Source organism: Gilliamella sp. B2828 (assembly GCF_026537125.1).
Classification (GTDB): domain Bacteria; phylum Pseudomonadota; class Gammaproteobacteria; order Enterobacterales; family Orbaceae; genus Gilliamella.
In genome coordinates this window covers 1-44,841 of record NZ_JAFNMU010000004.1, presented here as the reverse complement: position 1 = coordinate 44,841, position 44,841 = coordinate 1, and the positions used below count along the sequence as shown (strand labels likewise).

Sequence of the window (44,841 nt, the reverse complement as noted above, 5' to 3'; positions counted from 1 at the left end):
CTAAAAATTCAATATTTAACACTTAGGTTTATTCTTCATTTTAAAGCAAGCATAAATTACTTTAAAATAATAAACCACCCCTTATATAAAGGCGTGGTTTATATCACTATAACAAATATTTATAATTAAGAAATGATATTAGATAATTTACTATTCAATGTATTAAATACATTAGTTAACATATCATGAACTGGTCCACCTGAACTATTAAAAATAACTAAAATCACAGATGAAACACCTGCAGCAACAATTGCATATTCTATTGCAGTTACGCCACGCTCATTTTTGATGAATTTGTTTGCAAAATTTCTTACTTGTGCACGAACCGCTGATAAGTACATCATAATAACTTTCTCCTTAAATATTTACATTTTTTAAAATTATTTTTTCACTTTCTTAACTGAAAGTTTTCACATTATATGCGAATTCATATTAAATTGCCAGCAAGAAATGCAATTTTATTTTAATTTTTTTTATCAATTTAATGAACAATATAATGAATTCAACAAACAAAAAGCGCCTTAAAATCATAAGGTAAACAGGTATCGTCTTAAATAGACATTTGAAGTCTTCTTTAATTATTAAAGTAAAAATAATTTTCTCAATAAACTATTTCGCTAAAACATCATTCGATTGTTTAAATTACATAAGAGGGAAAAAGGAGCGGCAAAGATATAAGCTATAAAATGGCTGACAAATCAATTTTAAAAAACCAAAAATTCAATATATTATACGTAATACTTAGTTTTATCCTTCATCTTAAAGAAAGCATAAATTACCTTAAAATAATAAACCACCCATTTATAAAGGGTGGTTAAATTAATATAATAATTATTGCTTATTGAACAATTATATTTACCAATTTAGATTTCAACTCAAAAAATATATTTTCTAACATATTGTGAACAGCACCATCATCTCGATTAAATATAGTCAAAGCCACCGCCGAAACCCCTGCAGCAACCGCTGCATATTCAATAGCGGTTACACCACGTTCATTTTTGATGAATTTATTTGCAAAATTTCTTACTTGTGCTCGAACTGCTGATAAGTACATCATAATAACTTTCTCCTTAAATATTTACATTTTTTTTAATATTTATTTACTTTATTTGTAAAGTCTTTTGCATTATATGCGCTTTAATATAACTTTACCAGTGCTAATAAAAAAATTACAACAGATATGAGTAATAAATATTTATGAATTAGTTAAAAATAAATTGAAACTAATTTTTTAGTTTGCCAGAGTAACAAGCAGACATCTTTAATGAAATAAAGATGTTAACAAAAATACAGTTAAAATTTTCATATAGTTAAAAGTATAAAAGATACTTACAATTTATTGAATAATGAATAATTTTAAAGAGGAAAATAAAAATGATAAATTAAGATAGTCATATCAATAAATTAAACTTATCTTTTCTAATCGTTATTTCTATCTACTTTAACGTTAAGAAAAGTTATACAAATAAGTATACAAACTTAGATGACAATACTTAATTTATCTTTTAGTTTATTAAATAATTCAGTTAAGGCATTTTTAGCTGGACCATCATCAAAAAAAAGAACTGTAACTATCATTGTAAGTACTGATATTATAATTATGTATTCGATCGTATGCACTCCATGTTCATTTTTTATAAATTTAATTCCACTCAATTTTAGTCGTGTAAGTATTGCTGAGATGTTCATAATAACAATGCTCCATTTATTAACTTACCGTTTATTTTTTCTTTCGCTTTTTAGGTTTTGCAAATTTTATGCTAATTACCGTAAAGTACTTAATAATAATGAATTTAAAATAATAGAAATGATAAAAAAATTTAAGGATACAAAGATATAAAAAACAACAAAATCAGAGATAATTTTTATAGAATAAAAATTTTAAATTTCAATACAACTGATATGACATATATATGTGATATATCAAGATCAGTTTATCAAATTCTGATGAAAAGAAGTTTAACAAGATTTTTGTTATCTAAAAAACGTTTATTCGCAATTTAATATTCTTAGGTGGATAGTTAGAGTAGGAAATACATTCCAAATCTAAATAAGTAACCATTTGAAAATAAATAATTATCCTTTATTATCTACTATGTTGATCCACTTTTTAGATTAACGCTTCATGTTTTTTAATGAAGTGTTTAGGATTTCCATAGACTCAAGTAAAAAATAATTTTATTACTAATTCTCATATCGTTATTTTATGGCACAAAACCATTTACTGACATGCTATTTTATCAATAAAATAAACTTATCCAGTAATATATAGGTCGATGCAAAATAAATGAAAGACAAGTCTATACTATCTTCATTAAAATCAATAATGTTTGAAGTTTTAATTTATTTGAGTTCATTTCATAAAGCCCGTTTTCGTCCAGCTTGAAAAGTATAGAAGAATGATACTATATGAAAGTTTAAACAGATAAACATTATAGACTTTTTCATTCATTATCAATTTTTCAAAACATACTATGTCCTTCTAAACATTCTGTATTAAAGTCTAATAGTGTCAATTTTATTATTAGTACATACTAAAATGAGGTTACAACTTTGCGTTACATGAAACACGTTGATTAAAAGAAACATAATCAGTGTTTCATTATGATTAAATCATCGTAAATAAAGAGAGTTAATGAGTTCAGTAAGATATCGTTCCAAAAGACAAGTTATTATTAAATATAATAAACAAATTTGTATCATTAATTAATGTTTGGAAAATGACTACCATAGTTAACTTTTATCAACTTCTTTAATAAAAAATATCAATAAGTTAACCTATAAAAATAACATTAGAAAAGACTAAATTAGATAATACACACCTTCATACTTAATTTAAAAAACGATGCACTTAAAAATAGGAATTATTTATTTTACATCCAGATATATTTCAGTGTTTTTGCAAAAAAATGAGAGATACAACACACCAATTATCTGGATTCGTAGGCGTTGCTAAAAGTCTATAAATAAACATTTGGAGCGGGAAACGAGGTTCGAACTCGCGACCTCAACCTTGGCAAGGTTGCGCTCTACCAACTGAGCTATTCCCGCTTACTGGAATACTTCGAAAGAAGTGGAAGCATTATACAAAATTTTTTGTATCTGGCAACCACTTTTGACGTTATTTTTTAGTTTTCCAGCTAAGTGATTCAAATACTCCAAAAATAAAAAGACGAAGTGCTTTAAATTTATCCTCTTGTTTCTCTTTATTAGTCATTGTTGATTGTAGCATGTAGGCCTGTAAACCATGAGTTATGGTAAAAGCAGCTAAACCAACATATGCGACAATATTAGCTGGTCTTGGGAAAGGATGAATCAAATTAAATAATAAAAATAACCACATTATGGTGTATAAAAATTTACCAATAAATATAAACATTAATTGTCTTCTCTTATAAAAAGATAACTGCGAACTTGCCCAACAATTTTTTCTCGATGTAATTGCCAACTAGTAGGAATATTACTCATTAGTTCGAGATCTTTTTCTGTTTCAATATAAATATATGCAGATGATTTCAACCAATCATGATCTTCTAGCTGAATAATCGTTTGGGCAACCAGTGATTGATAAAAAGGGGGATCAATAAACACAATATCAAACTGCTTTTTAGCGGGTTGATCAAGCCATGTTAGCGTATTAGTGTGATAAATATCAATTGCATCACAAGCAATAAGCTGTTTATTTTTCTTAAGTAACTGTGCAACTTGTTTATCTTTTTCAAGTAAAATTACATTTTTTGCACCTCTTGATGCTGCTTCAAAGCCTAAAGAGCCACTACCTGAAAAACAATCTAAACAATCACTATCATATATAACTGGCATTAACCAATTATATAAAGTTTCTTTAACTCTATCAGTCGTAGGTCGTAGACCTTGTTTATCGAGCACGGACAATTTACGCCCACGCCATTTTCCACCAATAATTCTTATAGAACCATTCATACTAAATTCCTTACTAGAATAGTTCCTGAGTGTTACCTTGAGAATCGGTCACACTAGTCTCTACTTCTTGAGTTGTATAAGATGTTGGTTCAGTACCTTTAATAAAATATTCAGACAATGTTTTAGAGCCTGATTGAGGTAATAATCCTGTCTTTTGATCAATGGTTACAGATATAACATTGTCCGGTTTTGTATCTTCTTTTATAGGTACATTTTGCAAGGCAACTTTCATATAATCAATCCAAACTGGATTTGCTGTCACTGACCCAGCTTCCGCTCGAATAGTTCGGCCTAAATTGCGCCGATGATCATCAAATCCCATCCATACAGTTGTTACAATATTGCCACCAAAGCCAGAAAACCAAACATCCTTAGATGCATTTGTGGTACCTGTTTTACCTCCCACATCTTTTCGACCTAATACTTTTACTCGCCAGGCTGTACCTTGCCAATCAGCCCCTCCAAATACAATTGATCTTAGTCCATCTTTCATAATAAAAGCTAAGCCACTATTGATCGTATGTGGTGCATATTGTGATGTAACATCTATAGTTTTATTATCTGAATTGATATTTGGTAATACCATAGTATCATCTGATTTAAGATTAGCTTGTTCAGGTTCTTCATTATCTGATTCGTTTATTTCATTCTCAACATTATTTAGTGATATTGGCGTTGACCCTGTATTAATAACCCCATCAGTACAATTTTTACATGCAATCAAAGGTTGATGTTGATAAATAACACCACTACCATTATTTTCCTCAATTTTTTCAATTAAATAAGGTGAAATTAAATATCCACCGTTGACAATCACTGAGTAAGCTCTAGCTACTTGCAAGGGTGTAAATGATGCAGAACCTAAAGCTAATGATTCATTAAGAGAGATATTTTCTTTTGGAAATCCAAATCTTTCTAAATAATTTGCTACATATTTAATACCTACAGCTCGTAGCGCTCTAACCATCATTACATTTTTAGACATCCCTAAACCAATTCTTAAACGTAATGGTCCAGCATAATTTGGTGGAGAATTTTTAGGCCTCCAAGTCGCACTTCCTGTCGAACGAACAATGGGTGCATCATTGAGTAGTGTCGCCATAGTTAAACCTTTTTCCAATGTAGATGTATAGATAAAAGGTTTAATATTTGATCCTAATTGACGAAGAGCTTGAGTAGCACGATTAAATTTACTTAAATAAAAATCATAACCGCCAACAATCGCTTTGATAGCCCCATTGTCTGAATCCAGTGAAACTAACGCAGCGTTGACTGCTGGAATTTGTGCTAACGCCCATTTATCATTTGTTTTCTTAACCCATATGAGTTGCCCTGATTTTAATGTATCAGATACTTTTTTCGGAAAAGCGCCTTGTTGAGTATCACTAATAAATGGACGAGCCCATTTCATATCTTGGAATGATATAACGATTTTAGATTTATCGGTTAAAACTACATTTGCTTCTGAATCAGAAGATTGAATAACAACACCAGGACACATACCACTATAGCAAGTATATTTTTTTAGCGTTATTTGAATTTGTTCATCATTCCACGCCTTTTCGTTATTTTTCCATAATGTTTTTTCAGGACCACGATAACCATGTCTTATATCATAATCAATAATATTTTTTTGTACGGCTTGCTCTGCTGCTATCTGGTCAGTTTTAGATATAGTTGTATAGACTTTATAGCCATCAGTATAAGCATTTTCACCAAATTTATCATACATAAACTGCCTTGCCATTTCTGCAATATATGGAGCTGAAAATTCGATCTGTGGTGAATGATAACTTACATTAATTGGTTTACTAATTGCCTCATTGTATTGTGCTTGAGTAATATACGATTGATCTAACATACGACCTAAAACCCAGTTACGTCTGGTCAGTGCTCGATCAGGATGTGAAATAGGATTATAAGCTGAAGGCGCATTTGGCAAACCAGCTAACAATGCCGCTTCATCGATGGTTAACTGATCTGGAGTTTTACCAAAAAAAGTATAAGATGCGGCGGCAACACCATATGCTCTAGAACCAAAGTTGATCATATTTAAATAAAGTGTCATGATTTCTTCTTTGGTAAGCTCTTTTTCCATACGAATAGCCAAAATAATTTCTCTAGCTTTTCGTGCAATACTTTTTTCTGGTGTTAAGAAAAAGTTTTTTGCAACTTGCTGGGTTATAGTGCTACCCCCTTGCGAAAACCCTTTTTGTTTCAAGCCTATGTACATTGCTCGAACAATACCAATCGGATCGATACCAAAATGCTCATGAAATCTCGCATCTTCGGTTGCAATCACGGCATTAACAACAACTGGTGGGATTTCATTGTATTTTAATGGTGTTCGTCGACGCTCACCAAAGATAGCAATAAGTTCTCCATCTTTGCTCAAAATTTGCAGGGGTGTTTGCAACCTTACATCTTTTAAGGTTGTAACATCAGGCAAGTCTTTTGAATAATAAGTATAACCAGCAATTGCTATGGCTAAAGCACATAGAAAACAGCCGATAAAAAACTTAAGAAAAAATTTTAACGCTTTAATTATTATCACAAATTATTCCTAGCTAAATTTTCAAAGGAAAATGTAAGGGTAACTAAGGCATTTTTGTTACCCCTGTAAATAATTTTACACTTAGTTTTTATTAACATTGATATGATGAATTTAATATCCTTGTTATAAAGAAAATATGTTAATCACTCATAAAAAATTACTGCAATTATGCGTATTATCTCCCATATTTAGCTTAATTTTAAGCAATTTTTACTCCCATCATTTATTAATTGTGTTTTATTTGAACCGAGTTTTTATCATGTGGAGAACTAAATTAACCCTATCCTTACAACAAATCATTATAGTATCAATAATTTATTTAATTCTAGTTATTGAATGCCTATTAAAATTTTCTGATACATTATTAAATAACTACACTTTTATTATCCTATTGTTTTTAATAAATGAATGGTGGCGAAGCATTGGTTGTTGCAAAAAAATCAAAGGAGAATTTGCAGTATTTCATCATATCAATCAGATCTATTGGTTTAAACAACGGTGGTATATAAGACATAATCCCATAATACTCCGTTACATTATTATTTTGAATTTGCAATCACGCAGAACCAATAAACGTCATACACTATTTTTAATGTCAGATAATTTTTCCCCTAGTGACTGGCGTACTTTACGTTATTATCTTTATCAAATTAGGTTGACCTGTTAAATCATATCGTTAGCCTGCAACTTTTTATCAAAAAAAGATCAATGGGATTTTTTTATCCAATATTGATAAGGTTTAGATTCTAGTTGTAATGCAAGTAGTTCATGATCCATATATCTGCAAAAACTCGGTATATCACGAGTAGTGGAAAAATCATCAGCAATCACATAGAGTACTTGTCCTATAGCCAGCTCTCTAATAGCTTTTCGAACCAGCATGATAGGCTCTGGGCAACGTAATCCCAGAGTATCAAGTTTTTTATCAAAAGTTAGAGTCATAAAATATAATTAGATTAATTTATAGTAATAAATTACTTAAATAATGGGGTACGGCATCATCAACATTTGAACCAATTACCTCTAATTGTGGTAGTTTTTGGCGTAAATCTAAACTAGCATTTTGCATAATACAACCTTTTCCTGCCATTTTTAACATTTCAAAATCATTCATGCCATCACCAAAAGCAATACTATCTTTTAGAGCGAAACCAAGTTTTTCAACTACCTTTTTTAGAGCACTGCCTTTTGATACATTTTCAGCCATAATTTCAAGACAATTTAAAGACGAAAAAGTAATGCTGATTTTACTACCATACTTTTTAACAAGCCTATTTTTTAGTTCAGCTAAATGTGGATGTAATGAATCACTACTGGTTGTAAAGTAAATTTTAGCAATATCATCGGTTTCAAAATCAGAAGGATTAAAATATTCATAAGTGAAATCTGTATCTCTATAAAAACTTAAAGAGTATGCATCTTCTTTATTAATCAGCCAATTATCACCACGGTAAACATGAGTATAAACTAATGGATCATTAATGCATTCTTTTGCGACTTCACATGCTAAAGTTGGCTCAAGACTTTGGCTAAAAATTAAATTGCCTGAGCTATCATGCACTCTAGCACCATTAGAAGTAATCATAAAAGCATCAATTTCCATATTTTCTCGCATTTGTGCTACATCAATATGATGTCGCCCTGTGGCAAAAACAAAATGGATATTTTTTTTTCGCAAAGCTTGAAGAACTTGTTTAGTATAAGGTGATAAGCTATGCTCAGGAGTTAATAAAGTGCCATCTAAATCGGAAGCTACAACACGAAACATAATATTCTCTACTTTTATAATAATTTGTAATGATGATGACTAAAAAAACTAAACATTGAAACAACAAATTCCGTTTCAAAGTAAACCATATAATCATAAACTCTGTATGATACAACTCTGATAGCATTTACTCAACTAATTGTGGTGTGATAAAAATAACAAGTTCTTTTTTCTGCTGTTTTTTACCTTTATATTTGAACAAGTGACCTATAATCGGAAGCTCGCTCACGCTTGGAACATTTCGTTTAATATTATCGCTAGTTTGTTGAAAAATACCACCCAAAACAAGAGTCTCGCCATTATTGACTATCACTTGGGTTTTAATTTCTTGGGTGTCAATAGCCAATGCTTCTCCTCCTTCGCTACGTTTAATTGCGCGACCTGCGGTGTTTTGAGTAATAAATAAATCTAAAAGCATTTGATTTTCAGATAGTATTTTAGGCGTCACCTCTAATCCTAAAACCGCTTGCTTAAACTCAATCGATGTTGCTCCATTACTACCATTTGAGACTTCGTAAGGAATTTCCGTGCCTTGCTTTATTGACGCCATATTCTGGTTAGATGTTAATAAATTAGGACTGGCGATAATTTCAACTTGATTTTCAGACTCTAATGCTGATAGTTCTAAATTAAGCAAACTACCCGAAATTTTAGCTAAATTAAAACCTATGGTTGATGTGGAGTTAGTAATACCTAACCCTACATCAAACTTACCTAATAATTGCGATGATCGTCCTAAATAGCCCCATTTAATACCCAATTCGTTCAAACCTTCATTACTCATTGTTACAATATGAGCGGATATATGTACTTGTGGCATTGGTTTATCAATGGACTTAATCAAGTTGTTAATTGCTTTAAACTGCTTTGGCAAATCCATAATAATTAGTGAATTGGTTCGTTTATCCATGATAACTTTGCCTCGTTCAGATAATAATCCATTCTGTAATATGGTTTCATTTAAAGTTGTAAGATCAGCATGTTTAATTACGATAGACAAAGATTCCAATGGTTGTTTTTGCTCTTGTTGCTTTAATTCTGATTGCCGTTTTTGTTCTAAAATTTCGGGATCGATAGCTTTGGAAATAAATAAAATATTATCATCCATTGTAGCTTGTAAATTGGCCGAATCTAAAATAATACTTAATGCTTTTTGCCAATCTATGTTTTGCAGTTTAATCGTCTGTTTTATTGATAAATTTTCACCCATAATAAGATTCATTTGTTTACTATCAGCTAAAGATTGCAAAATAATAGCAATATCTGTTTGATAAAAATTCAATGAAATCAATTCATTATTGTAAAGCTCAGGGTTAGAAGATAAATTAAAATGTAATTGATTTTCGTTAGCACTAACCGTACATATCATGATAATCAGAGAGATGAAAAAGCTTGTTGTTACATTCAATAATAGATGTTGACATTGCTGGAACAATTGTCGTTTTTTTGTCTGTATATCTTTAAGATTCATTTAATGACATCATCCATTCGATAGTTTCATTACAATAATCTGTCAAATTTGCTTGCCACACAATTTTATGGTTTTGCCAAGATTGAACAAACCAGGGAAATAATACGTGAGACGGAACCTCATGATTTATGGCTAGCCAATGATTCTCTGAATAAAGCCAAATTTGCGGGTAATAATGGCTCTTTTGTTTAATAAAGCCTTTAAATCGCCAAGCTTGTATCTGTTTTAATAATATCTCTTTTTGTTCGTTACATGATATCTGCGTTGGTTTAACAAATGGATCCCGATTAAAATTTAATTCAGCAATGGCATTAAAACAATGAGTAATCACTAATAAACTAATTATAGATAAGTTTGACTTCATTCCATTTTCCTTTTAAATAATAAGGTAAATATAATTTGTAAATAAGATTCCTGTTTAATCATCTTTAAATCTCGAAAATTCAAATAATAATAATCTTTATTCAGCTCTGAGATTAAATTCATAAAATCAATAAATTCACCGTTTAGTTCAATATCCCAATTAATTGTTTCCTCGGTTTGATAATGTTTGAAGGCATTTAATACTAAATGATTTCGTTCAATATATTGAGCAAATTCACTTTGATTGATCATAGTCAATGAACTGTTTTGCCCAAATCGATAAAGCATAAGCCTTGATTGTAACGATACTATTTGTAATTGTTTTTGTTGATATAATTTTTGTTGCTCTTCTGATTGGTTACTTATATCGTGAATAAATAACAGATAACCGGTAATAAAAGTAACCAAAAGTAACAAAATACAGATTAAATATTGTTGCCAAAGTGGGCGATTGTAAAAATCACTATTCATTTAGGTCAATATCCATTTCAAAAGACAAACTGCTTTTATTATTAGCAATCATTTTAATTTGGCTTTTACTGACGTTTTTATGTTGTAAAAGATTTAAGTTAAAATTAGTGAGTTCAATATAGTTAAAACTATGCCCTCTTATTGTTATGTTATCGAGTTCATAATTGAACGAAGTTAACCAAATATTTGAAGGTAATTGTAATGAAATTAAGATTAATGATTGATGGATTTGTCTTTGACTTATTGAGGGATTAGGCAAATAATTCAATAATTGCTCATTTAACTTTTGCTCAATAAGTTGTAAATGTGTAACATTGGTTTTATAGCGGGTTAATTTTGTATGGGCTTGCCGCCACATATAACAAAATAAACAACTCATGACGCCAATCAAACATACAATTACAATTGATAAATACAATTTTTGCTTTTTATATTGGCTTTGTCTCCATGGTAAAAAATTGAATTTTTTATTATCAATTGTGTAACCAATAAAATTTATTACACATTCATTTTCCTTAAATAATCCAATCCAGCTATTAACATAATCTCGCTCACAAATTGCAACCATAATTTGGTTCTGGTTCTGTTTATCAGCCAAAAAAATAAAATCATAAAAGACATGTTTAGCTGACACTCCAAATAATTTATAGATCGAAGCCTCAATATACAAAGCAATTTCGTTAATTTGCAATTTAACATCAGGTCTTGTTAACTTGGTTAATTGAATATAGGTATCAGAAAGGTTTATTTCATATTTTGTATATTTAGGTAATTTTGCTTGTAGTTGACTAACTAAAATATCAATATCATTGAAATTTTGATAATGATATTCAATTAAATTGCCGTAACGGGAAAACGCTAATCGCCCATTAGATTGATTTATCTTATATCTTATAATATTGGATTCGACATGAATTACGACCTGACATTTATCTAATATTTTCATTGATTGACTGACCATAAAAATAATTTCATCCATAAATCATAGTCACATTAAGCAATATGAATACGAATAAAAGGAGTTTTTGTGATACATTATCCAAAAAACGTTTAAAATTAAATCGAACAAAGCTAATTTTGCAGAAAATTAAAAAAAAAGGTTGACTGAAATAAGGCGTGCCTTATAATGCACATCCACACGGTAAGGGTGATTAGCTCAGTTGGGAGAGCACCTCCCTTACAAGGAGGGGGTCACTGGTTCGAACCCGGTATCACCCACCAATCTTTACCGTGACGTTTTAGAAATAAAACACTTGGGGTGATTAGCTCAGTTGGGAGAGCACCTCCCTTACAAGGAGGGGGTCACTGGTTCGAACCCGGTATCACCCACCACTTTTGTCAGTTTTCTATATGGGTTGTTAGCTCAGTCGGTAGAGCAGCGGACTTTTAATCCGTTTGTCGAGCGTTCGAATCGCTCACGACCCACCACTTTTTTATCTTTCTTTTTTCAGATTTTATTCAATAAGTCAGTATATTGATCTATAAAAGTACAAGCATTTAACTAATTTGCTTGGAATAAATCTGATTAACATTAAGTGTCTGCACTGAAATCATAAAAAATACGATGTTTTTAATTATAAGGATCCGAACCCATCTATCATTTTTCTATTTTAAAATAAATATTAACAATGATTAATTAATCGCTAATATGTTTGGATTTGATGAATTAATATTCAACTATTTTTAATCAACGCGAATATTGCCCAAAAGGTTAAGTACACGTTATATCAAACAGTCAAACTTACATCTTTTCTACAAAAGTATTGTTTAAAATCAATTCTATTTAATCAGCGTATCTACAATATTAAATATTTTATTGTTCACTTATAATCTTGACTTTTTCAATCAACAATAAATCAACTAACGATCTAAAGAGATATCATGTAAAATGTATCAATATCAAAAGGATATGATTAAGGAAATAATATGAAAAAGTTAGTGTTATTGGGATTGATTATGATCAATTTGTTGACTGCTTGTAGTTCTAATTCTAATTATAATGAAGTTGAAACTTATAACAATAAAGAAGTGTTATACAAAAAAGCAGTTATATTACAGGATGCTGCTGCACAATTTGCATTAGGTGCGAATTACTATTTTGGACAAAATGGTTATACGAAAGATTATGACCAAGCTAAAAAATGGTTTGAAGCATCAGCCAAACAGGGATATACATCATCTCAATATAATTTAGGTCTTATGTATAATAAGGGAGAAGGAGTAAAACGTGATTATAAAAAAGCAATAATGTACTATGAACAAGCCGCACAGGCTAACTTTATAAGAGCGCAAAATAATTTAGGCTTAATATATTATGAAGGTAAAGCTGTTCCACAAGATTTAGATAAAGCGAAACTGTGGTTTGAAAAAGCAGCCAATCAAGGACATCTAAAATCTCAAGCTGCATTAGCGAGCATATATTTATTAAATGATAAAAACTATCCTAAAGGATTGGAATTACTTAAAAAAGGACTAAAAGCCAATAACCCTCAAGCACAATTATTAATGGGTGTGTTGTATGATAATGGAACAGCAGTATCAAAAGATAAAAATAAAGCAAAAAAATATTATAGTTTAGCTTGCAAAAACGGGTTACAAAAAGCGTGTGAACTTTCCAAAAATATTCATTGATAATTGAATGCAGTTCATTAGCTTTCTTAATCAATTAATAAGCTGAAGGTAATGATAACAATATTATTGCCATCACCAAGATAGCAATAATATTAAGCAAGATGAATTAACGGGTCAATCCATATCCTAATGGATACAAAAATTTCATGTCATTTGGTAAATCAGAAGATTGTTTAATTACACTTTCCATTGAATCTGGTAAAGCAAATGGCATTTTAGCGATATATGGTTTATCCGCCAATAAACGTTCAAACAATACTTCATCATTTACACCAAAATTAGCCACAACTGCACTAGCGTATTGTTTTATAGGGGTGAGAACAGCAGGTCGATCTAAATAAATTGTTACAATAACCGGATGTTTTTTACTTGCCTTGGCGATAAATTCAATATTTTTATCATTTGCAGAAAATGCAAGTGAACCTTCATGATGTCTTAAACCAAAAAAGTAATTTTTATGATTCTGTTCAAAGGGAGCATCAATACGTGCAACCACTACATTCGCATCATCAATATCATCAACAATAGTTACTTGATTTTTTAATTGATTTTTTGTTTCTGTTACAAAACCATGCAAGTAAACTTTCTTATTAGTATCTAGTGGTAAGGTTTGTTGTTTATTTTCAAGTAACACCATTGAGTTGAATTGTGCTTTATTCGCAATTTGTTGAAAATTTTGATTACCAACAAATTTGCTTGCTTCATTAGGATCAATAAAAGGTGTTTCAAATTGGCCTAAAGCAAATTTTTGCGTTAAAATTGCCAATACTGCACTGTCTATCAGCTTCTCATCCAATTTATTATTTTTAACTGCAGAGACAATAGTTGAACTATTGCTTACCCCTCCAAATTGTTGAACACCAGCTAGGATCGCTTTAATAAAACGCTCTTCCACTGTTAAATTCTCAACTCCCCAGGGCATCCCTTCAGCTTTAGGTGCAACTCCTTGAGGCGTACCATTAATACAAACGTCATTACAGTCTTTAGTAATATTCCAATCACTCATGATGACACCTTTAAATTTATAGGTATCACGCAGTAAATCTTTTAATAAATATTTATTAAAACCTGCACCAACAGGATCGATTCTATGATTATTTATTTGCGCATTTTTCAATATGGAGTATGTTGGCATTATGGCTGCGACATTCACCTCGAATGCTCCAGTGAATGGGATAATATGTTTTTTTAAACTATCCTTTTCCGTAAATAGTGCATATTTTCCATAAAAGCTATGACTATCAAACCCTTCTTCAGCCGCACCATAACCAACCCAATGTTTAACAACGGCAGAAACGCTTTGTGAATTTAATCCCTCTTTTCCATTTTGCATACCGGAGATATAACCACGTACCATTTTTTTACTCAATTCAGGATTTTCACCAAAAGTGCCTTCAAAACGTGCCCAACGTGGTTCAGTACCTAAATCGGCCATTGGGGATAATGCTTGAGTTATCCCTAAAGATCGATATTCTTGACGAATAATATCCCCATATTTATTAATGTCTTTTTCACTACCAATTGCAGCCATTCCTAATGTTCCTGGCCATTGGCTAAAACCATTTTTAGTAGTTTTTTCATTACCATAATAAAAAGTATTTCGTGGATCAACACTGATAGTCAAAGGTATAGATAAACGTGATGATTCTGCAATTTTTTGCAACTGATTATTTTGCTGAGCAAAATCTTCTGGACTAACTTCTAATCGAGTGATTAAACTATTTACTTTATCATTCAGTATCAGGTTCTTGAGTTCTTCTAAATTATATTTATCACCATGACCAAGTTCATCTTCTAAACTTCGAGCATTACCATGCATCATCATACCAGCCTTTTCTTCAAGCGTCATTCTAGCTAGTAAATCCTTTGCGCGCTGTTCTGGTGTCAAACGCCAATCTTCATAAGGAGTGAGCTTGCCATCTTTATCCATATCTTTAAATTGAAAATTTTCAACAGTGATAGTTTTTAATTCTTGACTTTCAATTTTAACCTGCTGAATTGCCCATAATGGATTGAATACTAGTACAGAGCTAATTAACAATGCTAGCTTCAATGTTTTACATTTCATATTACACTCCTTGGATAACTTATGATATTTAAGCTGATTTTTGTGCGCTTAAAACAACAAAACCTAAACGCTTTGCTCCCCCAAATGCTTAGGTTTGTTTATATACTCTCTTGTTAAGCTGCACAGTAACGATCCGAAATATGCTCAATAAACTAGCATTAATAATAGAAAGAAGAAATCAACGATTGAGGTTAATTGAAACAATTGTGATAATAATCACAGTTTTTTGTTATTACTTCAACAAAATAGTGATTTTACATATCTATTTAATATACCTAAAAAAGTTTACTTATCAAAAAGGAAGGTGAAGAGAATTTAAACTCATCGGAACAAAAATAAAATAAGGCGCAATATGATTTAGCTTATATTCTATCTAACTGAAATTGCACCTAGAATGAAAACTGACCTAACTATTACAATACACATGGAAAATTAAACGATACGCAATATAAAACATGATTACACCAACTAAACAATCCAAAATCACCCACATTCTTTTATGTTTAAATAATGAAGTAAGTAATCTAGCACCATAACCAATACTAAAAAACCAGATAAATGAAACACACGCAGCACCAATTAGAAAAGCAATTTTTTGTTCACTGCTTAACGTTCCAGCAATACCGCCAACAATCACTACAGTATCTAAATATACATGTGGATTAAGTAAAGTAACGGCTAACGTTGCCAATATTACTTTGATAAAACTGCTTTTATTAGAGTCTTGTGATTGGAGTTGTATACTACTTGTTCCCTTAATTGCACTTTTAAACGCCCCAAAACCATACCAAATTAAAAAAAGTGCACCTAATATTGCTAATACATTCGTGATTAAGGGATTACTACTAATAAATGTGCCTACTCCTAGGATTCCAATTGACATCAATACAAAATCACAAATAAAACAGATCCCCGATACATAAAATATATGATTTCGTAATAAACCTTGTTTGAGAACAAATAAGTTTTGTGCACCGATGGCAATAATTAAACTGGCTGAAATTAATGCCCCTCTTAATATTTCTGATATCATTTTGTTAAAATATTGAGTTAAAATGGACAAGCATTATCGTATAATAAATATGATTGATCAATAGTTCAAAATATTTCAATGAGATAATTAATATTTCTCTTTTTTAAACCAAATTAATTGGGCTTTATTTTTATTAAAATAAAGAATTATCAAACCAACTGCTAACCAAACAATACCTACAATTTTTGCGTAATTATCAATGTGTAATAGTACTGGCAAAAGTACAAGGATACCGACAATAGGTATCAAAACATCCAAAATCCATGAAAGCCCTCCTTTGGAAGCTTTTTTGAATCTAAAATAACCAATGACTGAAGTGTGTAACATAATAAATGCTGTTAAGGCTCCAATATCAACAAATGAGACTAGAATCTGCAATCCTTTAGCACTATTAGCGGCTATAATTACTAAGCATAAATTAAATAGAGCTGCAAATAAGATTGCCATTATCGGAACACCACTTTTCTGACTTATTTTTGCAAAAAATAAGGGTAAACGCTTATCGCGTCCCATGCTGAATAAAAGACGGCTTGCAGCAGCCTGTCCAACCATTGCAGCAAATGAAGCTCCTACAGCTTTCATTAAACTTAATGACCATCCTAACCATAAATTAATTTCTTGATTGACAATATTATAATAAGCTTTGCCTTGTAATTTGGGATGACTACGTAAATATTCAGCATCATAAGGAGAAAGTAAGGATACAACGTAAATCTGTATTACAAATAGACAACCAGCTAAAATTAAACAACTAATAATAGCCTTACTAACTAAATTGCGTTGACCACTATTCTCTTCTGAGAAAGTGGCAATAGCGTCAAATCCCAAATAAGATAAAACAGCAATAGATACGGCACTAAACAGATGACTCCAAGTAAATGCAGACCCACCAATGAAAGGTTTTAACCATTCTCGGCTAAGATCACTTGTTACTATGATCCAAATACCAACAAATAACACCGCAAGCAGTACTACGATTTCAAGCAATAAAATCAGTAAGGTAATTTTGGCTGATTTTTTAACCCCAATTAAATTTAATGTGGTAGTTAATACTAGCGCTAAACAAGTCCATATCCATACGGGCACTTCTGGTATCAAAGCATTAAGCGATATACCACTAAATAAGTAAGCAACGGCTGGGATAAACATATAATCAAGAAGTAACAACCAACCAACTAAAAAACCTACATTTTGATGAATGCCTAGAGAACAATAAGCATAAACGGCTCCCGCATGAGGTAAAGCATTCGCCATTCTAGCATATGAATAAGCGGTAAATGCCATCACTAAAGTGGCAACAATATAAACTGAAGCAATGGCACCATCACTCACCGCATCTAAAACACCAAATAATCCTACTGGTGCCGCTGGACCAATAAAAAGCAATCCCAAAATAACCATATCTCGAAATTGCATATTTTTACTTAGCTGTTGCATAATCATTCCTTTGTAACAATCTATCAATAGGATAAAATGTTAAATGATTACTGTTAAACTCACTAAGATCAGCTAGTTATTAAATTATAATTTTTTGTTATAAGAAAAGGGTTATTCATGTGCTCTTATTTCATAAGTATATGACATTTTTGCTGTTTTACCTAACATAATAGAGGCACTGCAATATTTTTCGGAAGCAAGTTTTATCGCATATTCAATGGTTTCGTTATCTACCTTAACACCAGTAATTACAATATGAAAATTAATTTTGGTATACACTTTTGGTGAAGATTCTGCTTGAGCTTTATCAATTTCAATCCAAAGATCCCGCACATCCTTTTTTTTATTTTTTAATATAGCAATAATATCATAAGCCATACATCCAGCAGCACCATGCAATAAAAGTTCCATAGGGCGGGGACCACGATTACGTCCGCCATGCTCAATCCCACCATCCATCACTAACGAATGACCACTTGCGGTCTCGCCTAAAAAACCAAAATCATCAATCCACTTTAAACGATCTTTCATTATTCACTCCTTTCAATTTAAATTTATTTTAAAACTTTTTAAATTTAAGTTAGATAACATAAGCTTTTTTGAAACATTCTGTCATCTTTTGCTTATTATTTTATTAACCTATTGAAAAAAAAGGTTTAACTATATTACTAATAGAATTATTGATACATATTTTAAACAACTCGGATAGAATAACCAAATTATTTGCAACAAGAATGAAAATGATGACTATCATTGAGCTAGCAATGATTATCATCTAAATATTAAATAGACAGTTTGATGGCTTTATTTCACCTTAAAGATAAATATGCAATTGTTAAGTTTGTTATCTTTCTTATTATCAGAGCTAGGAATGATTGGCTTGCAAGAGTATTTAGCATTGGTAGGAGGAATCATTGATTATACTTGCATTCATTTTAATCTCGAGCATTTCAATTTTGGTAACCATTATAAGTAGCATATCGCTATAGCTTTATTATATTTCTGTAATCCTAAGCCTAATTACCATACCGATATAATATATGCAGTAGTTATAATATTTGATTACAGGGAAGTTTAGTGAGTCTCAACCAGTATATAAAAACAATAAATAGATTTGTTAAAATTATTTAGGAGTCTATACCGTTTCAATTCAAAACTAAAAAATAGATCGCAATTGCGACCTTTTAATTAAATGATGAAACACGTTATGGTCTTATCGTGCCTCTTTCACTGCTAAACCTAATTGCCATACTGCCATAGCATAATGCGTACTGTGGTTATAACGTGTGATGACATAGAAGTTTGACAAACCATACCAATATTGATAACTATCGCCCATATCCAACCGTAATAAACTGACCTTATTATGACCATCTAATGAACTTTTCGGCTTCAGTCCTAATTTAGCTAATGCTGCAACAGAATATTTTGTACTAAATCCAGTATCAAGTGATGGCGCTTGCCCTTCGGCAATAACTGCTACTTTTCTACCACGTTGCCAACCATGTGCTTTAAAATAGTTAGCCACACTACCAATTGCATCAACAGGATCCCACAGATCAATGTGGCCATCATTGTTAAAATCGATAGCGTGATTTCTGAACGCTGATGGCATAAATTGACCATATCCCATTGCTCCAGCAAACGATCCAGTTAGGTCAAATGGGTCAACACTCTCATCACGGCACATAACTAAGAAATGTTCTAATTCACCTAAAAAATATTGTGATCGTCTTGGATAATAAAAAGCCAGCGTTGAAAGTGCATCAATGATTTTGGTTTTACCCATCACTCGTCCCCAACCAGTTTCAACGCCAATGATGCCCACAATTATTTCAGGTGGTACACCATATTTGTTATATGCTTGTTGTAACTCTTTTTCGTAAATATTCCAAAATTCTACGCCACGAGGTAAATTACTCGGCGTGATGAATTTGTTTTTGTAACGGATCCATGCACCATTAGGCCCTGTAGAAGGGCTCAATTTTGGTGCCTGCTTATCCATTAAATTAATTACCCAGTCAAGTTTGTTAGTTTGTGAAAGCACTTCGCGTAATTGCTTACGATTAAAACCATATTTGTTGACCATTCTCGTAATAAAATTTTCTTGATCAATTGCCAATAGTTCATTGTTGGTTTTTGGCGCATTATGTTCTTTTTCTAAATAGACACCACCTTCGACGCTAGGATGTCCGCGATGTTCTTGCATTGGCGATATTGAAGATTTCTCACTACTACAAGCTGCAAGCAACAATACTATATTAACTAGAATAATGATTCGCTGCATATAAAACCTATATTTTATGTAATTAAAAAATCGACGACATCTTAAATTACTTATTGTTTTTCAACAATATTTGGACAATATTTCCCTTCAGAAATTTGTTTGATATTATTTAAAGTTGTCTCCGAAATATTCAACAACGCTTCTTGAGTTAAAAAAGCCTGATGTCCAGTAAAAATAACGTTATGACATGAGGATAATCGTCGAAATACGTCATCTAAAATGACATCATTTGATTTATCTTCAAAAAATAGGTCTCGTTCGTTTTCATAGACATCCATACCTAAAGCACCAATTTTGGTTTGTTTTAATGCATCAATTGCAGCTGTAGCATCTAATAATGCCCCTCGACTGGTATTGATAATCATGACGCCATCTTTCATTTTTTGGAAAGATTCTTTATTTAATAAATGATAGTTTTCAGGTGTCATTGGGCAATGTAAAGTGATGACATCAGATTTAGCATAAAGCTCATCTAATTCGACATATTGTGCACCGAGTTCGACAACCATTTCGTTGGGATATGGGTCATAAGCTAATATATGCATTCCAAAACCTTTTAAGATACGAATCACTGCTTGACCAATTTTACCCGTTCCAATAACGCCTGCAATGCGATTGTGCATATTAAAACCTGTTAATCCATCTAAAGAAAAATTAGCATCGCGTGTGCGTTGATAAGCCTTATGAGTACGACGATTAAGAGTCATCATCAACGCAACTGCATGTTCAGCGACGGCTTCAGGAGAATAAGCAGGGACCCGTACAACGGTAATACCTAATTTTTTAGCTTCAGCAAGATCAACATTATCAAATCCCGCGCAGCGTAATGCTAATATTTTTATGCCATATTCAGCCAATTTGTGTAAAACTTTTTTATCAACTTCGTCATTTACAAATACACAAACTGCATCATAGCCTTGCGCAGTAACGACTGTCTTTTGGCTCAGTTTGTGTTCATAATATTCGATATCGAAACCAAATTTTTTATTAGTGATTTCAAGATGTTCTTTGTCATAATGTTTACTACTGAAAACAGCAATTTTTTTTGGATTTTTCATATTATTACATTCCTCTGAAAGGTGATTAGTTAATCTGTTAATCGGTAGTTTGGTTTATACTTGATTAATAACAGCGTTTTGAAGCATTTTCTTGAATACTTCAAATAAGTGAAGTTTTTATTTCAAGACATCCATTGTCACAGTTTTTCAATTTAGAATCCAGTTTGAAATAATTTGTTTTATCTTGGTTTACAGAATTATTTTTTATAGTTGTATGCTATGATAACATTTTGTAAAAAAACTAACCAATAAAGTTAAATAATGTCTAATGAGCAAAATTCACTTGTAAAAACAATTTTTACCGAAAAGATGCTGATATGTATTTTTACTGGATTTGCATCGGGTTTACCTTTTTATTTATTGTTGCAATTATTACCTGCTTGGCTACAAAGCGAAGGTATCAATATCAAAACGATTGGTGCGTTTTCGTTAACACAATTTCCTTATATTTTGAAATTTGTGTGGGCGCCATTTATGGACAATATCTCGCTTTTCAATATGGGGAGAAGACGAGGATGGATGCTTGCCTCACAAATATTGTTAGTTTTATTTATCATAATTTTAGGTTTTTTTTCACCTACACTACACATTTGGGTAATTGCTTCTATCTGCTTCATTATTGCTCTTTTTTCAGCAACCCAAGATATTGCCCTTGACGCCTTTAAGCGAGAATTATTATCAGATAATGAACAGGGACTTGGCAACAGTATTCATACTAATGCTTATCGTGTTTCGGGTCTAGTGCCTGGTTCACTATCCTTGATTCTGTCCAACTATCTTCCTTGGAACAGTGTTTTTATTATCACTGGGCTTTTTATGTTGCCAGCAATTGTTATGACATTGAAAGTAAAAGAACCCATTAATCAAGTCCCCACAATACATAGCATCGAAGATATCATAATTAAGCCATTTAGTGAATTCATCAATCGTCAAGGTATAAAAAGTGCACTCACGATTTTAGCTTTTATTTTCCTTTATAAATTGGGCGATAGTATGGCAACCTCACTTGCAACTCCTTTTTATTTACAAATGGGTTTTAGCCGTTTAGATATTGGTTGGATTGCTAAAAATGCATCTTTATGGCCAAGTGTATTTGGTGCATTAATGGGCGGAATATTGATGATAAAAATAGGTACTAATCGCGCTCTTTGGTTATTTGGTATTGTGCAAGTTATATCTATTTTAGGATTTGCATGGTTATCTATTGAAGGTCCATTTACTGAAATCACCTACAAAGCTAAATTTTTATTAGCTTTGGTGATTAGCTTTGAAGCGTTAGGCGTTGGGTTAGGATCAGCGGCCTTTGTAGCCTTCATAGCCCAAACGACAAATCCTCTTTATACAGCAACACAATTTGCTTTATTTACAAGCATTGCTTCTATTCCTAGAACATTACTTAATGCCACCACAGGTATTATGGTTAATTATTTAGGATGGACAACCTACTTTAGCTTATGTACGATTCTTGCTATACCAGGTATGTTACTATTATTAAAAGTTGCCCCATGGAATACAAAAAAATAGGAGAGAACATGGATAAATTAACACAAGCCTTATATTTTCGACATGCATGTAAAAAATTTGATGAAACAAAAAAGATTGATTCAGCTGAAATTGAATATATTTTAGATGCAGGTCGCTTATCACCTTCTGCGTTTGGCATTGAACCTTGGCATTTTGTAGTGATTGACAGCCCTAAAATCAAAAGTGAATTATATGAGGTTTGTTACAATCAAGAGCAAGTCACCAGTTGCTCACATTATGTGATTGTACTTTATCGTAAGTCTAACTGTTTTTCGGTACAAAGTGAGTATTTTCGTAACGCTGTTGCCCGAACCTTACCTAACCCTAATGATCAAAATAGTATAGATATAACGTGCCAATCGATCATCAACTTTTATGAAAAAGGTCTAGCTAGTGGCTTAACGCTGAATCATTCGTTAGAAATGCAAGCTTACCTTGCTTGTGCCAATATGCTTACAGCAGCCGCCTATCATAATATTGATTCTTGTGCAATTGGTGGATTTCAACATGATGGAATTATTAAAATTTTAGAAAATCGTATACCTTCATTTAATGGTGAAAATTTTGGTGTAGGGCTATGTTTAGCATTTGGTTATCGAATCAATGAACCAACACCTAAAATACGCTGGCCACTTAAAGATATTACGACTTATCTATCAGAATAATTTTAAAACGTCTGTTGCTTTATGTCTCAAAAATATAAAGCAACGATAATAATTAGATATTTCTTAATTAATTGCTAGCACACTAACATCGTTTGCAACATAGTCTCCTCTGAACTACATGCCCAAGATAAAGTTTCTCATTTACAAACCATTGAGCTTTTATTATTGATCGTTTTATATTTCTTGATGTAATTTATTTATTAAATATCGACTAAAAATGAACGAATAATAAAAAAGATAATCTTTGCAAAATATTTAAATCAATCTTATCGTCTTTACCTATCACTGTAATAATCAATTTTTTTGCACGATAAAGATTGATAATGTTAGACTTTTCAATTATAACTTAAGCAAGTTCTGCTTTTCACAGCCAGAACATAAATAAGGATTAAAAGATGAAAACTAAACATGCACGTTTACTAATACTTGGTTCTGGTCCTGCTGGTTACACTGCAGCTGTTTATGCCGCTCGAGCTAATCTTTCACCAGTATTAATAACGGGAATACAACAAGGTGGTCAACTGACAACTACAACTGAAATTGAAAATTGGCCTGCTGGTGCGCCGGAATTAACTGGGCCTGATTTAATGGTCAAAATGAGAGAGCATGCAGAAAGATTCAATACTGAAATTATTTTAGATCATATCGATCGAGTCGATTTTAGTAGCAAACCTTATAAACTCTATGGCAGCGAAACAGAGTACAGTTGCGATGCATTAATTATTGCTACTGGTGCCTCCGCTCAATATCTTGGCTTACCTTCAGAAGAGGCCTTTAAAAGTAAAGGTGTATCGGCGTGTGCAACTTGTGATGGTTTTTTTTATCGCAATCAAAAAGTTGCCGTAGTTGGAGGCGGTAATACTGCTGTAGAAGAGACGCTTTATTTAGCCAATATTGCCAGTGAAGTACATTTAATACACCGCCGCGATAGCTTTAGAGCAGAAAAAATCTTAATGACTCGTTTGGCTGAAAAAATACAAGAAGGTAAAGTGATTTTGCATACTCATCAAACTGTTGATGAAATATTAGGAGATAATATGGGCGTTACAGGAGTCAGGCTTCGTAGCACTCAACATCCTAATTTAACTGATGATCTTTCTGTTATGGGCGTATTTATTGCTATTGGTCATAAACCCAATACCACTATTTTCGAAGGTCAACTTGAGCTAGAGGGTGGTTACATTAAAGTTCAATCTGGTACGCATGGGAATGCAACCCAAACCAGTATCGAAGGGATTTTTGCCGCAGGAGATGTTATGGATCATATTTATCGCCAAGCGATCACTTCAGCTGGAACTGGATGTATGGCTGCATTAGATGCCGAACATTATTTGGATAATTTAAAATAAACTAAATATATCATCATGTCATTAGATAAAAAACGTCAAACTTATCTACTTGGCTGGTTGAAACAGCATGCAAAAATGCATAAAGCAGATTTGCATGCTTCTGCTTTAACTGGTTTTGCATTGACTTTATTAGTCATTTTGCAAGCTGCTCTCATAGCAATCATTTTACAAAAACTGATTATTGAGCGACAACATTTTGCCAAAATCCTACCTTACTTTGGTTCGCTTATAGTTATTTTATTAGGTCGAGCATTATTAATTTATGTACGCGAAAAGATTAACTTCGCACTAGGAAAAAAAGTACGAAAGCATATTCGCAATAAAGTAATTAATCGACTTGAAGCTTATGGTCCTGCCTATTTAAATCAGAATACTACTGGCGCTTGGAGTACGCTGCTCATTGAGCAAATAGAAAATCTGCACGATTTTTTTGCTCGTTATCTGCCACAAATGCGTTTAGTCGGTATTGTACCAATTTCAATTTGTATCGCTATTTTTCCATTTAACTGGGCAGCAGCCGCTATTTTATTATGTACAGCCCCACTGATTCCTATCTTTATGATTTTAGTAGGTATGGGTGCTGCAGATATCAACCGACGCCATTTTAAAGCATTGGCATATTTGAGCGGTCATTTTTTGGATCGTTTAAAAGGACTTAATACTATTCGTCTATTTAATCAAGGAGAGAAGCAAATTAAGGAAATTGCCCAAGCATCAGAAGACTTTCGCATTAAAACCATGCAAGTGTTAAAAATGGCTTTTTTATCATCTGCTGTGTTGGAATTTTTTACATCAATTTCGATCGCGATTGTAGCAGTCTATTTTGGCTTTTCGTATTTAGGTGAATTTAATTTCGGTTCATATAATGGTACTGTCACCTTATTTTCGGGTTTTTTTGCGTTAATTTTAGCTCCTGAATATTTTCAACCATTGCGTGACTTAGGAACATACTATCATGCTAAAGCCGAAGCCATTGCTGCTGCAGACAATATCGAAGCCTTTTTGAGTAAAGATATCTTATTAAATCAAACTCACCATAATTCCGCTCTAATTCAAATCAATCAACCATTACATACTATTGAAGCAAGTGATTTGATTGTGCTATCTAGCGAAAAACAACACATCGTTGGACCTTTATCATTTACCTTACAGGCACCATTTAAAGTGGCCTTGGTAGGTAAAAGCGGTGAAGGTAAGACTTCATTAATGCAAGTTTTGCTAGGCTTTTTACCTTATCAGGGTTCGTTGAAGATTAATGGTATTGAATTTAATCAATTAGATATCACCAATTGGCAACAGCAAATCAGTTGGATCGGACAGAATCCCTATCTTATTAATGGTTCACTGCGCGAAAATATTTTATTAAGCAAACCGAACGCCTCTGATGATGAGATAGAGGCTATAATTGCTAAAGCCCAATTGACTGGTGTTATTAATAAATTACCTCAAAAACTTGATACCCAAGTAGGCGAAGACGCAGTGCGTTTGTCGGTCGGTCAAGCGCAACGTGTTGCAATAGCTCGTGCAATGTTAAAGCCCTGCCAATTGTTAATTCTCGATGAACCTACAGCAAGCTTAGATAAACAAACTATGCAAAATATTGATCACCAACATATCGCATTAAATACGATTACTATTACCCACCAAACTGATGATATCCACGCGTATGACGAAGTTTGGTTGTTAGCAGACGGTAAGTTAGATTGTGATAGCAAGGAGTATTTGTGTTAGCCATATTACGTCCTTATATAGCACTATATAAACACTATTTTTGGCAGATATTGTGTGGTTTGTCTTTAGCGTTTTTGACCCTTTTTACTAGCGTATTTTTACTGTCTTTATCCGGTTGGTTTTTAGCCTCAACGGCTTTTGTTGGGATTGCAGGCCTGTATACTTTTAACTATATGTTACCCGCAGCGGGAGTGCGAGCGGCGGCAATTACACGCACGGCAGCACGCTATATGGAACGCTTAGTAGATCATAATACAACGTTTAAAATTTTAGCCCATTTAAGAACATTAGCTTTTTGTAAGATTTTGCCACTGAGTGCTAATCAGTTAACTCAATATCAAAGAGCCGATTTACTTAACCGTTTTATTGTTGATATCGATGCACTGGATCATCTTTATCTTAAGCTATTCTCCCCTATTGTAACCGCTTTGATTACTATAGGCGTTATATTTATTATATTAAGTAATATTAATTTACCCATAGCAATGGTTATCACGATTATTCTTACTGCCACTTTATTAGTAGTGCCAGTTATTTTTTATTTAGCAGGAAAAGAATTGGGTAAAAACTTAGCGAAGCAGCAAAGTGAATATCGCTTATTACTCATCAATTATTTACAAGGACAAGCTGAACTTATTCTTTTCAATGCCCAATCGCGCTATCGGAAACAACTCGATGAACTTGAAACAAATTGGCTACATGATCAACAGCGGCAATCCAATTTAATGGCACTTTCCAGTGCATTAGTTTTATTGATTACTGGTTTTTTAACTTTGATGGTAATTTGGTTAATTACTCAATACACGCTTTCTCCTTTAGTAGCTTTATTTGTATTTGTTTGTCTTGCCAGTTCCGAAATTTTAGCACCAATTCCTGGCGCATTTATCTTTTTAGGGCAAGTGTTGGCCTCCGCTTCACGCACAACCGCAATTTTTAATCAAAAACCTGATATTAAATTTGTAAATGAAAACGAAAGTAAAAAAGTCGATTTAAGTTCAGCAACATTACATTTTGAAAACATTAATTTTAGTTATCCCAATCAACCTTTTTCTGTATTAAAAGATTTTTCGTTAATGTTGAATCAAGGTGAGCATATTGGAATAATTGGCAAAACAGGATGCGGTAAATCAACATTATTAAATCTCATTAATCGCACTTGGGAACCCACATCAGGCAATATCTATTTTAATGGCACACCTCTTAATCAATTGGATGAAAAAACCTTAAGACAGGCGATTGCGATGGTACCACAAGTTATTGCAATTTTTAGTGATACCTTAAGGAAAAATTTGTTAATAGGAAATGAACAAGCTACTGAGCAGCAACTTACAGAAGTATTAGAGCAAGTTGGACTTGAAAGATTGCTAAATACAGAGCAAGGTTTAGATTTACAGATTGGTCAAGGTGGTCGCGCTTTATCAGGTGGAGAAATTCGTCGTATCGGTATTGCCAGAGCTTTACTGCATAATTCACCACTTATTTTGATGGATGAACCAACAGAAAGCCTTGATCTACAGACCGAACAACAAATTATTCAGTTGATTAAACACACTTGTAAAAAGAAAACACTCCTTATGGTTACCCATCGCTTAACCGATAATCCATTATTTGATAGAGTGATTTCTCTTAATAATTGAATTAGCGATATAATTTTACTGAAACATATGGTGAACCTAAAACTTCTTGACCAAATATACAAGCTCAATGTTATCTTCACCGTAATTTTTTTAGAAATATGGTATACTGTTGCTTTAATTTTTTATGATAGAGAGATTATTTTGCAACAGTCGTTACAAGATTTTATTATCGATAAAATTGATGATCTGAAAGGTAAAGATATTGTTACCTTAGATGTACGAGGTAAATCAAGTATTACCGATTATATGATTATCTGTACGGGCACTTCAAACCGTCATGTCTCGTCCATTGCCGGACATTTACTCGATGAAGCAAAAAAACATGGTCACCTTGTTTTAGGTAGCGAGGGGAAAAGTGATGCTGATTGGGTAGTGGTTGATATGGATTCGGTAATTGTACATATTATGCAAGAAGAAAGCCGTCAACTTTACGAACTTGAGAAACTTTGGAGCTAGTAGTGTGAAAATACAGCTCATTGCTGTTGGCAACAAAATGCCAAGTTGGGTTACGACCGCTTTTGACGATTATCGTTCGCGCTTCCCTAAAGATATGCCGCTTGAACTTATCGAAATTCCTGCCGGAAAACGAACCAAAAATGCTGATATTGCCCGAATCTTAGACAAAGAGGGCGAACAAATGTTAGCAAGTTGTGGTAAAAGCAACTGCATTATCACGTTAGATATTCCAGGTAAACTTTACACCACACATGATTTAGCTCAACAATTACAACGTTGGAAAAATGATGGTCGTGATGTAAGTTTGCTCATTGGGGGACCGGAAGGCTTATCCCCTGCTTGTAAAGCGGCGGCACAGCAGAGCTGGTCGCTGTCGCCTCTTACACTACCTCATCCTTTAGTACGTGTCATTGTAGCTGAAAGCCTTTACCGAGCATGGAGCTTAACCACTAACCATCCTTATCATCGCGAATAAACAAATTAGGGAAATACCTAAATGAGCTCAATTATTTTAGATATGCAAATTGCTACAGACGAAAACCAAAATTTGCCAACTGAAGAACAAATTATGCAATGGTTAAATGTTATTTTACCGCAATTTATGGATAATGCTGAAATCACTATCCGAATTGTGGATGAACAAGAGAGCCAACAGTTAAATCATACTTACCGCCATAAAGATAAACCCACAAATGTACTCTCATTTCCATTTGAATCTCCGATTGAAATTGATGTGCCACTGTTAGGAGATTTAATCATTTGCAAACAAGTGGTGGAAGCTGAAGCAAAAGAACAACATAAATCGTTAACTTCACATTGGGCACATATGATTGTTCATGGTTGTTTGCATCTACTAGGATATGATCATATTCTTGACGAAGAAGCTGAAGAAATGGAAAATATCGAAATTGATATCATGCAACAGTTAGGATTCAATAATCCGTATCAACTGATTGACGAATAATCTTGTTTAGTTAATATCACCATTGTTCATAACTAAACCGGAAGTAAAATTACTTAAATACAATAGAATAGTAAAGGAAAAATCAAATGAGCGATGATAATCACCGGAGATCCAAAAAAGGATTTGCCTTATGGTTAAGTCAGTTATTTCATTCAGAACCTAAAGATAAGGAAGAACTGATTGAAGTTATACGCGAAGCTGAAGAAAACGAACTTATTGATCCAGACACACTTGACATGATTGAAGGTGTCATGGATATAGCAGAACAACGTATTCGCGATATTATGATTCCCCGCTCACAAATTGTTACTATCAAAGACAATTACTCATTAGATCAATGTTTAGATATTATTTCTGAACATGGTCACTCCCGTTATCCTGTGATCAGTGAAGATAGAGACCACATTGAAGGTGTGTTACTAGCTAAAGATTTACTTATATTTATCCGTCAGGGTATTGACGATTTCGATTTAAAAAAAATATTAAGACCAACAGTTATTGTGCCTGAAAGTAAACGTGTTGATCATATGTTAAAAGAGTTTCGTATGCAACGTTACCATATGGCAATAGCGATTGATGAATTTGGAGGCGTATCGGGTCTTGTCACTATCGAAGATATTTTAGAACTCATTGTTGGTGATATCGAGGATGAATATGATGAAGTAGAAGATCGTGATGTTCGTCGCTTATCACCTTCGGTTTACACCGTACGAGCACTGACACCAGTTGAAGATTTTAACGAAATTTTTGCTACTAATTTTAGTGATGACGAAATGGATACCATTGGTGGGTTGGTAATGCAGCATTTTGGTCGCTTACCCCTAAGAGGTGAAAGTATTATCATTGACGGTTATCAATTTAAGGTCACCATTGCTGATAAAAGACGCATAATCCAACTGCATGTAACCATTCCTGAAGGTGCAACAGTGCCTAATTTAGAGTTACCATAACATGCTTAAATATCTACTATTGAGCTTTATTTACGGTTGTATTGCCGTTTTTAGTTATGCACCTTTTCATATTTGGCCTTTAGCATTTGTCTCTTTTATTGGTTTATTATGGCTTATTGCGAATAAAACTAAAAAACAAGCAATGTTAATAGGATTGACTTGGGGTATAGGTTATTTTTTCTCAGGAGTCCATTGGGTTTATATCAGTATCAAACAATATGGAGAACTACCTACCCCTATTGCAATAGTGATTTTAGGATTCCTAATCCTATATTTATCACTCTACCCGATGTTATTTGCTTTTTTACTTAGAATAGCAGATCGTATAGCACCTCAATTTTCATTCAAGCAATTAGGGTTAGCTGCACCTATTTTATGGCAATTTACCGAATTTTTACGTGGTTATATTTTAACGGGATTTGCCTGGTTACAATTAGGTTATAGCCAACTTGATAGCCCATTGCGAGCATATTTTCCTATAATCGGAATAGATGGTGTTAATTTACTGACTTGTTTTTTATCTGGATTAGCCATTTACAGCATATTTGGAATCAAACATAATCAACCAAAAAGGCACGTACTTGGTGCAATAATTGCACTGTTAACGATCTTTATTGCACCAATTTCATTCAAAAATAAAACTTGGACTCACGTTGATCATCACCGCCTAGCCAATTTTTCATTAATTCAAGGTAATATTCCTCAATCTTTAAAATGGAGCAGTGAACAATTAAATAACACCTTAGAAACTTACTATCAGCTTACCCAACAAAATTTTGGCAAAGACAAAATGATAATATGGTCAGAAGCGAGCATTACAGATTTTGAAATTAATCAACAACCCTTCTTATACTATTTAGATAACCATGCCAGAGCAAATGGCTCAGAAATTGCTGTGGGTATTATTGATTATCGTTTTAATGAACCTGACAATCGAAATAAAGGTAGTATCTATAATTCTTTAATTGTATTGGGCAAAAAAGAACCTTATCAATACCCAACTACTGATCGTTATCAGAAACATCATCTAGTACCATTTGGTGAATTTACTCCATTTGCATCCTTACTCGAACCAATTACCGAACTGCTCAATATTCCCATGTCTTCAATGAAAGCTGGCAATGAAAAACAGCCTCAATTAACCATAAAAGGGTTTAAATTCACCACTGCTATATGCTATGAAGTAATTTTATCGGATCTTATATGGCAAAACTTTAAACCTGATACTGATTTTTTGCTGACTGTTTCAAATGATGCTTGGTTTGGTGATAGCATTGGTCCAAAACAACATTTGCAAATGGCACAAGCCAGAGCATTAGAGTTTGGGCGCCCATTAATTCGCAGTACTAATAATGGCATCACAGCAATAATTAATCAGCAAGGCAAAATCATCAAACAGATTCCAGCATTTAAAACTGGTGTTTTAAATGACAGCCTATCACCGACCATTGGCCTGACTCCTTATGCAAGATGGGGAAATAAACCCTATTTATTATTAATAATATTGATGTGTATTCCAATATTTATAAAAAAAGACTAATTTACAATAGTGGCATAAATATTGCTTAGATATATTCAGTTTCAGGTAAAATCATGTACAGAAATAATTGCTTATAAAGCATGATTATAGCTATGCATTTGGCGCCAATGATATATAAATAAACAGTAAAAAGTACTTTTATGCTAAAAAATAAGTTATAATATACGCCCTTTGTAAAAATATTAAATAAATTTAATATGATACAAATTAAACAGTAGGAGATGAGTATGAACAAAAAGACAAAATTAACCAAATTAGTTTTATCATTTGCAATGTTAGGCCTAATGACAGGTTCGGCAGTAGCTGAAGAACTTACTGGCACATTAGCTAAAATTAAAGAAAGTGGTGTTATTGTTGTTGGTCATCGTGAATCTTCTATTCCATTTTCCTACTATGGTGATAAGCAAGAAGTGATTGGCTATTCACAAGATTATTCTAATCTAATCGTAGAAGCCGTGAAGAAAGAGTTAAACTTACCTAATCTTAAAGTAAAATATTTACCTGTTACTTCTAAGACGCGTATTCAACTTCTTAAAAACTATACTTACGATTTTGAATGTGGTTCAACTACTAACAATCTTGAACGCCAAAAAACAATTGGTTTTTCAAACAGTATCTTTATTGTAGGTACTCGCTTTTTAGTTAAAGCGGATAGCAATATCAATAGTATCGAAGATTTAAAAGGCAAAAATGTAGTAACAACTGCCGGTACTACTTCTGAAATCCGTTTAAATCAAATCAACAATAAAGAAAATTTAGGTATCCGGATCATTACCCCAAAAGATCATGGTGATGCATTTAATGCTCTTGAAACTGGTCGTGCAGCTGCATTTTTAATGGATGATGCTTTATTGGCTGGTGAACGTTCACGTGCAATTAATCCTGCTGAGTGGAAAATTGTTGGTGAACCTTTATCATATGAATCTTATGGTTGTATGTTAAGAAAGGGTGATACTCAATTTAAACAACTAATGGATAACACCATTGCTGAAGCCCAAAAATCAGGAAAAGCATTAGAATCTTATAACAAATGGTTCACCCAACCAGTGCCACCAAAAGGTGCAAATATGGCACTTGAAATTTCACCGAAAATGGTTGAGCTTTTTGCAAACCCTAACGATAAAGCATTAGATTAATACTTTTCTTATCTTTCTAATCCATGTACTAAATGTCATTACATTTAGTACATAATCTAAATTAGTGAATTAAATATATTATGAGTTTTAATTGGACACTATTTTTTGAACCCACCCCTTATGGTGATGGGATTTACTTAAATTGGCTGTTAGATGGCATTTTTGTGACCATTTCATTAGCTATTACAGCATGGATCATTGCCTTTGTGCTGGGTTCATTGGTCGGTATTTGTAGAACACTTGACAACAAGTTTCTAAATAACTTTGCTGCGGCCTATATTCAGCTATTTCGAAATATCCCCTTACTTGTACAAATGTTTTTATGGTATATGCTATTTCCTGAAATTCTGACTGGAAGTTTAAAAACGTGGTTTGTCTCTGGTTTATCACCGAATGTGAGTTCATTTATCATAGCCGCAACTGCTCTAGGATTGTTCACTTCAGCACGTATTGCCGAGCAAGTAAGAACCGGTATTCAAACTTTACCTAAAGGTCAAAAATATGCAGCAATCGCCCTTGGCTTAACCAATCGTCAAGCATATACATACATTTTATTACCTAATGCTTATCGTCGCATTATTCCACCATTAACATCTGAGATGACTAACATTATTAAAAACTCATCTGTTGCTTCAACAATTGGATTAATCGATTTAATCGGACAGATTGATCGTATTAATGAATCAACAAATAGTATTGTTGAAATCTTATGTGGTGTAACCATTGCCTTTATGCTAATAAATTATGCTGTACTCACCATTATGCGTATTGTTGAAAAACATACTCGTTTACCTAATATGAATCATGGAGGATAGTATGCAGCTTTTTGATTGGATAGCAAATATACCTTCATTGGTATTTGATAATTATCATTTACTACTTAGCGGTTTATGGTTAACAACAAAAATTACCCTCAGTGCAGTTATTTTTGGTATTATTTGGGGTACTATGCTTGCGTTGATGCGTTTATCAAATAATAAATTGCTTAATATTTTTGCTAAATGCTACGTAAATTTATTTCGTTCCATTCCACTATTATTAGTGCTGTTATGGTTCTATTTGGCATTGCCACAAGTCATTAAATATGTATTTAATTTGCCTCCTTATGCGGATGTACGTATTGTTTCGGCAATGATTGCTTTTGCACTTTTTGAAGCGGCTTATTATTCAGAAATTATTCGTGCTGGGATCAATGCAGTGACTAAAGGTCAGTATCATGCTGCTTATGCTTTAGGTATGACTAAAGGTCAAGCCATGCGCTTGATTATCTTACCGCAAGCATTTCGCTCTATGGTGCCACTATTACTAACTCAAGGTATTATCTTATTCCAAGATACCTCGTTAGTGTATGTGATGAGTTTAATTGATCTTTTCGGCGCAAGTGTAACTCAAATAGGCAATGTTCAAGGCGGTACTGTTAAATATTCAATGATTATTTTTGCAGCGGCAAGTTATTTTGTGATTTGTTTTACTGCTTCACAGTTAGTTAATTATTTTAAGAAAGGGATAAATCGATGATCTCCTTAGAAAATGTATCAAAATGGTATGGACAATTTCAAGTTTTAAAAAACTGTACAACAAAAGTAGGTAAAGGTGAGGTTGTCGTTGTTTGTGGACCTTCTGGTTCCGGTAAATCGACACTAATTAAAACCGTTAACGGTTTAGAACCTGTACAAAAAGGTAAAATTATTATTGAAGGTACCGAAATAACCGATCCGTCAACTAATTTAGCTAAATTACGTTCAAAAGTGGGTATGGTGTTCCAACATTTCGAACTCTTTCCTCATTTGACTATTTTAAAAAATTTAACGCTTGCCCAAATTAAAGTATTAGGACGAGCAGATGAAGAGGCTCGAGAAAAAGCACTAAACTTATTAGAACGTGTGGGTTTACTAGCACATGCTGATAAATATCCAGCACAACTTTCTGGTGGTCAACAGCAACGTGTTGCGATTGCTCGTGCACTTTGTATGGATCCAATTGTTATGCTATTTGACGAACCTACCTCAGCGCTGGATCCAGAAATGGTAAATGAAGTACTTGATGTAATGGTTGAACTTGCTTATGAAGGAATGACGATGATGGTCGTTACTCACGAAATGGGCTTTGCTCGAAAAGTTGCACACCGTGTTATCTTTATGGATGCGGGTGAAATTATTGAAGATACCTCGAAAGAACAGTTCTTCACTAATCCACAATCCGATCGTGCTAAAGACTTTTTAGCTAAAATTATTCATTAATTTTAATTACAGGGCTGTATGCCCTGTTTTTTCTTCTTGTTCTTTCATTTTATTGTTAATATTCAATAAAAAAATCGGCTAACAACTATTTTCAGTACAAATCATCAATTATTCAATAATAAATTAACTAAACCACTATGTCTTTGTGTTTGAGATTTTATTGCTTGTTGAATAATGTCTTCTGTTGCATAAATAGAAACTGTTTTTTTAGCACGAGTAATGGCAGTATAAAGTAATGAACGGTTAAGTAATGGTGAGTGATCCATTGGCAAAATAATATTAACATGATCAAATTCCGATCCTTGTGATTTATGGATCGTCATTGCATATGCGGTTTCATGCTCTGGTAATCTAAAAGGAGAAAATCCTTTAATTGAGCCATCAGAAAAGGGAAAATAGACCCGCAATTTTGAACGGTCATGTTCTGCCCTTAATGTAATTCCAATATCACCATTATAAAGTCCTAACGAAATACTATTGCGTAAAATCATAATCGGACGACCTACGTACCAGGCTTCATTATTCTTTAGATGAATGAATTTTTTTTGGGACAATAAAGACTCAATTTGCTTATTTAAACCTCTGACACCAAACTTGCCTTCTCGTATTGCGCATAGTAGCCGATATTGAGAAAATTTATGTAAAATCGTCGCAATATCATCAACGCTATTTTCATTTATCATATTTAAATAATGTTGATATTGATTCACACTATCCTGTAAAAGAGCTTGATAAGCTTGCTGAGATGAAAGTTCCTGGTACTTAATATCACTCAATAAACTATCATTTAGCAATTCTCGAACAACGCTGGATTCACCATCTTTCACAGCATTAGCAAGCAAACCAATACCCGATGATTCATCAAATCGATAACTTTTTTGTAATAAACAAATACTGTCAGTAATGTTTACTGTTTGCTCTGAACTCGGTATATTAAAACCCGTCAATAAACTCAACTCTTTAGATCGTATGATGCTGTATCCATTAGTAATAAATGCACAAAGATCACCAAATACAGCGCCGGCTTCAACGGATGAAAGTTGATCTTTATCGCCAAGTAAAATTAAGCGAGCTGAGGGTGGCAACGCATCTATCACTCTCGCCATCATATTTAAGTCCACCATTGATGCTTCGTCTATCACTAATACATCCAAATTAAGTGGGTTATTTTTATCATACGTAAATGAGCGATTATCTTCTTTGGCACCCAGCAAGCGGTGCAAGGTTAGCGATTCGGTATTAATATTTAAAGATGATAAGGAAAGTTGTTCAATTGCTTGGCTTAACGATTCGGTTAATCTTGAAGCTGCTTTACCTGTGGGTGCAGATGTAACTAATCGAGCTTTAGGATCAGTTTGCTTAATTGCAGCAAGAATTTTGGCTACCGTTGTAGTTTTCCCCGTACCTGGTCCGCCAGAAATAATGGCTACTTTACGGGTCAATGCAACTGCTACAGCAACTTTTTGCCAATCGATATGCTCTTTATTATCGCTAAAAAGTTGATTAAGAATCACATTTAAACCAACTAGATAATTGGGATCTTCGACAAGTGTTGTATGATTAAAATATTGCGCCACATTGGCTTCATCAAACCACATACGCTGAAAATAAAGTTTATTTTGGGTATAAATAAGTGGTGATAAGTCCGTACCATCGCTTACAACGTGTTTACTTTTAGCTAGTTCAAGTACAGCTTTCCAAACATGTTCACTGGGTGATCCTAACTCTTGCCATAATTGTGGTTCAATGGATTGTTGATTTAAATATGTCAGATCAAGGCAGACATGACCAGCCCTCACTTCTTTACTAAGTGATAGCACTAAAAAACCAAAACGTTTAGCTGTCATATCATCATTTAGCTCAGCTTTATTGGTTAAAAACAAAGCTAAATGAATATCGAGTAAACTGATTTGGTTATTTTGTTCAAATTGGGCTAACCATTCTATTAACATGTGATCTTTTCTGTTACTAACTTAGTATCCCATTATATCGTTAACTTTATCTTTTAGATAAGTAAGTTTAAATATTAAAGTGCTTTTTTTGATTTCATTTAGATTTAAACCAAAATTTTAGGTGATTAACCCTATAATTTGTAGAAATTACTTAATTTCATTAAGAGTTACTGTTTTATAGATAATGATTAGGATCCGGTCATATACAATTAACCTAAAGGCATTGATTTCCAATTTCACTTCTTTTTTAAATTTTCACATTGTTCTTTTTGAACAGTTTTATATTTTTATTATTCCCATGCATTTATGGATAGAAATAGGGATATAGCATATTTCTATCTATAAGGACTGCGCTAGAAGATTATTAACTATTTCTGTTTAAATTCCCATAAAATTTGATCCAGATTTCTACAAATAATTAATTTCGTTTTATATATTGAACATTAATATAAAAAAATGTATATTTTGTTAAAAATAAAAAACAAAGTATAAGGAGAAGCCATGAGTAACTTCAGTTATTTAAAAAAAGCAATCAAACGAAAGAGTTTATCATTGCAAACTGTAGCCGATGCTTGTCAAATGACTAAAGGTTATTTAAGCCAACTCATTAACGATAAAATCAAAAATCCGAGTGCGCAAAAATTACAATCACTTCACCAATATTTGCAAATTGAACAACCAACCAGAGATAAAAAAGTGGGTGTGATTTTTGGTAAATTTTATCCATTACATACTGGACATATTCACCTGATTCAACTCGCAATTAGCCAAGTCGATGAGTTATATGTCATTCTTTGTTCTGATGTAAAGCGTGATATGGCCCTATTTCAAGAAAGTGCCATGTCTCGGCAACCAACAATTAATGATCGAATCCGTTGGCTTTTACAAACCTTTAAATATCAAAAAAACATTCACATTGAATTATTGGAAGAAGATGGCATCCCTCCCTATCCAAATGGTTGGTTACAATGGAGTGAGCGCGTCAAAAAGCTGTTTAAAGCAAAAGGAATTAATCCTGATTGCGTTTATTCAAGTGAACCTCAAGACGTTTCCATGTATAAAAAGTTATTTAATTTAAATACGGTTCTTATTGATCCTAAGAGAGAATTTATACAAGTTAGTGGTACTCAAATTCGTAAAGCACCTCTCAAAAATTGGCAGTACATTCCAACAGAAGTTAGACCATTTTTTGTTAGGACTGTGGCAATTTTAGGTGGAGAATCAAGTGGTAAATCAACATTAGTCAATAAATTAGCCAATGTATTTAATACTACCAGTGCTTGGGAATATGGTCGAGATTACGTTTTTTCCCAGTTAGGTGGGGATGAACGCGCATTACAATATGCAGATTATGATAAAATTGCGCTAGGACATGCACAATATATCGATTTTGCAATCAAACATGCCAATAAAGTTTCATTTATTGATACTGATTTTGTTACAACTCAAGCTTTTTGTAAAAAATATGAAGGTAAAGAACACCCATTCTTACAGGCAATGATTAACAATTACCGTTTTGATCTGGTTATTCTACTTGGCAACAATACACCATGGGTTGCAGACGGCTTACGTCATTTAGGCAGCCCTAAACAACGTAAAGATTTTCAACAGTTACTTATCTCTATTTTAGAAAAAAATAACATAAAATTTATACAAATAGATTCACCTAATTATGAAGAACGTTATCTATGCTGTATTGATTTAGTTAATCAGCTTATCAACAATGAAGAGTATTAATTATGAATAAATTAAAGCAATTTATAATAGTTATTGGACGAAATAAATTTTATCCGCTTTTCTGCATATTTTGTGTAACGCTAGCCTTTTTATACACCGATCCATTTAGTCAATTTAATCTTCGTTACACCATTTCCTATATTGGAGCTTTTTGTGGATTGATCTGCGTAATATTATTGGCTAAACGCAAAAATATCGGGAATGTGATGGGTATGTTAGCCAATATTGCCGAATGCTTTGCCAACTTTCTTAACGGTAATATTGGTGCTGGTTTACCAAGTATTTGCTATTTTGGTTCACACATTTATGGCTTACTTAATTGGCAAAAAAATCAAGATAATAATAAAAATGTGAAATCCCGAATCTTAAACGAAAGTAATTTTTTATGGACCTTCATCGTACTGATTGTCGCAGTATTTTTAAATGTTTATATCACCGAATCCCTTGAAGTCAATAATAGTAGTTATCAGCTTATTACTAACTGTTTTATCTTTGGACTAGGGATTGTTGCTCAGTTATTATTGATGATGCGCTATTCGTTTAATTGGTATTTCTGGGTGATATTAAATATATTGGTTATTGGTCTCAACCTTTATACGAATAACATTGTTATTGCTGCACAATATTTAATTTATCTATTTAATGCAATTTATGGCATTTGTGAGTGGAGAAGTTCTGAACAAAAACAATAAAACTGTTTGTCACAAAACTTTAGGTAATGCATAAATTTCAATAAAACAGTCATCCATGTAAGCAGCATGGATGATTTCATATCTATTTGCTGATATTTAAAAAAACTAATAATTTTAATGAATTATCCATTTTTAAATAAAAATTTTTAATCAATTATTTATTACTTTTATAATAATTACGATAAAGGTTAAGCATGAATGGATATAACACGATAATACTTAAAGAAAAATTAGCAAAATCTAATTGATAAAAAGTCGTTCGCATTATTAAAGGAGCGAAAAATGGCCTACAATAAAGGATCAAGCAGGAAAATACTGAATATTCAATCTTGAGTATTAATGACTAAACAAAGTTATCCGTTTATAAAGAGCTTTATTATTCAATATCACCTTTAACGAGCGGAACAAATTTAACCTCCTCTACATTTTTCACAATAAAATTTTCACCACTACGTTTTATTAATTGAAGCACCTGATTGTCTTCATCACCAACAGGAATGACTAAGCGCCCATTATTCGCTAACTGCTCTAAAAGACTTTGTGGTACTTGTGTTGCAGCGGCAGTGACAATAATACCATCAAAAGGACCACGTTCAGACCAACCTAACCAACCATTTCCATGTCGAGTAGAAATATTATGAATGTCCAACTGCTTTAAACGACGTTTAGTATTCCACTGTAAACTTTTAATTCTTTCAACCGAACAAACGTGGTTGACTAATTTGGCCAAAATTGCCGTTTGATAGCCAGATCCAGTACCAATTTCAAGCACTTTAGAATTAGGTTCTAAATGTAATAACTCAGTCATCTTTGCAACTATATAAGGTTGTGAAATGGTTTGTCCACTACCTATTGGTAGAGAACAATTATCATAAGCCTGATGGGATAATGCCTCGTCTATAAAGTGTTCTCGAGGTATAGAGGCAAAAGCGGTTAAAACACGTTCATCTTTGATTCCCTGCTGACGCAATAATTTAATTAAAGACTGCATTTTTAAACTTTGCATATTTATTTACTTATTTCCTATTATCAATTCGCGTATCACACTTGTGGCGTAACATCCTGACGGTAAATAAAAACTCATACTAAGGCTATTATCATCCAGCCATTGCCAGCTAAGTTCTAAAGGATATACAACTATTGAGCGCCTTGCCGTTTCAAGACGCTCTTTTTTAAATAAATCATGAAAACTTGACCACTTTTGTAAACAAATTTGCTCAAATTCAAGTGCTTGAGACATTGTTCCTAGTGGCGAATCGCCCAACATTGGTGCAGTAATAGTGATTTCACGATTTTCCAAACGATGTTGTAATAAATCTAGTTCATCTGTTTTTGCAACAAACCAACTACCGCGCCCTGCAAGTTGTAATATATCCCCATCAAGCACAGTTTTATGCAATTTTTTTTCAATTCGCTGACTGACCATTTCATTAAAAATCACACTTCGTGCTGCTGAAAGGTAAAAACTGCGTTTTTTACGGTCTTTAACGGAAATTTCGCCATTCGCCCATTTGATGGCTTGAGTAATATTATTTTGTTCGCGACCAAAACGCTGTTCGCCAAAATAATTTGGCACACCATTTTGTTTGATTAACGGTAATTTGGTTTCAAGCTCAGATTTATCACTTAGCATTTTTAACGTAATATCAAAATAGTTACCTTTTAAAGAACCTATTTTTAATTTTTTATTATGCCGTGTAATCTTTAAAATCTCACATCCGTCTAAATTAAAAGCCGAAAAATCAGGCGTTACTTGACCTGGCATGTGTAAACTAAACCACTGACGAGTTACCGCTTGACGATCTTTTAATCCTGCATAACTGACTAATTTAGCAGGAATACCAACATATTTAGCTAACTGTTCAGCAACAAATAAAGTATTACAATCACGCTTTTGAAGATAAACCAAGACGTGTTCACCATCACCAGTTAACTCAAATCCAAGATCTTCAGTGACAATAAAATCATCATAATTTTGTTTATATTGTCCTGTTATTGTAGGTTTTCCATAAAAATAATTCAGTTCTGTTAACACGAATGTTACCTATCTTTTAATTTAATTGACTTCAGCTATTTTCGTTAATAATACGACTGCTTCACAGGCTATACCTTCTTTACGTCCGGTAAAACCTAATTGTTCTGTAGTGGTTGCTTTGACACTAATTTGATCAAAATGAACATTAAGATCTTCAGCAATGTTAATTCGCATCTGATCGACATGACCACGCATTTTAGGTTCCTGGGCAATGATCGTCGTATCTAAATTGACAAGTTCAAAACCTTTGTTTTGGATAATGTGATAAACTTTTCTTAATAATATTCGGCTATCAATTCCCTTGTACTGAGGATCGTTATCAGGAAAAAGTTTACCAATATCACCCATTGCTAATGCACCAATTAACGCATCCGTTATTGCATGCAGTACCACATCACCATCAGAGTGAGCAACCAGACCATATTGATAAGGAATTTTCACACCTCCAAGCGTAATGGGACCTTCTCCGCCAAATTTATGAACATCAAATCCATGACCTATTCGCATAGTTCTACCTATTTGTGATTTATGTAGTTAAATAAAAAGTGGCCAACGCCAAGTCCTCAGGTCGAGTAATTTTAATGTTATCGCGACGACATTCAACTAATAATGGATGCCCGCCACAATATTCAATAGCAGAAGCTTCATCAGTAATAGTCATATGATTATCTAAAGCCCGCTGCAAACATGATTTTAGCTCATCTGCTTTAAATAATTGTGGAGTTGCTGCCGCCCATAAATAATTCCTATCTTCTGAACATTCAATAATATTGTCATTATTTTGATAAGAACGTTTTATGGTATCACTGACTCGAGTAGCTAAAATACCGCCTTTTTGTGTATTAAGTACTATATCCATTAATTGTGTTATATCATCATGACAAACACAAGGTCTTGCTGCATCATGAACGAGCGCCCATTGATTATCATTTATTAAATGCAAACCTGCCAATACTGACTCAGCACGAGTTTTACCGCCTATAGTAACTTTTATTTTATCATGCATTGCAACTGCAAGTGTTTTAAATATTACATCTTCGCGGTTAATAACGACAATAACCTGTCTTATTTTAGGATGTGATAACAGTTTATTCAAAGTATGCTCAATGACTGTCATTGAGTCAATTTTCAAATATTGTTTTGGTATTTGGTTGTTCATACGACAACCAATGCCAGCTGCTGGAACAATTGCGACAATATTACTGGTATTATTCACGTTACGCCTTATCGAGATTGCGGGTTGGGATCAATAATAATCCGATAGAAATATTCATTTGGCTTTACCATACCTAAATGGCTACGCGCACGCTCTTCTATCGCTTCAGAACTGCGTTGCAAATTATTAATTTCGGCAAACATTTGTTCATTACGATCTTTTAATTGTGCGTTTTGGTCATGAAGATCAGCCAACACTTGTAGATTATCTTGGTAATCATAAACGTTGTTTTTGCCATACCATAGCGAGTATTGCAAATAACCAAGTACAATAAGTAGTATTAAAGGCAATTTCCATCTAATCATGAAATTAATCTATTCGCTTATTTAGATACATTTAACGGGTTTTGGTAAGCCTGCAAGTTTAGTAGCTTGTTTAGCAGGACCCTCTGGGAATAACTTATATAAATAACGACTATTACCCTTTTCAATACCAAATTTTTTTTCCATCGCTCTTACTAATGCTCTAATCGCTGGCGATGTTTTATACTCTAAATAAAAATCACGGACAAATAAAATCACTTCCCAATGTGCATCTGTTAATTCGATAGACTCCTTTTCTGCCAACAAAGGAACCAAATCAGCAGTCCAATCCTGCCAATTTTTTAAATAACCATTATCATCAGTTTGTATTTGCTCTAACATTTTTGTAAACACGCATTTTTATTTGCGCCATATTATACCTGTTAAAATAAATTCCAACACTATTTTGATAGTAAAAGCACCATATTTACACTAATTACCACTAAATTTGATGAAATTTAAAGCAAACGATTAAAAAAATCAAAATACCTATTTACAAATGAGTAAGTCTACTTTAATATGCACAGCCATTGCGGAAGTGTGGCTGAGCGGTTGAAAGCACCGGTCTTGAAAACCGGCGAGGGGCGACCCTCCCAGAGTTCGAATCTCTGCGCTTCCGCCATCTTTCCTAAATAGGAAGCGATTAGTTACAATTCAAAAATTAAAATATCATCTTGTTATAAAATAATATCACTTAGTATTAATTTCAAATATACAGCATTATTTATTCTAATCATAACTTAATTATTTACTTCAAAAACAATATGTAATTTCAACTAATCACAATAAACGACATTAACAACAAGTTACCTAATAATAATCCCTAATAATGGCTCAATTTACGTTTGTAAAAATGTCCATATCTTATTTTTTCACTGGCTATAAATCGTGAATGGTGATTTTATCAAACTCCATTAAGGCTAATGGATTTATAATCTTATTGAGAAAGTTTAATTTCAAACTTATTTGTTACTGCATTCTGATGTAAAACACAATCAGCGAACTCTTCAATATTTGATCTCAACTCATAAATCTTGCTTTGAGAAGTCCAATAATAACTAAGTTCGAACAATTCAGAATATAGTCTATCTACCACCTGTTTAAAATTTTGTTCATTAATTACATTTCTGACATACCTGATTTCATACCTGCAATTTTTATTTAACACAAACTTTCGAAGTGTGTAAGCTAGATTCCTATCATGTTCTATTTTACCGTAAACCAATATGAATATTTTTTGCATGTCATTTAATCCAATTGATATGGGTATAGTATCTTCAGGCGTATTGTCGAAAGGAGACAAATTTCCAATTTTGTTGCTAAGTGATACGCAATAAATATCAATGCTATTTATATCGCTAAATTTACCTGTTCTCGCAATTATTTGCTTAACACGTTTACTGCCATTACTATGTATATTGGATATTTCATCGTCTGACATGAATATACAAAAGGCGAGAATAGACCTCTCTAATATCATTATTAAATATGAATTTTGACCCTGATCATAACAGCCATTATTATTCAATTCTCACCGTGCTTTGATTTCCATACCAGACATAAATGAGTTTATTCACTTTAACAGTACCAAAAACAACAGGAATTTCAGTGCCCTCTTTGGATGTCCCC

At 32.9% G+C, this 44,841-nt stretch carries 43 protein-coding genes and 5 tRNA genes; 22 read left to right on the top strand and 26 right to left on the bottom strand.

Features of this window, described 5'->3' with window-relative positions:
• Positions 1-125: 125 nt before the first annotated feature.
• From J3U19_RS04830 to J3U19_RS04805, 6 genes are all read right to left on the bottom strand, one after another.
• Complete coding sequence (locus J3U19_RS04830; RefSeq protein ID WP_267340614.1) at positions 126-344, bottom strand: Flp family type IVb pilin; 219 nt, start codon at positions 342-344, stop codon at positions 126-128.
• Between the two features lie 494 nt (positions 345-838).
• A complete protein-coding gene (locus tag J3U19_RS04825) occupies positions 839-1,060 on the bottom strand; it encodes a Flp family type IVb pilin (RefSeq protein WP_267340616.1) in 222 nt (73 codons plus the stop codon).
• Positions 1,061-2,978: 1,918 nt separating this feature from the next.
• Positions 2,979-3,054 (bottom strand) — tRNA-Gly (locus J3U19_RS04820).
• Between the two features lie 70 nt (positions 3,055-3,124).
• Positions 3,125-3,382 carry a DUF1145 domain-containing protein gene (locus tag J3U19_RS04815; protein WP_267340618.1) on the bottom strand — a complete coding sequence of 86 codons (258 nt, stop codon included), beginning with the start codon at positions 3,380-3,382 and terminating at the stop codon, positions 3,125-3,127.
• Positions 3,382-3,945, bottom strand: coding sequence for a 16S rRNA (guanine(966)-N(2))-methyltransferase RsmD (rsmD, locus tag J3U19_RS04810; RefSeq protein ID WP_267340620.1), 564 nt, complete (start codon positions 3,943-3,945; stop codon positions 3,382-3,384). The genes J3U19_RS04815 and rsmD overlap by 1 nt, the downstream gene beginning before the upstream one ends.
• Positions 3,946-3,958: 13 nt before the next feature.
• On the bottom strand, positions 3,959-6,490 hold the full coding sequence (locus J3U19_RS04805) for a penicillin-binding protein 1A (RefSeq protein WP_416380256.1): 2,532 nt from the start codon (positions 6,488-6,490) through the stop codon (positions 3,959-3,961).
• 145 nt (positions 6,491-6,635) lie between these two features.
• Between J3U19_RS04805 and J3U19_RS11540 the strand changes: the two genes are divergently transcribed.
• Positions 6,636-7,166, top strand: coding sequence for a protein YgfX (locus tag J3U19_RS11540; protein WP_416380255.1), 531 nt, complete (start codon positions 6,636-6,638; stop codon positions 7,164-7,166).
• Positions 7,167-7,204: 38 nt separating this feature from the next.
• On the opposite strand, the gene tusA is transcribed toward J3U19_RS11540, so the two are convergent.
• From tusA to J3U19_RS04775, 6 genes are all read right to left on the bottom strand, one after another.
• The gene (tusA, locus tag J3U19_RS04800; protein WP_267340624.1) at positions 7,205-7,441 is read right to left on the bottom strand and encodes a sulfurtransferase TusA; all 237 of its coding nucleotides are present in this window, start codon (positions 7,439-7,441) and stop codon (positions 7,205-7,207) included.
• Positions 7,442-7,460: 19 nt separating this feature from the next.
• Positions 7,461-8,267, bottom strand: coding sequence for a Cof-type HAD-IIB family hydrolase (locus J3U19_RS04795; RefSeq protein WP_267340626.1), 807 nt, complete (start codon positions 8,265-8,267; stop codon positions 7,461-7,463).
• A gap of 127 nt (positions 8,268-8,394) precedes the next feature.
• Complete coding sequence (locus tag J3U19_RS04790) at positions 8,395-9,738, bottom strand: secretin N-terminal domain-containing protein (RefSeq protein WP_267345556.1); 1,344 nt, start codon at positions 9,736-9,738, stop codon at positions 8,395-8,397.
• The gene (locus tag J3U19_RS04785; RefSeq protein ID WP_267345549.1) at positions 9,728-10,102 is read right to left on the bottom strand and encodes a hypothetical protein; all 375 of its coding nucleotides are present in this window, start codon (positions 10,100-10,102) and stop codon (positions 9,728-9,730) included. The genes J3U19_RS04790 and J3U19_RS04785 overlap by 11 nt, the downstream gene beginning before the upstream one ends.
• Positions 10,099-10,572 carry a hypothetical protein gene (locus J3U19_RS04780; protein WP_267345547.1) on the bottom strand — a complete coding sequence of 158 codons (474 nt, stop codon included), beginning with the start codon at positions 10,570-10,572 and terminating at the stop codon, positions 10,099-10,101. Before J3U19_RS04780 ends, J3U19_RS04785 begins: the two co-directional genes overlap by 4 nt.
• Positions 10,565-11,551, bottom strand: coding sequence for a PilN domain-containing protein (locus J3U19_RS04775; protein WP_267345546.1), 987 nt, complete (start codon positions 11,549-11,551; stop codon positions 10,565-10,567). Before J3U19_RS04775 ends, J3U19_RS04780 begins: the two co-directional genes overlap by 8 nt.
• A gap of 166 nt (positions 11,552-11,717) precedes the next feature.
• Between J3U19_RS04775 and J3U19_RS04770 the strand changes: the two genes are divergently transcribed.
• The 4 genes from J3U19_RS04770 to J3U19_RS04755 all read left to right on the top strand — a co-directional run bounded on the left by J3U19_RS04770 (position 11,718) and on the right by J3U19_RS04755 (position 13,203).
• Positions 11,718-11,793, top strand: a tRNA-Val gene (locus J3U19_RS04770).
• A 35-nt stretch (positions 11,794-11,828) separates the two neighbouring features.
• Positions 11,829-11,904, top strand: a tRNA-Val gene (locus tag J3U19_RS04765).
• 20 nt (positions 11,905-11,924) lie between these two features.
• Positions 11,925-12,000: transfer RNA gene (locus tag J3U19_RS04760), tRNA-Lys, on the top strand.
• A 498-nt stretch (positions 12,001-12,498) separates the two neighbouring features.
• On the top strand, positions 12,499-13,203 hold the full coding sequence (locus tag J3U19_RS04755; RefSeq protein WP_267345545.1) for a tetratricopeptide repeat protein: 705 nt from the start codon (positions 12,499-12,501) through the stop codon (positions 13,201-13,203).
• A gap of 106 nt (positions 13,204-13,309) precedes the next feature.
• Here J3U19_RS04755 and J3U19_RS04750 read toward each other — a convergent pair whose 3' ends face one another.
• The 6 genes from J3U19_RS04750 to J3U19_RS04725 all read right to left on the bottom strand — a co-directional run bounded on the left by J3U19_RS04750 (position 13,310) and on the right by J3U19_RS04725 (position 21,086).
• Complete coding sequence (locus J3U19_RS04750) at positions 13,310-15,271, bottom strand: glycoside hydrolase family 3 protein (protein WP_267345544.1); 1,962 nt, start codon at positions 15,269-15,271, stop codon at positions 13,310-13,312.
• A gap of 406 nt (positions 15,272-15,677) precedes the next feature.
• Positions 15,678-16,301, bottom strand: coding sequence for a LysE/ArgO family amino acid transporter (locus tag J3U19_RS04745; RefSeq protein ID WP_416380279.1), 624 nt, complete (start codon positions 16,299-16,301; stop codon positions 15,678-15,680).
• A gap of 90 nt (positions 16,302-16,391) precedes the next feature.
• Positions 16,392-17,741, bottom strand: coding sequence for an APC family permease (locus J3U19_RS04740; RefSeq protein WP_267345540.1), 1,350 nt, complete (start codon positions 17,739-17,741; stop codon positions 16,392-16,394).
• 111 nt (positions 17,742-17,852) lie between these two features.
• Positions 17,853-18,272: an OsmC family protein gene (locus tag J3U19_RS04735; RefSeq protein ID WP_267340640.1), complete on the bottom strand. Its 420-nt coding sequence runs from the start codon at positions 18,270-18,272 to the stop codon at positions 17,853-17,855.
• Between the two features lie 682 nt (positions 18,273-18,954).
• The gene (gene mltB, locus J3U19_RS04730) at positions 18,955-20,028 is read right to left on the bottom strand and encodes a lytic murein transglycosylase B (RefSeq protein WP_267345538.1); all 1,074 of its coding nucleotides are present in this window, start codon (positions 20,026-20,028) and stop codon (positions 18,955-18,957) included.
• Between the two features lie 50 nt (positions 20,029-20,078).
• Complete coding sequence (locus J3U19_RS04725; protein WP_267345537.1) at positions 20,079-21,086, bottom strand: 2-hydroxyacid dehydrogenase; 1,008 nt, start codon at positions 21,084-21,086, stop codon at positions 20,079-20,081.
• A gap of 261 nt (positions 21,087-21,347) precedes the next feature.
• Here J3U19_RS04725 and J3U19_RS04720 point away from each other — a divergent pair, with 261 nt between their 5' ends.
• From J3U19_RS04720 to J3U19_RS04655, 14 genes are all read left to right on the top strand, one after another.
• Positions 21,348-22,610: an AmpG family muropeptide MFS transporter gene (locus tag J3U19_RS04720; RefSeq protein WP_267340644.1), complete on the top strand. Its 1,263-nt coding sequence runs from the start codon at positions 21,348-21,350 to the stop codon at positions 22,608-22,610.
• An 8-nt stretch (positions 22,611-22,618) separates the two neighbouring features.
• Positions 22,619-23,275: an NAD(P)H-dependent oxidoreductase gene (locus J3U19_RS04715; protein WP_267340646.1), complete on the top strand. Its 657-nt coding sequence runs from the start codon at positions 22,619-22,621 to the stop codon at positions 23,273-23,275.
• A 395-nt stretch (positions 23,276-23,670) separates the two neighbouring features.
• On the top strand, positions 23,671-24,624 hold the full coding sequence (trxB, locus tag J3U19_RS04710; protein ID WP_267340648.1) for a thioredoxin-disulfide reductase: 954 nt from the start codon (positions 23,671-23,673) through the stop codon (positions 24,622-24,624).
• Positions 24,625-24,639: 15 nt separating this feature from the next.
• Positions 24,640-26,355, top strand: a complete 1,716-nt coding sequence (cydD, locus tag J3U19_RS04705; RefSeq protein WP_267340650.1) for a heme ABC transporter permease/ATP-binding protein CydD — start codon at positions 24,640-24,642, stop codon at positions 26,353-26,355.
• Positions 26,349-27,992 (top strand): heme ABC transporter ATP-binding protein/permease CydC, encoded by a 1,644-nt coding sequence (gene cydC / locus J3U19_RS04700; protein ID WP_267340652.1) that lies wholly within the window; start codon positions 26,349-26,351, stop codon positions 27,990-27,992. Before cydD ends, cydC begins: the two co-directional genes overlap by 7 nt.
• A gap of 138 nt (positions 27,993-28,130) precedes the next feature.
• Entirely contained in the window at positions 28,131-28,448 is a 318-nt protein-coding gene (gene rsfS, locus J3U19_RS04695) for a ribosome silencing factor (RefSeq protein ID WP_267340673.1), read from the top strand.
• A 4-nt stretch (positions 28,449-28,452) separates the two neighbouring features.
• Positions 28,453-28,923 carry a 23S rRNA (pseudouridine(1915)-N(3))-methyltransferase RlmH gene (gene rlmH, locus J3U19_RS04690; RefSeq protein WP_267345536.1) on the top strand — a complete coding sequence of 157 codons (471 nt, stop codon included), beginning with the start codon at positions 28,453-28,455 and terminating at the stop codon, positions 28,921-28,923.
• A gap of 21 nt (positions 28,924-28,944) precedes the next feature.
• A complete protein-coding gene (gene ybeY / locus J3U19_RS04685) occupies positions 28,945-29,412 on the top strand; it encodes an rRNA maturation RNase YbeY (protein WP_267340654.1) in 468 nt (155 codons plus the stop codon).
• Positions 29,413-29,498: 86 nt separating this feature from the next.
• Entirely contained in the window at positions 29,499-30,362 is an 864-nt protein-coding gene (gene corC, locus J3U19_RS04680; protein WP_267340655.1) for a CNNM family magnesium/cobalt transport protein CorC, read from the top strand.
• A 1-nt stretch (position 30,363) separates the two neighbouring features.
• Positions 30,364-31,902 carry an apolipoprotein N-acyltransferase gene (gene lnt / locus J3U19_RS04675; RefSeq protein WP_267345535.1) on the top strand — a complete coding sequence of 513 codons (1,539 nt, stop codon included), beginning with the start codon at positions 30,364-30,366 and terminating at the stop codon, positions 31,900-31,902.
• Between the two features lie 227 nt (positions 31,903-32,129).
• The gene (locus J3U19_RS04670; protein ID WP_267340657.1) at positions 32,130-33,038 is read left to right on the top strand and encodes a glutamate/aspartate ABC transporter substrate-binding protein; all 909 of its coding nucleotides are present in this window, start codon (positions 32,130-32,132) and stop codon (positions 33,036-33,038) included.
• 80 nt (positions 33,039-33,118) lie between these two features.
• Positions 33,119-33,853, top strand: a complete 735-nt coding sequence (locus J3U19_RS04665) for an amino acid ABC transporter permease (RefSeq protein ID WP_267340658.1) — start codon at positions 33,119-33,121, stop codon at positions 33,851-33,853.
• Between the two features lies 1 nt (position 33,854).
• Positions 33,855-34,556 (top strand): ABC transporter permease subunit, encoded by a 702-nt coding sequence (locus J3U19_RS04660; RefSeq protein WP_267340659.1) that lies wholly within the window; start codon positions 33,855-33,857, stop codon positions 34,554-34,556.
• Positions 34,553-35,278 carry an amino acid ABC transporter ATP-binding protein gene (locus J3U19_RS04655; protein WP_267340660.1) on the top strand — a complete coding sequence of 242 codons (726 nt, stop codon included), beginning with the start codon at positions 34,553-34,555 and terminating at the stop codon, positions 35,276-35,278. The genes J3U19_RS04660 and J3U19_RS04655 overlap by 4 nt, the downstream gene beginning before the upstream one ends.
• Positions 35,279-35,382: 104 nt before the next feature.
• Here the strand turns inward: J3U19_RS04655 and recD are convergent, their stop codons facing one another.
• Positions 35,383-37,230 (bottom strand): exodeoxyribonuclease V subunit alpha, encoded by a 1,848-nt coding sequence (gene recD / locus J3U19_RS04650; RefSeq protein WP_267345533.1) that lies wholly within the window; start codon positions 37,228-37,230, stop codon positions 35,383-35,385.
• A 501-nt stretch (positions 37,231-37,731) separates the two neighbouring features.
• On the opposite strand from recD, the gene nadR reads away from it, so the two are divergent.
• On the top strand, positions 37,732-38,967 hold the full coding sequence (gene nadR, locus J3U19_RS04645) for a multifunctional transcriptional regulator/nicotinamide-nucleotide adenylyltransferase/ribosylnicotinamide kinase NadR (protein ID WP_267340662.1): 1,236 nt from the start codon (positions 37,732-37,734) through the stop codon (positions 38,965-38,967).
• Positions 38,968-38,969: 2 nt separating this feature from the next.
• Positions 38,970-39,659 (top strand): nicotinamide riboside transporter PnuC, encoded by a 690-nt coding sequence (pnuC, locus tag J3U19_RS04640; protein WP_267345532.1) that lies wholly within the window; start codon positions 38,970-38,972, stop codon positions 39,657-39,659.
• Between the two features lie 376 nt (positions 39,660-40,035).
• On the opposite strand, the gene J3U19_RS04635 is transcribed toward pnuC, so the two are convergent.
• From J3U19_RS04635 to J3U19_RS04610, 6 genes are read right to left on the bottom strand one after another with little or no spacing between them, the layout of a single operon-like run.
• Complete coding sequence (locus J3U19_RS04635) at positions 40,036-40,665, bottom strand: protein-L-isoaspartate(D-aspartate) O-methyltransferase (protein ID WP_267345531.1); 630 nt, start codon at positions 40,663-40,665, stop codon at positions 40,036-40,038.
• Between the two features lie 6 nt (positions 40,666-40,671).
• Entirely contained in the window at positions 40,672-41,694 is a 1,023-nt protein-coding gene (truD, locus tag J3U19_RS04630; RefSeq protein ID WP_267340665.1) for a tRNA pseudouridine(13) synthase TruD, read from the bottom strand.
• Between the two features lie 21 nt (positions 41,695-41,715).
• Positions 41,716-42,201: a 2-C-methyl-D-erythritol 2,4-cyclodiphosphate synthase gene (ispF, locus tag J3U19_RS04625; protein WP_267340667.1), complete on the bottom strand. Its 486-nt coding sequence runs from the start codon at positions 42,199-42,201 to the stop codon at positions 41,716-41,718.
• A gap of 19 nt (positions 42,202-42,220) precedes the next feature.
• A complete protein-coding gene (ispD, locus tag J3U19_RS04620) occupies positions 42,221-42,922 on the bottom strand; it encodes a 2-C-methyl-D-erythritol 4-phosphate cytidylyltransferase (protein WP_416380280.1) in 702 nt (233 codons plus the stop codon).
• On the bottom strand, positions 42,919-43,215 hold the full coding sequence (ftsB, locus tag J3U19_RS04615) for a cell division protein FtsB (protein ID WP_267340670.1): 297 nt from the start codon (positions 43,213-43,215) through the stop codon (positions 42,919-42,921). Before ftsB ends, ispD begins: the two co-directional genes overlap by 4 nt.
• Positions 43,216-43,236: 21 nt before the next feature.
• On the bottom strand, positions 43,237-43,554 hold the full coding sequence (locus tag J3U19_RS04610) for a TusE/DsrC/DsvC family sulfur relay protein (RefSeq protein WP_267340671.1): 318 nt from the start codon (positions 43,552-43,554) through the stop codon (positions 43,237-43,239).
• 192 nt (positions 43,555-43,746) lie between these two features.
• Between J3U19_RS04610 and J3U19_RS04605 the strand changes: the two genes are divergently transcribed.
• Positions 43,747-43,834 (top strand) — tRNA-Ser (locus tag J3U19_RS04605).
• Between the two features lie 315 nt (positions 43,835-44,149).
• Here J3U19_RS04605 and J3U19_RS04600 read toward each other — a convergent pair.
• On the bottom strand, positions 44,150-44,653 hold the full coding sequence (locus tag J3U19_RS04600; protein WP_267340672.1) for a hypothetical protein: 504 nt from the start codon (positions 44,651-44,653) through the stop codon (positions 44,150-44,152).
• Positions 44,654-44,841: the final 188 nt, after the last annotated feature.

Excerpts from the sequence above, each read along its gene's own strand:
- J3U19_RS04655 (WP_267340660.1), top strand. The coding sequence starts at position 34,553 with ATGATCTCCTTAGAAAATGTATCAAAATGGTATGGACAATTTCAAGTT.
- mltB (WP_267345538.1), bottom strand. The coding sequence starts at position 20,028 with ATGCAGCGAATCATTATTCTAGTTAATATAGTATTGTTGCTTGCAGCT.
- J3U19_RS04815 (WP_267340618.1), bottom strand. The coding sequence starts at position 3,382 with ATGTTTATATTTATTGGTAAATTTTTATACACCATAATGTGGTTATTT.
- ftsB (WP_267340670.1), bottom strand. The coding sequence starts at position 43,215 with ATGATTAGATGGAAATTGCCTTTAATACTACTTATTGTACTTGGTTAT.
- corC (WP_267340655.1), top strand. The coding sequence starts at position 29,499 with ATGAGCGATGATAATCACCGGAGATCCAAAAAAGGATTTGCCTTATGG.
- cydD (WP_267340650.1), top strand. The coding sequence starts at position 24,640 with ATGTCATTAGATAAAAAACGTCAAACTTATCTACTTGGCTGGTTGAAA.
- tusA (WP_267340624.1), bottom strand. The coding sequence starts at position 7,441 with ATGACTCTAACTTTTGATAAAAAACTTGATACTCTGGGATTACGTTGC.
- J3U19_RS04735 (WP_267340640.1), bottom strand. The coding sequence starts at position 18,272 with ATGAAAGATCGTTTAAAGTGGATTGATGATTTTGGTTTTTTAGGCGAG.
- J3U19_RS04790 (WP_267345556.1), bottom strand. The coding sequence starts at position 9,738 with ATGAATCTTAAAGATATACAGACAAAAAAACGACAATTGTTCCAGCAA.
- J3U19_RS04665 (WP_267340658.1), top strand. The coding sequence starts at position 33,119 with ATGAGTTTTAATTGGACACTATTTTTTGAACCCACCCCTTATGGTGAT.
- J3U19_RS11540 (WP_416380255.1), top strand. The coding sequence starts at position 6,636 with ATGTTAATCACTCATAAAAAATTACTGCAATTATGCGTATTATCTCCC.
- J3U19_RS04795 (WP_267340626.1), bottom strand. The coding sequence starts at position 8,267 with ATGTTTCGTGTTGTAGCTTCCGATTTAGATGGCACTTTATTAACTCCT.
- J3U19_RS04750 (WP_267345544.1), bottom strand. The coding sequence starts at position 15,271 with ATGAAATGTAAAACATTGAAGCTAGCATTGTTAATTAGCTCTGTACTA.
- ispF (WP_267340667.1), bottom strand. The coding sequence starts at position 42,201 with ATGCGAATAGGTCATGGATTTGATGTTCATAAATTTGGCGGAGAAGGT.
- J3U19_RS04725 (WP_267345537.1), bottom strand. The coding sequence starts at position 21,086 with ATGAAAAATCCAAAAAAAATTGCTGTTTTCAGTAGTAAACATTATGAC.
- ybeY (WP_267340654.1), top strand. The coding sequence starts at position 28,945 with ATGAGCTCAATTATTTTAGATATGCAAATTGCTACAGACGAAAACCAA.
- J3U19_RS04740 (WP_267345540.1), bottom strand. The coding sequence starts at position 17,741 with ATGCAACAGCTAAGTAAAAATATGCAATTTCGAGATATGGTTATTTTG.
- lnt (WP_267345535.1), top strand. The coding sequence starts at position 30,364 with ATGCTTAAATATCTACTATTGAGCTTTATTTACGGTTGTATTGCCGTT.
- J3U19_RS04785 (WP_267345549.1), bottom strand. The coding sequence starts at position 10,102 with ATGAAGTCAAACTTATCTATAATTAGTTTATTAGTGATTACTCATTGT.
- nadR (WP_267340662.1), top strand. The coding sequence starts at position 37,732 with ATGAGTAACTTCAGTTATTTAAAAAAAGCAATCAAACGAAAGAGTTTA.
- J3U19_RS04600 (WP_267340672.1), bottom strand. The coding sequence starts at position 44,653 with ATGTCAGACGATGAAATATCCAATATACATAGTAATGGCAGTAAACGT.
- rsmD (WP_267340620.1), bottom strand. The coding sequence starts at position 3,945 with ATGAATGGTTCTATAAGAATTATTGGTGGAAAATGGCGTGGGCGTAAA.
- J3U19_RS04780 (WP_267345547.1), bottom strand. The coding sequence starts at position 10,572 with ATGAATAGTGATTTTTACAATCGCCCACTTTGGCAACAATATTTAATC.
- J3U19_RS04720 (WP_267340644.1), top strand. The coding sequence starts at position 21,348 with ATGTCTAATGAGCAAAATTCACTTGTAAAAACAATTTTTACCGAAAAG.
- pnuC (WP_267345532.1), top strand. The coding sequence starts at position 38,970 with ATGAATAAATTAAAGCAATTTATAATAGTTATTGGACGAAATAAATTT.
- J3U19_RS04825 (WP_267340616.1), bottom strand. The coding sequence starts at position 1,060 with ATGATGTACTTATCAGCAGTTCGAGCACAAGTAAGAAATTTTGCAAAT.
- recD (WP_267345533.1), bottom strand. The coding sequence starts at position 37,230 with ATGTTAATAGAATGGTTAGCCCAATTTGAACAAAATAACCAAATCAGT.
- J3U19_RS04715 (WP_267340646.1), top strand. The coding sequence starts at position 22,619 with ATGGATAAATTAACACAAGCCTTATATTTTCGACATGCATGTAAAAAA.
- trxB (WP_267340648.1), top strand. The coding sequence starts at position 23,671 with ATGAAAACTAAACATGCACGTTTACTAATACTTGGTTCTGGTCCTGCT.
- J3U19_RS04610 (WP_267340671.1), bottom strand. The coding sequence starts at position 43,554 with ATGTTAGAGCAAATACAAACTGATGATAATGGTTATTTAAAAAATTGG.
- J3U19_RS04755 (WP_267345545.1), top strand. The coding sequence starts at position 12,499 with ATGAAAAAGTTAGTGTTATTGGGATTGATTATGATCAATTTGTTGACT.
- J3U19_RS04775 (WP_267345546.1), bottom strand. The coding sequence starts at position 11,551 with ATGGATGAAATTATTTTTATGGTCAGTCAATCAATGAAAATATTAGAT.
- J3U19_RS04635 (WP_267345531.1), bottom strand. The coding sequence starts at position 40,665 with ATGCAAAGTTTAAAAATGCAGTCTTTAATTAAATTATTGCGTCAGCAG.
- J3U19_RS04670 (WP_267340657.1), top strand. The coding sequence starts at position 32,130 with ATGAACAAAAAGACAAAATTAACCAAATTAGTTTTATCATTTGCAATG.
- J3U19_RS04660 (WP_267340659.1), top strand. The coding sequence starts at position 33,855 with ATGCAGCTTTTTGATTGGATAGCAAATATACCTTCATTGGTATTTGAT.
- J3U19_RS04830 (WP_267340614.1), bottom strand. The coding sequence starts at position 344 with ATGATGTACTTATCAGCGGTTCGTGCACAAGTAAGAAATTTTGCAAAC.